The following is a 57,671-nucleotide window of genomic DNA, read 5'->3' as shown; positions in this document are numbered from 1 at the left end:
GTTCAGCGCGTATTTCGGCATCACCACGATCCGCTGGGCCATGCTGTTGCATGCACTGGCCGGGTTCGTGCTGGTGCTGAGCATCATCGTGCACATCTACGCCGGTTTGTGGATCAAGGGTTCGGTCGACGCCATGTTGCATGGCTGGGTCAGTCGGCCGTGGGCGAGAAAACACCATGAACTGTGGTACCGCGAGGTGACCCGCGACGAACAGCCTCGGGACCTGCCCGAGCGACCGCTGACGAAAAAGGGCTGACTTTTGCCAAGCATTCTTGAACCTGGGGAAATCGAGGCGGCGGCCAGTTCGCCGCCGTTTCTGTACCTGCCACCGCGTAACCTGTTTGCCCTGCGCGCCGAGCGCCTTGAGCGTCTGGCCGAAGGCAATGGGTTGGCGGATTATCTGCGGCTGATCGCCGGGTTGTGCCGGGTGCAGCAGCAGGTCTTTGACGATCCGCCGCTGACCGCACCGTTCGGTGCGCAGCGTTTCGAGACTTGTCAGCAGCACGGTCTGCCGCCATTCGCGGCGGACATGTTGGTGCGTGAAGACGCCTGGCAGCCGTGGCTCGACGCCTTGCTGCAGCGCTACGCGCCGGGCGATCAGCCTGCGGTCATCGATGCGCTGGACACTCTGCGTGCCGCCAGTCCCGGCCAGTTGCGCGCGTGGGCGGTGGCGTTGGTCAGCGGTCAGTATTCGCTGGTGCCGGCGGCGCTGGTGCCGTTTCTCGGCGCAGCCCTGCAAACCGCGTGGAGCCACTGGTTGCTCAGCGTGCCGCAGCTGCAACTCAAACCCGGCGACAGCCTCAGCCAATGCCCGGCCTGTGGTTCACCGGCCATGGCCGGGGTCATCCGCCATCGCGGCAAGCACAACGGTTTGCGTTATCTGGTGTGTTCGCTGTGTGCCTGCGAATGGCACGTGGTGCGGGTCAAGTGCGTGTATTGCGAGCAGAGCAAGGGCCTCGAATACCTGAGCCAGGAAGACGACCGGCACAGCGCCGAGCAGGCGCCGCTGCGCGCCGAAGTCTGCCCGAGCTGCAACAGCTACCTGAAATTGCTCTACCTGGAAAATGACGCCGAAGCCGAGGCGTTATCGGCGGATCTCGGCAGTCTGCTGCTGGACATGCGTCTGGCCCAGGATGGTTACCAGCGTCTGGCGCCCAATCTGCTGCTGGCGCCGGGGGACGAATGACGAGAGCAAAACTGTGGAAGGGGGTGTGCTCCCACAGGTTTTTGTGGTGACCAACAATGTTCATTCCACCCCAAATCCCTGTGGGAGCTGGCTTGCCAGCGATTCGGTCGGCACATCCACCGCTCTCTCTGACTGACCCACCGCAATCGCTGGCAAGCCAGCTCCCACAGATGTTGTGTCGGACCACAAAACCCGGTCAGCCACAAATCCCCTGTGGGATTGACGGTGACCGACAATGTTCATTCCACCCCCAATCCCTGTGGGAGCTGGCTTGCCAGCGATTCAGTCGGCACATTCACCGCCTTCTTTGACTGACCCACCGCAATCGCTGGCAAGCCAGCTCCCACAGGTTTTTGTGCCGAATCACAAAGCCCGATCAGCCCTGGATTTCTCTGTGGGAGCGAGCCTGCTCGCGAAGGCGTCAGGTCAGCCACATCCACACTGACTGACACACCGCTTTCGCGAGCAAGCTAGCTCCGGCAGGGCGTCTACACTTCTGAAACCCTTGGGGGAGGGAGCTTGTTCCCGAAGGGGCTGTTTCAGTCGAATCAGGAGTGGTTGATGTCTTCCAGCGTTGCCCTGCGGTTGCCGTCCATTGATGGCTTGTTGCGTCACCCGGCGTGCGCGCCGTTGGCCGAGCGTTACGGCCGGGATTCTTTGCTGACTGGCCTGCGTCAGCTGCTCGATGAGCTGCGCCCCGGCGTGTTGAGCGGGCAATTGTCTGCCGTTGAAATCGGCCCCGAAGTCCTTGCCGGCCGCGTCGGCGAACGCTTGGCGCAACAGCAGCGCAGTCAGGTGCGCCGGGTGTTCAACTTGACCGGCACGGTGCTGCACACCAATCTCGGTCGCGCCTTGCTGCCCGAAGAAGCCATCGAAGCGGTGCAAATGGCTGCACGCTATCCGCTCAATCTCGAGTTCGATCTGGTCAGCGGCAAGCGCGGTGATCGTGACGATCTGATCGAAGGCCTGATCCGCGAACTCACCGGCGCCGAAGCCGTCACCGTGGTCAACAACAATGCCGCCGCCGTGTTGTTAACGCTGAACAGTCTCGGCGCGCGCAAGGAAGGCATCATTTCCCGTGGCGAGCTGATCGAGATCGGCGGCGCCTTCCGCATTCCCGACATCATGGCCCGCGCCGGCGTGCGCCTGCACGAAGTCGGCACCACCAACCGCACCCATGCCCGTGATTACCAAGCGGCAATTGGTCCGCGTAGCGGTTTGATCATGCGCGTGCATGCCAGCAACTACAGCATCGAAGGTTTCACCGCGCGGGTGCCCACCGCTGAATTGGCCGCATTGGCGAACGCCCATGGCTTGCCGTTGCTGGAGGATCTGGGCAGTGGCAGCCTGCTCGACCTGACCCGCTGGGGTTTGCCGGCGGAACCGACCGTGCGTCAGGCCTTGCTTGATGGCGCCGACATCGTCACCTTCAGCGGCGACAAATTACTCGGCGGGCCACAGGCCGGGTTGATTGTCGGGCGCAAAGAGCTGATCGCGAAGATCAAGAAGAATCCATTGAAGCGCGCGCTGCGGGTCGACAAGTTGACCTTGGCCGCGCTGGAAGCGGTGCTCGGGTTGTATCGCGATCCTGATCGCCTCGCTGAACGTCTGCCGAGTCTGCGGCTGTTGACCCGTCCGCAAGCCGACATCTTCGCTCAGGCTTTACGCTTGCAGCCCTTGCTGGCCGAAATCCTGGGATCAGCTTGGCAGGTCAGCGCGGTCGAGGCCTTGGGCATGATCGGCAGCGGCAGCCAACCGGTGGCGCGTCTGCCGAGTGCAGCGCTGTGTTGTCGCCCGCAGGTGTCCAAGCGTTGGCGCGGGCGCTATCTGCTCAATCTCGAAGCGGCGTTGCGCGGTTTGCCGATCCCGGTCCTCGGGCGGATCGCCGACGATGCGCTGTGGCTGGATCTGCGCCAGCTCGACGATGAGCCGGCGTGGCTGGCGCAGCTGGCGCAATTGCAGGTCGATTCGTGATCGTCGGCACGGCGGGGCACATCGACCATGGCAAGACCTCGCTGTTGCAGGCGCTGACCGGGCAAACCGGCGACCGCCGCCCGCAGGAGCGCGAACGCGGCATGACCATCGACCTCGGTTATCTCTATGCCGAACTCGCACCGGGCGCCGGCCTGACCGGGTTCATCGACGTGCCGGGTCACGAGAAATTCACCCACAACATGCTCGCCGGCGCGCAAGGCATCGACTTGGTGTTGCTGGTGGTCGCAGCGGACGACGGCGTGATGCCGCAGACCCGCGAACATTTGGCGATCGTCGAACTGCTCGGGATTCCCCGCGCGCTGGTGGCGATCACAAAATGCGACCGTGCCGGAACGGGCAGGGTGGAAGAGGTGCAGCGCCAGGTGCTCGACCTGCTCGCAGCCGGGCCGTTTGCCGAGGCGCCGATGTTTACGGTGTCGAGCGTGAGCGGGCAGGGCGTTGATGAGTTGCGCGCGGCGTTGTTGCAAACGCAGAACGAGGTGCAAGCGCGCAGTTGTGAGGGCGGGTTTCGTCTGGCGATCGACCGTGCGTTCAGCGTGGCTGGCGCGGGGATTGTGGTCACGGGCACGGCGTTGTCGGGCACGGTTGCGGTGGGCGACAAACTGCTTCTGGCGCCTGCCGGCAAATCGCTGCGCATCCGGGGCCTGCACGCGCAAAATCAGGCTGCCGAACAAGCCTTTGCCGGCCAACGCGTCGCGCTGAACCTCAGCGGCGAGCGTCTGGAACTGGCGCAGATCCACCGTGGCCAATGGCTGCTGGCGGACTGGCTGCATGCGCCGACGCAGCGCATCGACATCGACTTTCAGCTGTTGCCCGGCGAGCGCACCTTCGAACACTTCCACCCGGTGCATCTGCACCTCGGCACCCAGGACGTCATCGCCCGCGTCGCCTTGTTGCAGGGCCCGCGCCTGGGCCCCGGCGAGCGCATGTTCGCGCAACTGCTGATCAACGCGCCGGTGCACGCAGTGAAGGGCGATCGACTGATCCTGCGCGACTCCAGCGCCCAGCGCACCCTCGGCGGCGGCACCGTCCTCGACCCGTTCGCCCCGGCCCGCCAGCGCCGCAGCCCGGAACGCCTCGCGCAACTGCAAACCATGGCCCTCAGCGTCAGCCTCGAACAGGCCCTGCCGGCACTGCTCAACCACAGCCCCGGCGGCCTCGACCCGCAGCGCCTCGAACGCCAGTTCAACCGCCCGCGCGCGCAGTGGACGCTGGCAGACAACATCCGCCTGATCGACACCCGCCAAGGCCCGCTGCTGTTCAACGTCCAGCGCTGGGGCCAGTTGAAATTCACCCTGCTTGAACAACTGGCGCGATTCCACGAACAGGAACCCGACCAGATGGGCCCCGACCGCGATCGCCTGCGACGCTTCAGCGCGCTGGCACTGGAACGCTCGACCTTCATCAGCCTGCTCGACGAATTGCTCAACGCCGGCTCGATCCTCGCCAGTGGCCCGTGGCTGCACCTGCCCGATCATCAAGTGCGCCTGAACGCCGACGACGAAATCCTCTGGCAGCAATTACAGCCGTTGTTCGAACAGGCCGGCTTCGACCCACCGTGGGTACGCGACGCGGCGAAAATGCTCGGCGAAGACGACGCCTGCGTCCGCCTGCTGCTGCGCAAACTCGCACGTCTGGGCCTGATGCACCAGGTAGTGCGCGACCTGTTTATCAGCGACATCGTCCTCCGGCAAATGGCGGCGCTGCTGCTGAAACTCGCCGAAGAAAATCCAGCGATTGAGGTGACAACTTTCCGTGATGCGCTAGGCTTGGGACGCAAACGCTGTATTCAGTATCTGGAATATTTCGACCGACTCGGCCTGACCCGCCGCCTCGGCGAATCCCGCCAGATCCGCCCCGACAACGCGCTGGCCAACGCCTGCGCACCCTGAGTTCAGGAAGACAATCGCGCCCGGTGGCGCGGCCGGGCTTCAAACCCGGTTGGGGACGGCATCCGTTCCCGGGCAGGTTCGACTCCGGCTGTCTTCCGCCAGCTCCGTAAAGCTCCTCCAGACTTTTTGGACATGTCGCTTTTCAATCTAACAGCTTCGCTTTCATTGATGAGGTTCCGTTCGAGGTTTCTTCAGAACAGATACATGAGAAGTCATTATTGTCTTCTGGAAAGCTTCCTTGTTCAAATGTTTGTGGGTTGATTTTAGTTGGTGCTTGTTAAGCGAATGTTGTCTAAAGCGATAGCAGAGTCACCTTGACAGGCAATGAGTACAATAGAAAATAAGTTGGTTTCTGGCAGTCCTAAGTAAAACTTTATATTAAAGCTCTTCCATGTGCTGGTGGGGGGTAATATTGTATAGCCGATGTTTATTTCAGTAATGGAGTTCTCGGCCATCATCCTTAATAGGAAGTAATGTTTAGTAGCATTGCGGTGATCAAAGCTAAGTGTGCACGACCTTCCACTTTGTAAATGTTGATAAGATTTAAGCAGGTGTAACAGGTGTGCGCCACCGCCAGAGATTGATTGGGCAAAGTATTCATTGTCTTGCTTAATTATTGAGCCTACTGCATTAATTATTTTCCAGTCGTTTGTTTCGTAGTTGGTGAATGTAGTCAAATCATCATATGGCTTCTCAATCGTATAAACTTTCTTTGGCAACGATCTGCACCCACTTTCAGTCTTATCAAAAGAAACTTTCACCTCAATCTCAAGTGTCGAGTCTTCTTCCAGCATCAGCAACTTGTCCAATGGCACTGGATGGCGTATTCCACCCAAGTCCTCCGCCGTTACCTCTTTCCCCTTATAAGCCTCTACAACAATTCCCGTACTGCCATCCCGCTTGGTTTCCTTATAAGTCAGCGAAAGCTTTTGCCCCAAGGCAATCAACGCCCAAGCCGTCGTCCTGGTCTGATCCGTCGGCAACAAATTCGCAGGATCAAGCACATCGCCCGTCACCCGATCAATCGTCGGCGTAGGCAACCGGGGATCTCCGTCCGCAATGTCCTGGACGCTCAGTGTCAGCGGCAGCGAGCCGCGGGTGTCGGACCCTGTGGTCTTGCGGTATTTCACGGTTGAAGTCTGACCAAAATTGTGCGCAAGCACCTTGTTGTCCAGCGCAATCTGCTGCGTCCCAAGCACTTTGACCACGTGAGGCGGCGAGGTATAGGAGCCATCGGCAGGAGTGCCCGGGGCGCCGGTCCAGGTCACGACGATTATGTCGTCGACCTGAATGGAAGGATCAAAGACCAAAGCGGTCAGCTCATCTTTCGCCGCAAAAGGATCCAGGCTGTTGCCTGGCGCCTGTTTGATTATCGGCGCTACCAGATCCGGCGCAGCTTGGCCGATGACCTCGGCCTCGGCCGTTCTGGAATGACCAATCACCGTACCCGACGGGCGTTCCTGCTCAAATCGCACCAGCAGGCGCGCGCCGGAGGTGAGCTGATCGTTGGGTATCTCCAGAATGCACGGTTGCAGCGCCCCGAACTTGTCGGTGATCACGCCTGGTTGGGTCGGCTTCTCGGCCGCTTCGTCCAACCGATAAAACCCCTTCACCGTGTCGCCCTTTTGAAAATCAGGGGCGGTGGGAACAATGACGATAAGTAGCGGCCGGCCGTCGAGTTTGTCGAGGTCCACAATCGCTGGATCGTCCATGTCATCGTCCGGATCTTCACGCAGGATCGGCTGGGGCAGGAAGTTTCGCTCAAGGTCAATGTTGGCAAAAATGGCCTTGGACCAGCGGCGTTGGTGAGTGCTGTTGAGCAGTTGGTCGACCACCGTGTAGGAGAACGGGCATTTGTCGAGGCTGCCGATCTGCTGAAACATGGCGGGAGCGATCATCACCGAGAAAGCCTTGCCGGCTTCTTCCGGCGTCACCTTGTGGGTGAAACGCTGGCGATTGATCTCGAAAGTCACGAGATCGTAGGCTCGGCAATAGGGATAGTTGAATGTCAGCAGCACGCCTTTGGCGGCCTCGTCCTTGTCAATCACCGCCGGGTTGCCGAGCCCTTCGGGCAGGCTGATCAGCAGCGCCGGATGATCGCCGGTGCCGGGTACGTTGTTGCCGCCGGGCAACGTGTCGTTGTAACGCGCCCACGCCTCGATGGATTTGCTGTCATTGCCACTGATCGGTTTCAGAACGTAGTGGATGACGTTGTTGACGCCGTCGACAAATTCGCTCTGGAAGACGTTGAAGACCATTCGCTCGTCATCGACATCCCGGGGAACGCCGCTCGGCACATCGTTGATGAAGAGGCTGATAGTGTCGTACTGACCAACGTTAAACGGCGGATCGACCACCACCTGAACACCAGCGGCCGTGGTTTTACCGCGCGTGATTTCCGTGAATACGGCCAACGGCAACCCGTACGCGACTACCGGTGGTTCTGCTGGCGGGTCAGTGATCACGTTCTCGGTGCCACGAGGGATATGCACGGGGTACAGCGTCATGACAGCGTTATCGGGTTGCGTCTTTTCCATGGCACACCTTCCTGATGAGGCGACCAGAGAGCGCTGGCCGGGTTGGAGATATCAGATACCGGGTGGGGGAAATTGGCTACTGTCAGATCTGACAGTGGAGGGTGGTTTTGCGACGAATGGTAGGTTGCTGCGGATGCATTTCGTGTGGGAGCGAGCCTGCTCGCGAATGCGGTTTTTCAGGCGATATCTCAGTGACTGACCCACCGTATTCGCGAGCAGGCTCGCTCCCACAAAGTTTGGCGGCGTGAACGAAGCCTTGTGATTGACAGAAATCCCTGTGGGAGCGGGCTTGCCCGCGAAGGCGTCGGCACTGCCGGCGCCTTACTCAGAGTCTGTCGCGAGAACAGTTACTGCGGCAATTCCAGATTATCCAGCACCCGATTCACCGCCAATTCTCCGAGCATGATCAATTGCGCAATCCCCATCAGCGTCCTTCGCTGCGATGGCTTGACCAGCCCGGCGAATTCCTGGGCGATGGTTTTGGCCGAGGCGAGGGTTTCGCAGGCGTTGGCCAGCAGGTCTTCGTTTTTGGTGTCGGCGGTGACGGCGTACATGGCGCGAGGGCTGAAGGGCGGGGGGGTGGAGCCGGGTGGGCAGAGGTAGTGGTCGAGGGCGCGGTCGGCGGCTTGGTGGAGCTTTTTTGAATCGAGGGATTCGTAGGGGGAGGTGGGGTCGGTTTCGGGTGGGTTGGGTGTGGGTTTGATCATGGTAAAGCTCCTTGAGAAATGGAGCCGACAGCCTTCGCTGCTAAACGAAGAGGGTGGCGGCTTTACGCGGGTTAGCAGACCAGGCTCAAGGATCCCGGCGCACCGAAGTGCCCCACGCAAAGCCGCCATAACGTAATGGCAGTACTCGCGTGCCTTGAAATTTGCCGGGCTGCTAAACCCGATCACTGAACATTCAGCGACCGCACCACAATAGAACCGGCCCCCAAGGCGCACAAGCCGGCGGATTCTGGCGTAGCTGTAGGCAATGGCGCAAGAATTTGTAGCCTTGAGACCGTATCGGCAGGTGTCTTTTAAACAGCTTCGTTTAAATCGAAAAAATGTGCCGTATTCGAAGGCCTCTTCGCGAGCAGGCTCGCTCCCACATTTGGAATACGGTCAACCGAGGGAGCGAGCCTGCCCGCGAGGCAGTAGTGAACAGCGAATGCCTCGGCCTTTCTTCATCACAGCGGCAAATATGGATTATCCAAACTCCGATTTACCGCTGAGATGAATGGGGGCGTCCACGTTGTCCAGCAGACATTGAATAGCGAGCAGAAGGCGCTGATGCACCTGTTTAAGTTTTGATAAAAGCAATTGGGGCCATCCGTACATAGCTTCGGCCCATGCCTTGGTAAAAAGCACCGGATGCAGAGTTAAAGACTGCATAAGCACCAGAGGTGTCTTGTCCTCGTCCAAACCATCTAAAAAACCCGTTAGGGATGGAGTCAGGGATTGGAAGTAAAACTGTCTGAAGATCGACGAAGTTGAACGGAATGGCTTTTACTGTTGGAGGAATAAAAAAATTGTCGTAAGACTCACCACCTTGACTCCTGATCCAGCTCACTGCCTCCGGCACTGCCATTAGGCGATTGTCGGCTTTGACTTTGTACACGTTACTTACTTGAACCGAATAGTTCAGTGCTGTGCCAGTGCTGTCCTTCACGGATATGGTCGCGAAGCCATTTTTTAAACCCGTGACATTGCCATTTTCAGCCACGCTTGCAGTCGAGTCGTCAGAAGATGAGTAAATGTAAGGCGGAACACCGCCTGAAGCTTCTCGAAGCTTAACGTTATCTATTACCTCTTTCGTTGCCCATCCATATTCCTGTGTCAACTTGACTCCATCTAGCAACATTGGCGTTGTATCGATCTCCAGTGCTGGGGCTACGCTGACCGTATAAGTGCGCACCCGAAGCGGTACTGCATCCGTCTTGTTCCTGATCCCATCAAGATTGATCGCACAAACCACTCTCAACGGGCTTGCATCTTTCAGTTTTTTCAGCCATTCGACTTGCGCCAGTAACGAAATCCTGTCGGCCAGTTCACTGCGCCCGCCTGACGAGATTTCGTTGGTTACCGGGTTCCCATCCGCGTCGACACCTTCAAAATCAACCCAGACCGGGTGGGTCTGTTGCATCAGTGGAACTTTTTCCGAGAGCACCCGCGCATCATTCGGTAGTTCCGGAACATTGAGCTGTTGCCCCATTTCCCCCGCAATATTTGGGGTCGGCAAGCGCGGGTCGTCCACCGCGATTTTGTCGATGACCACCTCCAGAGGAGGTGATTCGCCGCTGGGCACGCCATTTCGAATCAATACCCACGACACCTGGATTGCCTTGCCTTGATGAGCGAGCAGGAACGCCACGCTGAATGTGAAATTGGCGCGTTGGTTGGTGTTGAATGCCACTTGCGGAAATGATGATCCCGGCACGCCATCGACAATCTTCAGCGTCGCCTTATCGTTTTCCAAAGCGGCTTTGAACTCGGCCCGTACCCTCACGCCGCCTTCACTTGCCAGCACGTCGATTGGGGAGACGGCGTTAACGAGTGTGGGTGGATCGAGAGGGATCTTGTCCAGATCCACTTCCACGAACACGGCATCGGACCAGGTTGGAGGGCCGGACTCGTTGGTCAGGTAGTCGACAACGCGATATTTGATTTCGAAGGTTTTATCGTTGCCACCGTCGATCAGCTTGTCTTTCGGGATGTCGATCACAACACTTTCGGGCACGGGAGGCAGGGGCGACACACTGCTGGGTGTGAGCTGATATATGTGATGCACACCATTGCAAGACACAACAATCCGGTCATACCACTGCAGGTTGGCGTAGGTGACAGTCACCTTGAACTTGTCAGCTTCCGCCTGGTTGATGACCTTGTGGCTGACGGTGAGCTTCATTACCGGTGGTGAATCACCGGGTGGAGAGGTGCGATGGTAGAGCACCAGTTCTGGAGTAAATTGAATATTACCGGAGGGGCGCTCAGTGTGAATTTTGATGCGGTTAAGGCCTTTTTGCAGTGATCCTCCAGGGAGCTGCACGGGCGTATCAACATTTTCCTTGCCTTCAACAATGGTGGTGTTAGGCCCTTTTATGCCGTTCACATACACAGTAAGCGTATCGTCCACGGCCTGCCCCAAGTACGCCAACATGAGGACCCGTAACCCACCGTCCTGATTGGCATCGGCGATGGAGACGCCACCGTGAACGTCTGGCATTGCGGGATCCAGCTTGATCATCTCGCGCAGACTCGGGAGAGACAGGGCAAACGGTTCAACGAAATTACGGATGCGGCTCATCGCATTCTCCTTGCGTGATATAGGAACGCTCTTGCTGCATCTAATGCGAGATCGGTCAGACCGTCACCTGTCAACTCTGACAGGTATGCGTGGTTTTGCGACGGACGGTAAGGGGCTGTGAGTGCAAAATTCATGTAGCTGCCTGCAAGCGAACGCGTCCGTCAGTTGACAGTTCAGTGACTGAGCCAACGCTTTCGCGAGCAGGCTCGCTCCCACAGGGTTTGTGTTTCGGCATTTAGGGTTTGCAGGGGAGGTCAGTCCTGCAGTCGAGTTTGCAATTCCAGGACCTTCAACATTCTGAATTTGATTGGCTTGATGATTGCGGAGCATTAACCCTCATACCTTAAATCAAAAGATCGCAGCCTTCGGCAGCTCCTACACCGATTTGTAGGAGCTGCCGAAGGCTGCGATCTTTTGATCTTGTGTGCGTCAGACCCGCAAACGAATCTGCCGCCCGAGCACATCCATCACATCACAGCCATCGCGCAGCAACATCGCCGCGGCGTGGGCGAGTTGTTGCACGTCGGCGCCTTTGGCCGAGGAAATATCGAGGCTGGCGAGGCTTTCCATCATTTGCGTGACAGCGAGGAAGCGGCTGGCTGCGCTGCTGTGCAGGACGTCGAGGGGGGCTTCGGTGGAGACCAGTAGCACCGGAATGCTGGTTTCGTTGTGGGTCATGGAAATGTGCGAAGTCATGCGTCACCTCTGGCATTAGCGGCGTGCTGACCGGCGATGGAGGCGTGAATCAGGGCGCGGGCGTTGGCGAGCATCTGCTGGCTGGCCCAGCGCAGTGAGCTGCTGTGTTCCGGGCGGATGGTGGTGGGGGCCTGGTGGGCGAGGGATTCGGTGCAGTTGATGTAGACGGCCGCGTGTTCGAGGGCGTCGAGGAGGGGGATGTCGGGGCGGACGGTGAAAGGGTGGTGAGTGGTTTGGTCGCGGGGTTTGGACTTTGTGGTTGGATCGGTCATGACGCAGCTCCTTAGACATTTGGAAAACAATGCACACCTTGAGGATTGCCGAGCCGTCAAACCCGGTCACGAATGAGTCGTGACAGGGCGCGAGGATAGGGAGTGAGGCCAAACCCGTCAACCGCCACAAATCTTGCGAATTTGCCTCGTCCCTTTGTAGGAGTGAGCCTGCTCGCGATGGCGTCCTTGCAGAAAGATTGGTGCTGACTGATACACCGCTATCGCGAGCAGGCTCGCTCCTACAGGGGTTGCGTTTCAAGTCGTGATGAGCGGGCCATTCAGAAACCCAGCGGGTACTGGATGACCACGTAAATCCGGTCAATGTCATCGCCAGCCTGCGCTTCGTTGGCGCGGTGGGTGACGTGCGACAGCTGCACCGACAAATCCTTCGCGGCGCCGGACTGGACGATGTATTTCAGGTCGATATCGCGTTCCCAGTGTTTGCCGCCGCTGCCTTGTTGCGGTTGATAGTCGCCGCTGTCGGCGTCGAACGGGTTGTAGGCGCCACCCTCGGGGGCGTGGGTGCCGTCGATGTGGCTGCCGCTGACGTAGCGAGTCATGAAGTTCAGGCCGGGGATGCCGAAGGCGCCGAGGTCGAGGTCGTAACGGGCTTGCCAGGAGCGTTCGTTGGCCCCGTTGAAGTCGGCGTATTTGATCGAGTTGGCGAGGTAGATCGAGTCGCCTCCGACGAAATCGAATGGCGTGTCGCCATTGATCCGTTGCCAGCCGAGCATCACCGCGTGCGCGCCGAAGGTGTATTTGCCGGAGAGGCTGAACGCGGTGTTATCGATCTCGCCGGCCAGGGCGCGGCCGGTGTCGCGGGTGTGGTAGAGGTTGGCGTCGAGCAGCACGCCGGACTGTTTGAAGTGCAGGTTGCCGTAGTACTGGTGCCAGGTGTCGCTCAGTTCCGAGGCGTAAAGTGCGCCGCCGATGGGGCTGGAGCTGAACAGATCGGCACCGACGAAGCTGATGCCACCCGCTTCGGTGTTGGCGCCATAACCGTAGAAGTCGCCTTTGCCGGAGGAGCTGTCCTGGTTCTTGAAGGCAGTGAAGTGTCCGGCGACCAGATTGACGTTGTCGAACTCGGCGCTGTTGAGCAAAAAGCCTGTGGCGTATTCCGGTTGCAGGCGTTTGTCGGAGGTATCGAAGACCGGGGTTTCTACGGTCATTTCGCCGAAGGCGAGGGTGGTGCGCGAAGCTGTCAATTTGAGCGCACCGCCCGCGCTGGAATAGTCGTTTTCGCTGCGGCCGTCGCTGTCGACCGGAAGCAGACCCGTGCCCGAATGCCCTTTGCCACCGTCGAGTTTCAGGCCGGCGAAGGCGTGGGCGTCGATGCCGAAGCCGATCGTGCCGTCGGTGAAACCGGATGAGAACTTACCGATAAAGCCTTGTGCCCACTCCTGTTTGTAGTTTTTTCCGGAGGGTGTAGGCGAGCGATAGTCGTTGCTGAGGTAGAAGTTGCGCAGCAGCACGTCGCTTTTGGCGTCGTCGAAAAAGGCGCTGGCGTGGGCGGTGCCGGTCAGACCGCAGAGCATGGCGAGCAGGGTGAGGCGGGAGGGGGCGCGGTTGATCATGGTCAGGGCCGGTGGCGATTTGGATGGCGCTGATGATCGAAGATTGGGAGCAGAGAGGATTGGGTTGATGTGCTGAGTTGGCAGCCTTCACACAAGTAAGCCGTGTGGGAGCGAGCCTGCTCGCGAAAGCGGAGTGTCACTTCACGAAAATGCTGGCTGACACAGCGCTCTCGCGAGCAGGCTCGCTCCCACAATTTGAGTCGGGGTGGTCAGATGGAACTGTGGCGGCTGTCAGGCCGCCATCGCTGGCAAGCCAGCTCCCACAGGGTGTGTGGGAGCTGACACGGCGCATTACGCCAGCGGCGGTGTCCGCGGTGGGATCTGGCGTCTGTTGCCGGTGGATTCAAACGCGGCGGCAAAGCGCAGCAGGTTCGAGTCGTCGTAGGCGCGGCCGGCGAAAGTCAGGCCGACCGGCATGCCGATATCGGCCATCACGCCCATCGGCACGGTGACCGTCGGCACGCCGAGGTGGCGGATCGCGAGGTTGCCGTTGGCCACCCAGACGCCGTTGCTCCAGGCGATGTCGGCCGAGGCCGGGTTCACATCAGCATCGGCCGGGCCGACGTCGGCGACGGTCGGGAACAGCACGGCGTCGAGGCCGAGGCTGTCCATCCAGTCTTCGAGGTCAATGCGTCGCGTCTGCTCGAGACCGCGCAGGCCATCTGGCACGGTAGGGATTTCATTCCACGGCGTGATGCCGCGTTCGGCCATGCGCACGTATTCGTCCATGCCGGCGGCCAGATCGCCTTCGCGGTTGGGCAGGGTGCCCGGGTCGTGTGGGAATATCTTCGGCCCGTCGACGTCAACCAGACGATTGAGCTTCGGGTCGCCGTTGGCCTGCAGGAAATCGTCGAACGCCCAGGCCGTCAGATCCCACAGTTCATGGTGCAGAAACTCTTTCGACACCAGCCCACGGGTGAACACGGTTGGCGCGCCGGGGCGGTCGCCTTCGCAGTTGGAGACCAGCGGGAAGTCGGTTTCGATAACTTCGGCGCCGGCGGCTTCCAGGGCCTCGCGCGCCTGCTTCCAGAGGTCGATCACCGATGCGCGGGTGTTGATGCGCTGACCTGTCGGGCCGCCGATGCCGGGGGCTTCGCTGGTGCCGGCGTCGGGGTCGGCATTGATGTACATGCGCGGGATGGCGAAGCGTTTGCCGGCCAGCGCTTTGGCGTCGGCGGCCAGTTCGCTGTACGCCGCCGGGCGCACTTCGCTGACACGGGGGATCGGCACCCATGGTTGCAGGCGCCACAGGTCGCCACGGGTGTCCGGGTCTTCGGCGACAACCACATCGAGCACTTCGAGCAGGTCGGCCATGGTCCGCGCGAACGGCACGACGACGTCCATGGTCGGGGTCAACGGCCAGTTGCCGCGCACCGAAATCACCCCGCGCGACGGGGTGTAGGCGCACAGGCCGTTGTTTGACGCAGGGCCACGGCCGCTGGACCAGGTCTCCTCAGCCAGGCCGAACGCAGCAAAACTCGCAGCGGTCGCGGTGCCGGCGCCGTTGGACGAGCCGGAGGCGAACGGTGCGGTGAGGTAAGCGGCGTTGTACGGGCTTTCAGCGCGACCATATACGCCGCGTTGCATGCCGCCATTGGCCATCGGCGGCATGTTGGTCTTGCCCAGGCAGATCGCCCCGGCAGCGCGCAGGCGTTCGATGGTGAAGGCGTCGCGATGGGCAACCAGATCGGCAAACGCCGGGCTGCCCGAGGCGGCGGTCAGGCCTTTGACCAGATAACTGTCCTTGGCGGTGTAGGGGATGCCATCGAGCGGGCCGAGGGTTTCACCGTTGGCGCGGCGGGCGTCGGAGGCGCGGGCTTCGTTCAGCGCTTGCGGGTTGCGCACGACCACGGCGTTGAGTGCCGTCGGCGTGTCGGCGCCGTCGTAGGCATCGATGCGCGCCAGATAGGCCTGCACCAGCTCCACGGCAGTGGTCTGGCCGGATTCGAGGGCGGCGCGCAGTTGGGCGATGGAGACTTCGGTGACTTCGATCATTGGGTCACCGGTTGAGCATGAGTGTTCTGGGCAGAGGTATTCATAGCGATTCTCGTGGCACGGCTTGAAGCGACAAGGTCGGGACTGGCGCCTATTTAACACCATGCGGCGGCCTGAGTAATCTCTGCGTCAATTCGCCGACCTCCATCCATGCGCGAATCCCCTGTAGGAGTGAGCCTGCTCGCGATGGCGGTCTATCAGCCAATATCTGCATCGAGAGACAAGTCGCTATCGCGAGCAGGCTCACTCCTACAGGGGGTCGTGTGCATTCATTAATGCCGTGCCCCACAGGAAGACCTGCGCAACATGTTCTAGGCTCAGCGCATCCCGAATGCTGCGCCGCTCAGGAACGTTGCCATGGAAGAGAAGCCGCTGATTGCCTTCAACAGTTCCAAAGCCTTGCTCGACGTGCTGATCCGCGCCGGGTTGATCGCGACGCTGGTGCTGTTCTGCTACGACATTTTTCATCCATTTCTCAACGTGATGCTGTGGGCGCTGATCCTCGCGATCACCCTGTACCCACTGAACCGGAAACTCGGCGCCAAATTGGGCAACCGCTACGGTTGGGCAGCCATTGTCCTGGTGTTGCTGGGCGTGGTGATCCTGATGGTGCCGCTGAGCCTGCTCGGCGCATCCGTGGCCGATTCGGTAAAGGCGGGCATGCACACAGTGGAAGCGGGGCAGTTCGAGATTCCACCGCCGCCGGCAAATGTCGCCGAGTGGCCGCTGATCGGTGCGCCGTTGTATGGCATCTGGATGCACGCGTCGCAGGATCTGAGCTGGGTGTTCAAGGAGCTCGCGCCGCACCTGACCAGTTGGGGCCGGGTGCTTTTGCATCAGGCCGCCGGCGTCGGCGCAGGCATCGTGGTGTTTGTCGTGGCGCTGATTGTCGCCGGGCTGATCATGACCCACGGCGAGCGCGGCCATCGCACGGCAGTGGCGATTACCACGCGGATCTCCGGTCCGGTGCGTGGCCCGCAGATTGCCCAGTTGTGCACCTCAACCATTCGCGCCGTGGCGCAAGGGGTGGTTGGTATCGCCTTTATCCAGATGATCCTGATCGGCGTGGCGCTGGTGATCATGGGCGTGCCCGCTGCCGGCGTTCTGGCCTTGATGGTGTTGCTGCTGGGAATCATGCAACTGCCGGTGCTGCTGATTACCGTGCCGGTGGTGGTGTTCGTCTTCGCTCACGACGGTGTAAGCGCCGGTACGATCATATTCGCCGTGTGGATGGTGATCGCCGGGCTCTCCGACAACGTGCTCAAACCGATGCTGCTCGGGCGCGGTGTGGCCGTGCCGATGCCGGTGGTGCTGATCGGCGCGCTCGGCGGCATGGTCACCAGCGGCATCATCGGCCTGTTCACCGGGCCGGTGATTCTGGCGGTCGGTTATGAGTTGTTCATCGGCTGGGTTTACCAACCCGCCGATGTCAGTGAAGTGCTGGACGATACTTCCCACGACACTCAACCATAAGCAACGGCGCCTGCAGAACAGGCTGGTGGCAAGGCCTGGCCAGGCTCGGCGAGGCGTCGGACCCTGTTGCCGACGCCGCGCTGATCAGTCGATGCGCGGATGCTGCAGCGCCAGTTCCTTGCGCTTGGCTTCCAGGGCGGCAATTTCGGCATCGATGTCTTCGATTTTCTGCTCGATGTTGTCGTGGTGTTCCTGCAGCAGCTCCTTGGCCTCTTCGAGGTCGGAGGCCGCCGGGGCTGCGCCACGCAGGGGTTTGTTGGCGGTTTCCTTCATGGTCACGCCGGTGATCAGGCCGACCACGGCGATGACCATCAGGTAGTAGGCGGGCATGTACAGATCGTTGGTGCTCTCCACCAGCCAGGCCACGGCGGTCGGGGTCAGACCGGCGATCAGCACCGAGACGTTGAAGGCACTGGCCAGCGCGCTGTAGCGGATGTGCGTGGGGAACATCGCCGGCAGGGTCGAGGCCATCACACCGATAAAGAAGTTGAGCAGCACCGCGAGGATCAGCAAGCCGGAGAAGATCAGGCCGATGCTGCCGCTGTTGATCAGCATGAACGCCGGGATGGCGAAGATGAACAGGCCAATACTGCCGACGACGATGAAGGGTTTGCGGCCGATCTTGTCGCTGATAAAACCGATCAGCGGCTGCACGAAGAGCATGCCGACCATGATCGCGATGATGATCAGCACGCCGTGGTTTTCGCTGTAATGCAGGTTGTGCGTCAGGTAGCTCGGCATGTAGGTGAGCAGCATGTAATAGGTGACGTTGGTCGCCGCCACTACGCCGATGCAGGTCATCAGGCTGCGCCAGTGTTTGGTCGCGACTTCCTTGAACGACACTTTCGGGCCGCCGGCGAGGCCTTCGCGGTCGCCTTGCTCGAGTTTGTCCACGTGCTGCTGGAAGGCCGGGGTTTCTTCCAGGGCGTGGCGCAGATACAGGCCGATCATGCCCAGCGGCAGGGCGAGGAAAAACGGAATTCGCCAGCCCCATTCTTCGAAGCGCTGTTCACCGAGAATCGTCGAAATCAGCACCACCACGCCGGCACCGAAGACGAAACCGGCGATCGAGCCGAAATCCAGCCAGCTGCCGAGGAAACCGCGCTTGCGGTCCGGGGCGTATTCGGCAACGAAGATCGAGGCGCCGGTGTATTCACCGCCGACCGAGAAGCCCTGGGCCATTTTCGCCAGCAACAGCAGGATCGGTGCCCAGATGCCGATCGAGGCATAGGACGGAATCAGGCCGATGGCAAAGGTGCTCAGGGACATGATGACGATGGTCGCGGCGAGGACTTTCTGCCGCCCGTACTTGTCGCCGAGTGCGCCGAAGAACAAACCGCCAAGTGGACGGATCAGGAACGGCACGGAGAACGTCGCCAGGGCAGCGATCATTTGCACGCCAGGATCGGCGCCGGGAAAGAAGACCTTGCCGAGCACATAGGCGACAAAGCCGTAGACGCCAAAGTCGAACCACTCCATGGCGTTGCCCAGAGCGGCGGCGGTGATCGCCTTGCGCATCTTGGCGTCGTCGACGATGGTGATGTCTTTCAAACCGATCGGTTTGACGGTGTTCTTGCGTGATTTCATTGCGATGTTCCCGCTCGCTGATCCAGATTACCGCTGCGATGCCATCTCCATGATGGCGCCGGCTCTTCTGGCTCAGATACATGCGGACACGAAATAATTCACCGATGGCTGGAATTAATTTCGACAGGTGGGAGGAGGGTTCGGTGCTCTGGAAGGCTTGGCTGAGCATTCAAGATAGCGGTTGTCTGATCCAATGCCATCGCGAGCAGGCTCACTCCTACAGTTTTGCGCGGCGAATCACAATTCCCTGATCCAACACAAATCCCCTGTGGGAGCGAGCCTGCTCGCGATGGCGGCGCTACATTCAACATCGCAGTCGCCTGACCCAGCGCTTTCGCGAGCCGGCTCGCTCCCACAGGGGTTCTGTGGTTTGCCAGAATTTTGCGCACGCCGCCAATCCTGTAGGAGTGAGCCTGCTCGCGATGGCGGCGCTACATTCAACATCGCAGTCGCCTGACCCGACGCTTTCGCGAGCAGGCTCGCTCCCACAGGGGTTCTATGGTTTGTCGGGATTTTGTGTCCGCCGCCAATCCTGTGGGAGCGAGCCTGCTCGCGATGGCGGCGGGACATCCATCACAAGGCTTAAAGCGCAGCCTTCACCTGCAATCCCACCACCAGCGCATTGTCGATATCCTGCCCGGAGAATGCGCCCGGTTCGATGATGTATTGCAGGTTCGGGCGCAGGGTCAGCCATGGGGTGGCCTGGTAGCCGTAGCCCAATTCGATCAACTGTTCGGCGCTGTCGAGATTCGGAAACGCGGCACCGTTGGCCATTGCGGCATCCTGTTGTACATCACGACTGCGCGGGTTCGGCACGGCGCGGCCATAGCCCAGCGCTACGGTGTCACGCGGGCGGCCTTGGAACGGTTTGTACAGAACCACACCGGTGCCGTACCACTTGCTGAACGGCGAGGCTGCTTCACTCGCTGCCGAATACTGGCCGAACGCATGCAGGCTGCGGCCTTCGGAGGTCGGCGAGCGCCATACCGCCTGATCGACCAGCAAATAGTGCCCGCCACGACCGGAGACTTCATTGTCGCTGCCAATGCGTTTGACGTCGGAGCTGTCGTAGTAATAGCCAACTTTGTACTCACCCGGCAGCTCGCCGGCGTGCTTGTAGACCAACTCGATCGGCACGACAGTGCCGGTGGTGTGCTTCGGCCCCAAATGCCAGGCGCGGCTGGAATTGCCGTTGCTCTCGGGGTCGACGTTGAACGCCGCCACGCGCAGTTGCCAGGACGGCGAGAGGTCGTATTTGACCCGCACGCCCAAGTGCGCGTTGGGGTAGTTGGTCCAGCCGCTGCCGCCGGACATGTTCAGCGGATGGCCGCAGAAACCGGCATTCATGAAGTTGCACAGGATGCCGCTGTCGAGGCCGCCGAGGTCGTTGCCCATGGCCATGTAGCCGAGCTTCACGTTCAGCGCCGGAGTGAACAGGCTGCGCTCGTAACTCAGTTCGGTGAGGCGCGTGTACAGGCCGCCGTAGTTTTCCTGGATCGGCAAGCGGTTGCCGACCAGATCTTCCGAAGCGCTGTTGCCGCGACGGTCGTTGACGGTCAGTTGCACCTTGCCGGCATTGTCGACGCCATACAGTTTGCTCAGATCAAACTGCACGCCGAGCTTGATGTTCTGCGAATAACGCGCCGAACGGTGCAGGCCGCCGTCGGCGTTGTAGGCGGTTTCGCCGCTGTAATCGCCAGTGAACTTGATGCCGTCTGCATCCAGTTGATGACGCAAGCCGCCCCAGTCACCGGTCAGGGTGCTGCGGGTCAGCAGATCGGTGTCGCTGGCAGCCAGCGCGGGGAGGGCAGTGGTGCAGCTCAGGCCCAAAAGCAGGCCGGTGCAAAGTCTGGAACGGGAAAAGCGAACAGCCGATGACATGTGAATCCTTCCTGCTGAAATCTTCAACGCATTAAAACGGCGACGCGGTGCTTTGGGGCACCGCGCGCTGGGGGGAGGGTGGATGTACAGCAGCGAATTACGGCAGGGCGTAAGCCATCACGTAATCGCCACGATCGGTGGACTGGCGTGCGCCGCCAGCGGTGACAACGATGTACTGCTTGCCGGTTTTCGGCGAAACGTAAGTCATCGGCCCGCCCTGGCTGCCGACTGGCAGACGGGCTTTCCAGACTTCTTCACCGTTGCCGCTGTTGAAGGCGCGCAGGTAGAAGTCCTGAGTGCCGGCGATGAAGATCAGGCCACCTTGGGTCGACAGGGTGCCGCCCAGGGTTGGCAGACCGATCTTGATCGGCAGGTGCATGCGGATGCCCAGAGGACCGGTGTCTTCAACGGTGCCGACCGGAACCTGCCACGCGACTTTCTGGGTCTTCATGTCGATCGCGGTCAATGTGCCGAACGGCGGCGCCTGGCACGGAATACCGGCGACCGAGAGGAAGCGGTTCTTGTTCACCGCGTACGGCGTGCCTTTGAGCGGAACAGCGCCCATGCCGGTGTTCAGCGCTTCGCCACCGCCAGCGGCCTGGCCTTTGTTCTGCGACGGGATCATCTGAATCCACAGACCCAGGCGCATGTCGTTGACGAAGATGAAACCGTGCACCGGGTCAGTGGAGATGCTGCCCCAGTTCATGCCACCCAGCGAACCCGGGAAGCTCAGCGATTTGTCAGTACCCGGCGCGGTGTACAGGCCGTCGTAGCGCATGCTCTTGAAGTCGATACGGCAGAGCAACTGGTCGTACGGCGTGGCGCCCCACATGTCCGACTCGGTCAGGTGCTGCGCGCCGATCTGCGGCATGCCCACGGATTTCGGCTGGGTCGGCGAGTACGGCTCGTTAGGGATGTTCGCCGCTTTCACCGGGACTTCCTTGACTTCGGTCAGCGGTTTGCCAGTGGCGCGATCAAGCACATAGATCTGCCCGGCCTTGGTGCCAATGACCAGCGCCGGAACGCTTTGGCCGTCCTTGTCGAAGTCGATCAGGCTAGGCTGCATCGGCAGGTCGAAGTCCCACAGATCGTTGTGCACGGTCTGGAACACCCAGCGTTCTTCACCGGTGCTGGCGTCCAGCGCGAGGATCGAGGCGCCGTACTTGTGGTCCAGTTCGCTGCGTTCGACACCATAGATGTCGGTGGACGAGCTGCCCATCGGCAGGAATACGGTGTTGGTCGCCGCGTCATAGGACATCGGCGCCCAGCTGTTCGGCGTGCTGCGCACGTAGGTGCTGCCATCAGCCGGTGCATTGCGGTCCTGCGGGTTGCCCGGGTCGAACGCCCAGCGCATGGCGCCGGTAACCACGTCAAAACCACGAATCACGCCGCCAGGCATGTCGCTCTGCACGTTGTCGGCAACGCGCCCGCCAACCACCACGGTGGTGCCGGCCATCAGCGGCGCGGACGACAATTGATAGTAGCTGTCCGGAACATCACCCAGACCGGCCTTCAGATCGACCTGGCCATTGTTGCCGAAACCCTGGCAGAACTCGCCGGTGTCAGCATCGACCGCGATCAGGCGCGCATCGATGGTGTTGGTCAGCAGACGACGCTGGCAGTTGGCAGCCGGCGCCGGTTTGGCTTCGATGATCGAAGAATTGCTCGGTTGCGCGAGGGTGGCGGTGGCGTCGAAATAGGCCATGCCACGGCAGCGCTGCCAGACTTTCGATTGCGCGTTGATCGCGTTCTTCCACAGCTCTTTGCCGGTGTCGGCATCGAGGGCGATCAGGTTGTTGTGCGGGGTGCAGATGAACACCTTGTTGCCGACCTGCAGCGGGGTGAGCTGGTCTTCGGCGCCGTTGCCATCGCTTTCGGCGATGTCACCGGTGTGGTAGGTCCACGCGACTTTCAACTGGTCGACGTTGTTGCGGTTGATCTGATCGAGCGCGGCGAAGCGGCTGCCACCTTCGGTGTTGCCGTAGTGCGCCCAGTCTTTTTGCGCCTTGGCCGGCTCGACCGGAGTCAGGCCCGGACCAGTGCCGGTAGCGGCAACGGTCGGATGAGCGACGAACATGTTGCCGGCAGCAACCGCCACTCCGACCGCGAGCACAGCGGCCACGGCATACGCACCACGACCGGCAACGCGGCCATTGGCGCGCGCCAGCAGCGGGTAGACCAGGGCGACGACCATACCGATCGCGCTGAACATGAACAGCCGCGAGAACACCGGCCAGAACACCAGCCCGGCGTCAGCCACGGCCCAGATCGCAGTGGCCACGAGAAACGCGGCGAACAGCCAGGCGCCGGCGGTTTTCTTCAGTGCGATCAGCACACCGGAAACGGTCATCGCCAGACCGCCGATCAGGAAGTACCAGGAACCGCCCAGGCTGACCAGCTTCACACCGCCGACCGCGAGCGCCAGACCGAGCAGGGCGATGATCACGCCAAGGCCGACCAGAATGAACGTTGAAACGCCTGAGACGCGTTGACTGTGGTTCACATTGAAAGTCCCGTTTGAATGAAGCGCGGGATTATAGCGGTAACTAACCATTCAGTTAACCGCAGTTTTGCCATGAAAACGTGCACTTCTGTGAATCAAGCGTGGTGCAGGATGAGGAAAACGCAAGTTGGGAGAGGTTTCTCTACGTTTCAGCAGGGAGGGCGAGTCGGCCTTGTAGTTGCAACGCGCATGCCCAAACACCGCAGTGAATTCACCCCTCACCCCAGCCCTCTCCCCGAGGAGAGGGAGCTGATTTGTGGGCTTTTTGAGGCCGGTGCTCACCTCGGTATTTCAGGTCGGCGTAACTCGCACATTCAACTCGGTCAGTTCCCTCTCCCTCTGGGAGAGGGCTAGGGTGAGGGGCTTTTGATCTTTCGGGACTGAGGTCGGCTTGAAATCGGCTGATGGTCACATGCGCAAAACACCGCGTTGAATTCACCCCTCACCCCAGCCCTCTCCCCGAGGAGAGGGAGCTGATTTGTAGGCTTTTTGAGACCTGTGTTCGACTTGGTATTTCAGGTCGGCGTAACTCGCACATTCAACTCAGTCAGTTCCCTCTCCCTCTGGGAGAGGGCTAGGGTGAGGGGCTTTCAGGATTGATCACGATGGCGACCTTGCCCTTGGCCCGGCCTTTTTCAACGTAGTGCAAGGCGTCAGCTAACTGATCGAACGCAAAGGAGCGGTCAATTACCGGTTTGATCACCCCGGCCTCGATCAGCGCGGTGATTTTCTGCAACTGAATGCCATCGGCGCGCATAAACAGAAACGAATAACCCACCCCACGCTTGCGTGCCTTGCGCCGGATACCACTGCTGAGCACGCGCATCACCAGCCCAAGCGGCCAGTACAAACCCTGCTCTCGAGCAAACTGCGCAGTCGGCGGCCCGGACAGGGAAATCAGCTGCCCACCAGGTTTCAGCACCTTCAACGACTTCTCCAGCACATCGCCGCCAAGGCTGTTGAGCACCACGTCGTAATCGCGCAGTTCGCTGGCGAAATCCTGCTGTTTGTAGTCGATCACCACATCAGCGCCCAGCGCCTTGACCCACTCGACATTCGCCGTGCTGGTTGTAGTCGCGACGAAAGCGCCAAGGTGCTTGGCCAGCTGGATGGCAACCGTACCAACGCCCCCGGAGCCTGCGTGTATCAGCACTTTCTGACCCTTTTGCACCTCGGCGACTTCGACCAGTGCCTGCCACGCAGTCAACGTCACCAGCGGCATGCAGGCCGCCTCGGTCATAGCGAGATTGGCGGGCTTCAAGGCTACCGCTTGTTCGTCGACCGCAATGCGTTCAGCAAACGTGCCAATCCTCTTTTCAGGCGCACGCGCATAAACCTCATCGCCCGGTTTGAACCGCGTGACCGCCGCGCCTGTGCTGAGCACCACACCGGCGACATCGTTGCCCAATATCAAAGGCATCTGATAGGCCAGGATCATCTTGAATTCGCCGCTGCGAATCTTCAGGTCCAGCGGGTTGACGCTGCTCGCGTGCACCTCGATCAGCACATCGTGGGCGCCGACCACCGGCTCGGCTACGTCGCCAATCCGGCCGTTCTGCTTGCCGAAGTGCTCGATGAAAAATGCCTTCATTGCGGATGCTCTTGTCAGTAGGAACCCGCCGGCATAGCGGCGGGTCCGGGTGAGGTCAGGCTTGCGTCAGATACCGTTGCGCCACCGCCGACTGGCGAATCTGCCCCAACAGGCCCTGCCGCGCGGTTTGCAGGGCATCCCAGCGTTCGTCTTCATGCAGCGGCGGGATGGTCACCACTTCGCGACGGTCGAAACCGACCAGCGCGGCGTCGACCATATCGCCGACTTCCATGATGTCGGTCAGCGTGTTGATGTCGATACCGGCGCGGTCCCAGATCTCGGTGCGGGTGGCGGCGGGCAGCACGGCCTGCACGTACACGCCCTGTGGCGACAGCTCCAGGCTCAGGCCCTGAGAGAGAAACAGCACGAACGCCTTGGTCGCGCCATACACCGACATGCCGAACTCCGGCGCCAGGCCGACCACCGAACCGATGTTGATGATCGCGCCGTCGCCGGCCTTGGCCAGCCGCGGGGCAATGGCACTGGCCAGACGCACCAGCGCCGTGGTGTTGAGCGCGACCAGTTGCGCCACGCTGTCGGTGCTCTGTTCGATGAAGGTGCCGGACTGCGCGGCGCCGGCGTTGTTGACAAGGATGCCGATGCGCGCGTCGTCACGCAGACGCGCTTCGACGGTTTGCAGATCGCTGAGTCGGGTCAGATCGGCTTGCAGCACTTCGACATTGACGTCGTGTTCGGCACGCAGATTGGCAGCCAGGGTGTCCAGGCGCGACTGGTCACGGGCGACCAGCACCAGATCGTGCCCGCGTTGGGCGAAACGCGCAGCGTAGACAGCGCCAATGCCGGTGGAGGCGCCAGTGATCAGAACAGTAGGGCGAGTAGTCATGGTGTCGGCTCTTTTTCAGTAGATGACTGATTGGGGTTTTTAGGATGATGACCGAAATCTAAACTGTCAATGATTTTGATTATGGCCAACATCTATGTATCATCGGCGCATGATTTTTCAGCGCTGGAGGTATCCAACATGCGCGTATCAAAGGCTCAGGCTCAGGCCAATCGCGAGCACATTGTCGAAACGGCTTCTGTGATGTTCCGCGAACGCGGTTATGACGGGGTCGGCGTGGCGGATCTGATGGCGGCCGCCGGTTTCACCCACGGCGGTTTCTACAAGCACTTCGGCTCCAAGGCCGACCTGATGGCCGAAGCCTCGGCCAACAGCCTGGCGCACTCGCTGGCCAGCGCCGAAGCGCTGAGCGTGCAGGATTTCATCGATGTCTACGTTTCACGCGACCATCGCGACGGACGTTCCACCGGTTGCACCATGGCGGCGCTGTGCGGCGATGCGGCGCGGCAGTCGGGGGATGTGAAGACAGCTTTCGCCGAGGGCATCGAGCGCTTATTGCAGACGCTCGGCGAGAAATACCCGAGCGCAGCGGATGCACCGGCAGGTGAGGGCAGAAGCAAAATGATCGACCTGCTGGCCCATGCGGTCGGCGCGATCATGCTGTCGCGGGCCTGCCCGGATGACTCGGCGCTGGCCGATGAAATCCTGGCGGTGTGTCACGCTTCGATGACTGAGTCGTTGCCCGTGATCGAGACTCAGCAAGAAACCACGCAAGACAGCTGAAGCGATCAGCGCTGGCGCTGCAGGGCCTTGTCGAGTGCCGCCAGCAACACCTCTTCCTCGAAGGGTTTGCACAGGCATTCAAAGGCCTGGTAATGCCCGGTTTCGGCCAGCGCCGCCTCGTCCCAATGGGCTGACATGCAGATCACCGGAATCTGCCGCGGCAGCGCGCGCATGACGTCGATGCCGGACAGGCCGGGCATGCGCAGATCCAGCAGCAGGCAGGCAGTCTCGGCAAAATCGGCCTCGGCGAGAAACGCTTCGCCACTGGCATACACCTGCGCGCGATAACCGACCGAACGCAGCAGATTCGACAGGCTTTTGCGCACGGATGCGTCGTCATCAACGATGCAGACAATGGTTGGTCGGGTGCCGTCGGCCGCCGTCGGGTGACCCGCCGAGCCGCTCACGACAGGCTCGATGGGCCAGGCGAAGGCGCAGCGCTGATCAGTCCGTAGAGTTCGACGAGGTTGACCAGCGAGCGGGTCTGCATCTTCGCCATGATGTGTTTGCGATGGACCTTGGCGGTCACTTCACTGGTGCCCAACTGATTGGCGATCTGCTTGTTCGACAGGCCACCGACAATCAGCGGCAGCACCTCACGCTCACGCGGGGTCAGTTGCGCCGCCAATTGCCGCACATGCTGCACCCGTTGCCATTGATCGTACGCCGTCGCCGCGTGCTGACGAGTGTTGCGCAGAATGCCGAGCAGTTCATCGTCATTGAATGGCTTGGTCAGGAACTCCACCGCGCCGGCCTTCATGGCCTGTACGGACATCGGAATGGTGCCGTGGCCGGTCATGAAGACCACTGGCCACGGCAAGCCGCGCTGGTTCAGCGCCGCCTGCAACTGCAATCCCGTGGCTTCCGGCAGGCTGACGTCGAGCAGCAGGCATGCCGGGCCGCTGACGATGTCGGCCTCGAGCAGTTCTTCGGCGGACTGGAAGATCCGGTGTTCGATGCCTTCTGCGCGCAACAAGCGACTCAATGCGGTACGCACGCAGGCCTCATCGTCGACGATAAATACCGGCACCGACTGCGCATCGACGGGCGGCGGCTGCGCCACGATCGGCGCCGAGGCCAGTGGGTTGAACAGCGGCAGTTTGGGTTCGCGGTCTTTCAATAATCGGTAACCTCGACGGGGAACCGTCTGGATGATTTCTTTTTCCCCGAGCAGTTTGCGCAGCGAGGAAATCTGCACCTGCAGATTGTTCTCTTCGACGACGATGTCCGGCCACACCTGATTGATCAGTTCGTCTTTGCTGACGATGCGCCCGTCGGCCTGCATCAGCACGGAGAGTATTTCGAACGCCCGCCCGCCCACGCGCAAGGGCCGGCCATCGAGAAAGGCTTCGCGCCGTTCCAGGGAAATCGTGGCTTGGCCGAGTCGGATCATGCAGGCCTCTGCGTTGCGGTGAGAAGGACAGGGCGCGGGCGCCGGGTTATCAGGTTCGTACGCTAGGGGACGGCCTGGCATAAAGCAATTATCCCGAGGGATAAGTCGCGTGCTTTTATAGTCATGCAAATTGCGGCGGGAGGCTCTGGACGGCCATCTTGAGGCCGTAGACGGACATCCGCGCAGCGACCGGCCCTGCGGCAAAAAAACGCTGCGTATACTTCACCATCAGCCTGAATCCCATTTCCAGCGGTGAATGTGTATGCCCGGCCAGCGATCCTCATCTGCAATGTCCCGCGCTGGCGATGCGCCGATGCTTGATGAAGCATGGCTGGAAAACTGCCGGTTCAGCCTGCTGCGCCGCGACCATGAACTGACCTGGTTCACCCTTGAAGACAGCCGCTCGGGCCAGAAATGGTTCGCCGTGCGCGCACCGATTCAGCGTCCGGCGCTGTGCCAGCGGCTGGAGCGCGATTTCCATTTGCAGTTGCCTTCGCAGTGGGCGATCAACCCGCTCGCGCTGATTCGTTCAGCGGACGGCCCGGTGTTGGTCTATCCGCAGTGGGGCGCGCCGCTGGCTGGACTGATCGACGCCGCCGGCCTGCCGCTCGGGCGCGTGCTGAATATCGCCGTCGCCGCCACGAATGCGCTGGCCCACACTCACCAGCATCCCGGCGTTCCACATACCCCTGTGGGAGCGAGCCTGCTCGCGAAAGCGTCAGTCCAGCCGGCATCACCATTGACTGACCCACCGCTTTCGCGAGCAGGCTCGCTCCCACACGGATCCCTGTTGCCTTGGCATCTGATGATCGGTGCCGACGACAGTGTCAGGCTGATGGGCCTTCACACCCAGGCGCAGGAAACCTCGGCGACCGAACTACCCAGTCTGGAACACTGGCCTTATCTGGCGCCGGAACAGCTGCAGCGCGACGGCGCTAATTCCGATGAACGCAGCGACGTGTATGCGCTGGCGGCGATCATCTACGAGGCCCTGACCGGGCATCCGCCGCTGAGCGCCCGCGACGCGTCGCAATGGTTGCATGTGCACGCCGCCGTCGAGCCATTGTCGCCGGCGCAATACATCCCCGACCTGCCGCAAGGCATTTGCCATGTGCTGCTCAAAGGTTTGGCCAAGGAGGCGGACGCGCGCTATCAGAGCGTCGAATCGCTGGCCGCCGATCTGACCTGGTGCCTGCGCCAATGGCAGAAAAAAGGAGAGATCGAAGCCTTCCGCCTGGGTGCCTTCGATGCACGGGCGACGGCCACGCGCGGCGATGTGCTGTTTGGCCGTGATGATGAACGTAAGCAACTGCTCGAACAGATCCAGCGCGTGCGCAGCGACGGCATTGCCCGCGTGCTGCTGGTCGCCGGCGCGCCGGGGGCGGGCAAGTCGACGCTGATTCAGCAAGTGCTGCGCACACAAGCACCCGGTTACTGGGCCAGCGGCAAGGTTGAACTGCTGCAAAACGACCGACCCTTCGCGCCACTGGCGCAGATTTTTCAATCGTTGATCAGCCAAGTGTTGACCAAGCCCACGCTGGCCTTGCAGGCCTTGGCCGAGCAATTGCGCGAAACCCTCAAGGGCCGTGGCCGCTTGCTGCTGGACCTTGCCCCGGAAGCCGAACTGCTGATCGGCGCCACTGCAGAATTGCCCAACATGCCGGCGCGGCATGCCCTCGACCGGGTCAATCGGGCGCTGCTCGATGTGCTCGAGGTCTTTGCGCAACCGGGGCATCCGCTGCTGCTGTTCATTGATGATGTGCAGTGGGCGGACGATTCGACTCAGGCGTTTCTCAAAGCCTTCAGCGTTCGACCGACGCGGCACCTGCTGCTGGTTCTGGCCTATCGCGAGGGCGAGTTGCTGCAAGGTCCGGGCGGCTGGCTCGATGACTTGCGCACCGCCCCGACATTGCCCGTCACCGATCTGGCATTAGGGCCGCTGTCGGTACAGGCCGTCGCGCAACTGATGGCGGTCGAACTCGATGCCGATGTCGACAACCTCGAAGCGCTGGCCCGTGTGGTGCATTTCAAGACCGCCGGCAATCCGTTGTTCGTCAGCCAGGTGGCACGGGCTCTGGTGGACGAGCGCCTGCTGCGTTTCGAGGCGACGACGCGGCGCTGGGTGTGGGATCAGGCTGAGGTGAACGGCTATCGCTACGCCGACAACGTTGCAGAACTGATGGTGCAACGCGTGCAGCGTCTGCCGGCCAGTGTCCGCGAGGTGTTGCGCACGGCGGGTTACGTCGGTGGTCGCTGTGACGAAGCGCTGTTGCAGCGATTGCTGGCGGACGATCCGGTGCAGTTGCTGCGTGATGTCAATTACTTGGTCAGCGGCGGATTTCTCCTGCGCGAACCGGGCCAACTGGTATTTCCCCACGACCGCGTGCTCGAAGCCGCCGCTGCCCTGACGGCGCCGGCCGGGCGCACCGCCGAACATGCGCGCATAGCCGCCGCGATGCTCGATCACTGCGGCGAGGAGCGGAAGGCGCAGGTCTTCGACATCGCCAGCCAGATTCAGCGCAGCGACGTCAACGCACTGCAAGCGCCTCGGCGCGCCGATTTCATCCAGCTATTGGTCGAAGCCGCCGAGCGCGCCCGCGATAGCGCCGCTGTCGAGCAGGCCGTGGATTACCTGCGCAGCGCCGAGGCTTTGCTCGGCGACAGCGGCTGGACCCAGCTCTACCCGCAAGCCTTCGCGGCCCGCTGGCTGGCGGCCGATTGCGCGATGTTGCTGGCGGATCTGCCCGGCGCACAACAGCGTCTCGATGACTGCCTCAACCACGCCGAGACCACACTGGACCGAGCGAAAACCTATCGCCTGCGCGCCAGCCTGCGCACCTTGCACTCCGATTATCACGGCGCGATCAGCGAAGCGCTGGCCGGTCTTGCCTTGCTCGACATCGACCTGCAGCGGCAACCCTCGAAAGCGCAACTGGGCGAAGCCTTCGAGCGCGTTCGACAACTGGTCGGCGCGCGACGGATCGCTGAGCTGGCGGCGTTGGCCAAGGCCAACGATCCGCAAATCGAAGTGGCGATGGAACTGCTGAGCACGCTGATCGCCTCGTTCTTCGTGCAGGACGATATTGCCTTCCTGCACTTGGCGAAGATGGTCGAACTGACTTTGCTGCACGGCACGACGCCGAGCAGCGGTTACGGTTTTGCCTGGTACGGCGTAATGATCGCCGACCGCTATGGCGAATATCTCGACGGTGTCGCTTTCGCCGAACTGGCGCTGGAACTCACGGATCTGCACGGCTATGAAGCGGGGCGCACCGGGACGCTGGTGGCGCTGGATCAGGTCAGCGCCTGGACCAAACCGATGGCCTACGCCCGGCAGAAGGCTTTCGCGGCGTTCGAGTGTGGTCAGGCGGGCGGCGACCTCGGCATGTCGTGTTACGCCTGTAATCACATCGGCTCGGATCTGCTGTTCATGGGTGAGCCGCTGCAAAACGTGTTGAACGAGCTGGACGTCGGCCTGAGCTGGGTGCGGCAGTTTCACTACATCGACATCGAACGCATTCTGCTGGCGCAACAGGCGTTTGCCGGCGACCTGCGTAACGGGCCTGAGCTTCGTTCGATCGCAGAGCTGGATGCGTTGGAGCATGACCGCTTCGGCCCGCTGGATCGCGGTCGTGTTTCACAGCCGACACTGTTCTGGAGGTGGTTGTACTCGGGCATGTCGGCGTTGTATTTCGGTGAAGTGCGCTACGCGCTGCGGCGTTTCGAAGACGCCGAGGCGTTGACGTGGTCGCTGCCGGCGCACATCGATCTGGCCCATTACTACCTGTTCTACAGCCTGGCGCTGGCCAGCCCCGAGGCGCCGGGTCCTGTGGCGGAAAAACTGCAGAAACTGGAGCAGCAACGTCAGCGGTTTCTGCGATGGACTGAACTCAATCCTTCGACCTTCAGCAACAAACTGCTGCTGGTCGAAGGCGCCATGGCCCGCGTGCGCGGCGAAGGGCTGGTTGCCATTCGCTGCTTCGACCAGGCGCAAATCGCCGCGGCCGCTGCCGGGTTTATCCATGAGCAAGCCCTGGCCCACGAGCAATTGGCTGAAGTTTGCCTGGCAAACGGTCTGGTCTCGGGAACGCATCATCATCTGCGAGTTGCCCGCGATTGTTATGTGCAGTGGGGCGCGCAGGCCAAGGCGCGTCAGCTCGAAGCCGCGCATCCGTTTTTGGCTCGCGAGCATTCGCTGGAAACCGTAGCGCCGGTGACGCGGGTGCGCCTTGATCTTGAGGTCGGCATCGAAGCGGCGCGCGCGGTCTCGCAAGAAGTGCTGCTCGATCGGCTGGTGGAAACCTTGATGAATCACTTGATGATTCAGGCCGGCGCCGATCGGGGTGCGCTGTTGTTGGTCGCTGACGGTGAGTTGCAACTGGCCGCTGCCGCGCACGTCGAGGCGGGTAACGTGCGGGTCAGCCAGGACAACCAGCGCTCGTTTGAGCAGATCGCCCCGGTTTCAGTGCTCAATTCGACCATGCGTACGCGCACGCCGATGGTGCTCGACGATGCCCGCGCCGAATGCCCGCAAGCCTGCAGCGCGGATCTGCAGCAACGGCAGACGCGCTCGATGATGTGCCTGCCATTGCTCAAGCAAGGTGCGCTGATTGGTCTGGTGTATCTGGAAAACAGCCTGGTGCCGAAGCTGTTCAGCGCTGAGCGCCTGACCATGCTGGAAATCCTCGCCTCGCAGGCAGCGGTGTCGTTGCAGACCGCGCGGTTGTACGCGCAGCTGGTCGAAGACAACCGCCTGCGGGCGCAGATGGAGGCTGACTTGCGCAGCTCGCGGGCGGAACTGGCGCGTAACTCGCACCTGAAAATGATGGGCGAACTGTCGGCCTCGATCGCCCACGAAATCAGCCAGCCACTGCTGGGAATCTCATCGAACGCCTCGGCCAGTCTGCGCTGGCTCAAGCGCGACACACCGGATCTCGACGAAGCGATTCAGGGGCTGGAGGACATCCGCGCCGACAGCGCCCGGGCCACCGAGATTGTCCAGGCCTTGCGCGCCCTGGCCAAACAGGCGCCGCTGCAACGGCTGCCGCTATCGATTGACGGATTGATTGGCGAGGTAGTGCAACTGACCGCCAGTGATGTGCACAGTCGCAGGGTGAGCTTGCACACCCGACTCAATGCTGCTGACACGGTGTTGGCGGATCGCGTGCAGATCCAGCAGGTGATCTACAACCTGATCACCAACGCACTGGAGGCGATGGCCGGGCAGGGTGTTGTGGATGGGCGCCTGGTTATCGAGTCGACGGCGGCCGATGGGCAGGTCTGTGTGTCTGTGCAGGACAACGGGCCGGGGATTGCCGAGCATCAGCGCGAGGAGATTTTCGACGCGTTCTTCACCACCAAAGGCAGTGGCATGGGCATGGGCCTGGCGATTTGCCGAACGGTGATCGGCGCCCATGGCGGGACGCTGCGCGTGGAGGACAGCGAAGAGGGCGCGCGGATCTGTTTCAGACTGCCGCTGGCACCGGACGCCAAGCTCAAAAGCCCCTCACCCTAGCCCTCTCCCGGAGGGAGAGGGGACTGACTGAGGTGTTGGGTCGAGGTACGCCGACGTGCAATACCGAGTTGAATTCAGATTTGGCAAAAACAAAAGCCCCTCACCCTAGCCCTCTCCCGGAGGGAGAGGGAACTGACTGAGGTGTTTGGTCGAGGTACGCCGACGTGCAATACCGAGTTGAATTCAGATTTGGCAAAAACAAAAGCCCCTCACCCTAGCCCTCTCCCGGAGGGAGAGGGGACTGACCGAGGTGTTTGGTCGAGGTACGCCGACGTGCAATACCGAGTTGAATTCAGATTTGGCAAAAACAAAAGCCCCTCACCCTAACCCTCTCCCGGAGGGAGAGGGGACTGACCGAGGTGTTTGGTCGAGGTACGCCGACGTGCAATACCGAGTTGAATTCAGATTTGGCAAAAACAAAAGCCCCTCACCCTAGCCCTCTCCCGGAGGGAGAGGGCTAGGGTGAGGAGTTTGGTCGAGATATGCCGACCTGGGATATCTAGCCGAACTCCGGTGTTGGAAAGCCCACAAATCGGCTCCCTCTCCTCGGGGAGAGGGCTGGGGTGAGGGGTGAATTCACCGCCAATCCAATGCCGAACGCCGGTGCACCGTTCAAAAAAAAGCCGCGAAAAATCGCGGCCAAAAGGGAGGAGTGAACAAAACTCTTTGGAATCCGACTCAGGGCCGCAGTTCCGTCAACCGCTGGCCCAGCGTCGAGTTCAGCAACCCATCGTTGAGCTGCCACACATCCGCATCCACCAGCGCCACCCGCGCCCCGCACATCGCCTGCCGCCAGACCTTCGGCGGCATTCCCACCAGGCGTCCAAACGTGCGCGTGAAGTGCGAGTGATCGGAAAACCCGCATTCATAAACGATCTCGGTAATCGCCATCGAGGTCAGCAACAATCCTTTGGCCTTGTCGATTTTCATCTTCAGCATCCATTCCTGCGGCGAGCAGCCGGTGACGATCTTGAACGCCCGGGAAAAGTGGCTGCGCGACAGGTTGCAATGTTCGGCAATTTCGCTGACGCGCAAGCTGCGGCTCAGGTCGCGCAGCATGTAGGCCTTGGCGCGGCGTTCCTGCCAGCCGGACAGCGCGCCCAGTGGGCGCGCGAGGTGGCAGGGATGGTCTGACTTCACCGATTGCGGGTTCATGGCGGCTCTCCTGATCGATGGGCAAAGTCTGGCCGCAGGCTTTATTTAAAGTCCTTAAACAAACCTTAAAAGTTATGAAGCGCAGGCCTCAGGCGTGGAATGGGTAATCGACGTAACCACGCTGATCGCCACCGAAGAAACTGCTCGGATCCGGCGTGTTCAACTCAAGGCCATCGTGCAGCCGACGCGGCAGATCCGGATTGGCCAGGAATGGCCGGCCGAAGGCGATGATGTCGGCACGATCAGCGTTCAAGGCCTGTTCGGCGGACTCGGCGTCATAACCGCCAGCGAGGATCAGCACGCCGTTCCAGGTCTGGCGCAACTGGGCGATGATCGCGTCCCAGCGCGGGTCGAAGTTTTCGTCCTTGACCGTGCCGACCATGGCCGGCTCGACCAGATGCAAGTAGGCCAGGTTCCACTGGTTGAGCGCTTCGACCAGATAACCAAATGTTGCTTCGGGCGTGTCATCGCCCATGCCCATGAAACGGCCCATCGGCGTCAGCCGTACGCCAACGCGTTCGGCACCGACTTCGTCAGCGACAGCAGCAACCACTTCGAGCAGAAAGCGCGCACGGTTTTCCACACTGCCGCCATAGGCGTCGTTGCGCTGGTTGCTGTTGCTGTTGAGGAATTGATCGAGCAGATAACCGTTGCCGGCATGAATCTCCACGCCGTCCATGCCAGCGTTCAAGGCGTTACGCGCGGCGCGGCGATAGTCTTCGACGATGGCGGCGATTTCCGCTGTTTCGAGGGCGCGCGGCACCGGCACATCGCTCCACACGCCATTGCCTTGTTCATCGACGATAAAGGTCTTGCCCGGCACTGGCAGTGCGCTCGGTGCTACCGGCAAACCGGCGTCAGGCTGGAAGCTCGGATGCGAGACCCGGCCGACATGCCACAGCTGCATGAAGATCAGGCCGTTCGCCGCGTGCACCGCCGTGCTGACTTCACGCCACGCCTGCACTTGCGCATCGGTGTAGATCCCCGGCGTCCACGCATAACCCTGGCCCTGTTGGGAAATCTGCGTGGCCTCGGTGATGATCAACGCGGCACTGGCGCGTTGGCGGTAGTACTCGGCGTTCATCGCGGTCGGCACGTCGCCCGGCTGGCCGGCGCGCGAGCGGGTCAGGGGCGCCATCGCTACGCGGTGGGCAAGGGTGTAAGGGCCAAGGGCGATCGGTTGGAACAGGCGACGGGTCATGGGTAGCTCCGGATTTCGATGAGTAGGGTTCAAGCGCGGCAGCCAGGTGCCGCGTGCTGTCAGGTAACTTAACCGGGGGTGGCGGGGCTGATAATCCGTGGCCGGCGCTACGCAGTTTTGCGCGCAGCGCAACGGCACCCGCGCTCATCCATGACGAGCGCGGGCGTAATTCAGGCGGGTTGGGTCGAGCGGGTCAGCGGCAGGTTCAGCCAGCGCCGGCCGGTGGCATTGCTGACCGCGTTGCCGAGTGCGGCAGCCATTGGCCCCTGGACGATTTCGGCAGCGCCGAGGAACGGTTCGCCCGGTTGATCGAGCAAGTGCACATCGACTTTTTTCGGCAATTGCGTAAAGCGCAGAATCGGATAACCGCTCCAGTCATAGCTGCGAATGCCGCCGGCGTCGTAGGCGACTTGTTCGTAGAGCGTCCAGCTCGCCGACTGGACGATGCCGCCCTCGACCTGATTGCGCAGGCCATCTGGACTGACGATCTGGCCGACGTCGACCGCCGTCACCACATGGTCAACGCGAATCTCGCCGGTCTGCGGATGCACCCGCAGCTTCACCGCGAGGGCGCAGTAACCCATGATGTTCTTGTAGCGGGCGAAGGCAAAACCGATCCCCGCGCCGGGCTCGCTGCTCTTGTGCGGCCAGCCGATTTCGTCACGCACGCGCTCGATCACCGCGCGGGCACGCGGGTCGCTCAGATGCGCCAGACGCAACGCCACCGGATCGAGCCCGGCCTTGATCGCCAGCTCATCGATACTGGCCTCGATGGCGAAGATATTGATGTGCGCCCCCAGCGAACGCATGGCCGAAGTGCGAAAGGGCATGGTGGTGACGAAGTTCATGTTGATCCGCGTTGCGCCCAGCTCGTACAGCGGCACCGCGTTGCGATCGCCGTCACCTTCGGGCTGGGCGATCGGCACCGAGGGCGCCGAGGCGAAGGGTTTCGCTAGCAGGCGTGCCGGCAGCAGACGCCCGGCATTGACGATGCGTTCGTTGTGCGGCGTGGTCCACAGCTCGTAGCTCCAGTCCTGCAAACGACCCTGACTGAGGCCGGCATCGACCTCGGTGACCATCGCCGAACTGTACGGCTCCCATAGATTTTCCTGCTCGCGCATCCATTGCACGCGCACCGGCGTGCCCGGCAGGCGCATGGCGATCAATGCGGCATCGGCGGCGGCATCATCGGCGCCGTTGTGGCCATAACAACCCGAGCCTTCGGTATGAATGCAGCGCACGCGCTCCGGCGGCAGACGCAGCATCTCGGCGATGCCGGCGCGCAGCGGATAGACGCCCTGGGTGTGGGTCCAGACCGTGAGCAGGCCATCTTTGAACCAGGCCACCGCGCAGGACGGGCCGATCGAGCCGTGCATCAGATATTGCTTGGTCACCCGCGCCTTGAAGCGCGTTTCGGTCGCGCCGCCGGGATTGCCGTTGTTGCTGATCGGGTAGCGCTTGGAGGGCAATTGCTTGAGCAAATCGTGAATCCCGGCGGCTTCGGGAATCGCTTCGCCGCCGCTCCACTTGGCGCTCTCCATGCCGCTGCGCATGGCCTTGATCGCTTGCCATTCATCACGGGCGACCACGGCCAGATAGTTGCCGTCGCGGATCACTTTGACCACGCCGCTGAGCGCTTCAATCGATGCCGTATCGAACGCCTGCAACGTGCAGCCCGGACGCGGCGGGCGGATCACTCGCGCATGCAGCATGCCCGGCAGGCGCATGTCCTGCACGAACGCCGCGCCGCCGCTGACCTTGGCCGGAATGTCCAGACGCGGCAGGTTGTGCCCGATCAGCTTGAAGTCGGCCGCCGCCATCGCCGGTGATTGCGCCTTGGCGTATTGGTGCACATCGACGTGCCTGACAGCGTCGGCGTAAGCCATGCGTTGCCCGCTCGGGCCTTCGATAATGCCGTCGCGAGTGCTCAGTTGCGCAGCGTCGACTTGCCAACTGCGCGCGGCGGCATCGACGAGCATTTCGCGCACCTGCGCGGCGGCGTTGTACAGCGCGGTGCCGCTGTCGAAAATGCTGTGGCTGCCGGCGGTGTAGCCTTCGTTGGGCGTCAGTGCGGTGTCGGCGGTGAGCAAATTGACGGCGCTGGCCGGTACCTGCAAACGCTCGGCGGCGATTTGCAGCAACGCGGTTTTCACGCCGGTGCCCAATTCGACTTTGCCGGTGTACACGGTGATGCCGTCGGCGCCGATGCGAATCCACGCGTCGAGGTACGGGTTAGTGCGCAGACTGCCGGGCAGATCGGGGGCGAGCACGACGGTGCCGAGGGTGTCGACTTCGGTGTCGGCCAAGGCCCGCCGCGCTACCGGCATCAGGGTGAAAGCCATCAGCAGTGCGCCGCCGCGCAGGAACGCCCGGCGGCTGGGGTTCAAGCCGTTTGCGTCGCTCATGTCAGGCTCCCGCTGTGCCCGGCGACCTGTTTGATCGCCTCGATGATGCGCAAGTGCGTGCCGCAGCGGCACAGATTGCCGGCCATGTGCTCGCAGATGGTTTGCTCGTCCGGGTGCGGATCGCGTTCAAGCAACGACTGTGCGCGCATCAGCATGCCGGCGATGCAGTAACCGCATTGCGCCGCCTGCTTGTCGATGAACGCTGCTTGCAGCGGGCCGGGTTTCTCGGCGCTGCCGAGGCTTTCCACGGTGCGGATCTTTTTCCCTTCAAGGCCGGCGCATGGCGTCAGGCAGGCGAACACCGGCTTATCGTCGACGATCACCGTGCACGCGCCGCACTGGCCCAGGCCGCAGCCATACTTGGCGCCGTTGAGGTTCAAGTGATTGCGAAGCGCGTACAGCAGCGGCATGTCCGGTTCCAGCTCCAGCGCTTGGGCGGCTCCATTGACGGTGAGAGTGATCTGGCTCATTTCGTCTCCTGACGTAACGCTTCAATAGTGGAAGAAAGGTCGGCCCACGGCTGATCGGGTCTGGCTTGCTCGCGCAGGTACGCGGCGAGTGCACCGAGCTGGGCGTTGTCGAGGCTGGCGGCGAACGGCGGCATCACCGGACCGGGTGCGCCGGGGATGGCGGGCACACCTTCGAGTACGGTCTTGAGAAAGTTGCGCGAACTGGCCGCTTGCAGGGCCGAGGTGTTTTGCAGACCGGGGCGTCCGTCGATTTCACGCATCGGCGCGGCGGCTGCGTGGCAGCCGGCGCAGGCGCTGCTGAAGAGCAGGGCGCCGCTGCTGTGGTCCGTTGGATTGCTTGGCTTTTTCGGCGTGGTTTCGGTCACTGCATGAGGGCTTTGCAAGCTCAGCAGGTAGTCGGCAATCGCCTCGGCTTCACTGGCCGGCAAGCGCGCCAGACTCAGGCTGACCGGACGCATCGGGCCGGCGGGTGTGCCGTGGCCATCGACTACATCAGCGCGCAGATAGCCGAGCAATTGCTCGCGATTCCACGGATTGGCGCGCTGACCGAGGCCGACCAGTGCCGGCGCCTCCCAGCCATCGACGCTGCCGCCGAGCAGATATTCCGAGGATTTCTCCGCACCGATCAGGTTCAGCGGCGAATGGCAGCCGGCGCAGTGGCCCGGGCCGTCGACCAGATAGCGTCCGCGATTCCATGCCGCGCTGTGTTCGGCCAGCGGCGTCAACGGCTCGCCATGCAGGAACAGCAGGTTCCAGAACGACACCAGCGGACGGATGTTCATCGGGAAGTTCATCTGGTTCTGCCTGGCGGGGGCGTGTACGGCGGGGCCGCTCATCAGGTAGGCGTAGGCATCGGCAATGTCCGCTGCGCTCATGCGCCGGTAGTGCACATAGGGAAACGCCGGGTAGAGAAAGTGGCCGTCACGGGCAATGCCTTCGCGCATCGCCCGTTCGAACGCCGGCAATGACCACTCGCCGATGCCAGTTTGCGCATCCGGGGTGATGTTGGTGCTGTACAGCGTGCCGAACGGCGTTACCAGCGGCAGCCCGCCGGCCAGGTATTCGCCGCCGGGGCGGGTGTGACACACCGCGCAGTCGCCGGCCTCGACCACCCGTGCGCCGCGTTGCAACTGCGCGCTATCGAATGACGTGGGCCGCTTGATCGGGGCGATCGCCGGGCGCCACATCAGCGCGACGGCGACGACCAGGCCGATGACCGCGAGCACAGCCACGCTGATCCACAGGGTTCTGGATTTGAGTAGAGGGCTGTTCATGGTCGGCAGGAAAACGCAGCGGGCAGTGGCAGGACGAATGAAGTGCGGGTCATGGAAACGCTCCTTGTAGCAGCCGGGGAAGGGCGCCGATGCGGACGTCTGCGCCAGGGCCAAAGCGTAGAGAAGACGCTTGCGGTGGAGAATCACCGGCCCGCGCAACAGCGCGTTGCGCCACAAGCAACGTTGCGCTCGACGCATCAGTGCGTTGTCTCGCGCACGGATTCTCGCCGCCGCCGGGTGACCGTAGCCTTGGCACAACTTTCCCGAACTCAACGAGGTGTCACTATGCTTACGGGCAACCCTGCCGTTGCGGCCCCGGCCGAACAGCCTGCTTCACTCTCCGGCCTGATGGTCGCGTTTCTGGCCTTCTGCTGCGGCGCGGTCGTCGCCAACCTGTATTACGCGCAGCCCATTGTCGAACTGATCGCGCCGCAGATCGGCCTGTCCAGTGCCAATGCCAGCCTCATCGTGTCGCTGACGCAGTTTGGTTACGCGCTGGGTCTGTTGCTGTTGGTGCCGCTGGCCGACCTGATGGAGAACCGCCGTCTGGTGGTCGGCTTCACTCTTGCCGCCAGCGTTACGCTGCTTTGCGCTGGCCTGACCCATTCGCCGTCGCTGTTTCTGCTCTTGTCCTTGCTGATCGGCCTGACCTCGGTGGCGGTGCAGATTCTCGTGCCGCTGGCCGCGCATCTGGCGCCGGAAGCCAGTCGTGGCCGCGTGGTCGGCAATATCATGAGTGGCTTGCTGCTGGGGATTCTGCTGTCGCGGCCGCTGTCGAGCCTGTTGGTCGAGGTGTTCGGCTGGCGCGGAGTTTTTTACAGCGCGGCGGCACTGATGGCGGTGATCGCGTTGATTACCGCTGTGGCACTGCCGCGCCGGGTGCCGACGCACAAGGCCACTTATGTCGCGTTGATCGGTTCGGTGTTTGCCCTGGCCCGGCGCTTTCCGGTGTTGCGTCAGCGTTCGCTGTATCAAGGCTTGCTGTTCGCCAGTTTCAGCCTGTTCTGGACACTCGCGCCGATTGAGCTGATGCGTCATCACGGCTTCAGTCAGGCACAAGTGGCGATCTTCGCGCTGGTCGGTGCGGTGGGTGCAATTGCGGCGCCGATTGCCGGACGTCTGGCCGATGCCGGGCACGGTCGTCGCGGTACCCTGGTGGCGTTGCTGCTGGCGCCGTTGTCGCTGTTGATCGCCGCGCTGCCGGGCAGTGGTTTCGTGTGGCTGGTGGTGTGTGCGGTGCTGCTGGATTTTGCCGTGCAACTGAACATGGTCCTCGGCCAGCGCGAGGTCTACGCCCTCGACCCGCACAGCCGCGCCCGCCTGAATGCGGTGTACATGACCAGCATCTTCGTCGGCGGCGCCCTCGGCTCACTTGTCGCCAGCCCGCTGTACGAACACTTCGGCTGGAACCTCTCGGCCGTCGCCGTGGCGGTGCTGCCGGCACTGGCGCTGGCGTTGTTCCTGGGTCGCAAGGCTGAGCGCTACTGAATCAAAAGAACCCCACAAATCCCCCCTGTGGGAGTGAGCCTGCTCACGAAAGCGGTGGGTCAGCATGCCCATCAATCACCTGACCCGACGCCTTCGCAAGCAGGCTCGCTCCCACAGGATTTTGGGTGCACCGGTTGATCGCTGACCAGCCACAAAGCCATTGTGGCAACGAGGTACTCGAGATGGACTTGTTTCCCGCACCAGGCGCCGGCAAGCACGACGGTACAAGACGTCCGGCGAGCGCTGATGCACAATTAGCGGCGTTCCCTCACCACCGGACCCCGCTTATGGACAAGTTGCTGGCCTTGAAGATGTTTGTTGAAACCGTGCGCTGCGGGGGCTATTCCTCGGCGGCGCGCAAGCTTGGGATCTCGACGTCTTCGGTGACACGGCAAGTGGCGGGGCTGGAAAACGAGTTGGGCGCCAGCCTGCTCAACCGCACCACACGTAACACCAGTGTGACCGTTGCCGGCCAGACCTATTTCGAAAAAGCCGTGGCGATTCTCGATGCCATCGACGAAGCCGATGCGGTGGTCGCCGATCGTGGCAGCGAAGCACAAGGCCGCTTGCGCATCAGCGTGCCGGTGGAGTTTGGCCGCAGGCTGATCGCGCCGCACCTGAGCCGCTTGCTCGAACGCCATCCGGGGCTGGAGATCAGCCTTTCGCTGAGCGATCAGGTCAGTGATCTACTCAGCGAACAGATCGACGTTTCGGTGCGGCTCGGTTCGACGGTGGTCAGCGAAGACATCGTCAGCAAACGCGTCGGCCACTTCCAGCGTTGGGTCATCGCCAGCCCGGATTACCTCGCGCGCAGCGGCGTGCTTGAGCATCCACGGGATCTGCTCGAACACCAATGCCTGCGTTTCGACTACGGCGGCAGCCATCATCACTGGACCTTTCAGGGCGACGAAGAGCCGATTCAGCTCAACGTCCAGGGTCGCCTGCAAAGCAACAACGCCGACATCTTGCGCGAAGCCGCGATCGGCGGTGGCGGGGTGGCGCTGCTGGCCGACTGGCTGGTGCGCGACGATGTCGCCGCCGGGCGCCTGACGCGCCTGCTTGAGCACTACGAGGTCAATCCGGGCAGCGCCAGCAGTTGCATCAACGCGCTGTACTTGCCCAACCACCGAGGCTCAAGCCGGATCAACGTGTTCATCGACTTTCTCGTGGAAATCCTCAATCCCGCTGCACCCGCCGCTTAGCGCTGCTCGAAAGGCTGCACACTCTGTTGCTGCAGCCGCTGCACACTGCTTGTATGCTTGCGCCCCGGAACACGTGGCCGCCGTGAGTGCCGACGTTCGAATGATGGCTGGAATGGATACCGGACTTCCTTAAGGTACTGACGTGAAGCGTGATACTCGCCTTGTAATGCTCCTGCTGCTGGTGATTGGCTGTTCCCTGACTTCGCTGACGATCTGGAAAGTCTGGTCTTCGCGTGAGCGCGCGCTGGCCGAGGTCGACGTGCATGGCCTGAACCTGACCCAGGCGCTCAACACCTATACCGAAGGCATCGTCCGGCAAAGCTCGCTGCTCTTGCTCGGGCTGGTCGAACGCCTGGAAACCGAGGGCAGCGGGCCGCCGCAGATCCAGCGCATCAAGACCCTGATCGACCATCAGCAGCCGTTGATGCCACAGCTCAGCGGCATCACCGTCTACGACCGCCACGGTTACTGGCTGATGTCCTCCAACCGGCCGATTCCGGAGGGTGCCAACAGCAGCGACCGCGCCTATTTCATTCATCACCGTGACAATCCGAGCCGTGAGCCGTTCATTGGCCCGCCGATCCAGAGCCGTTCCAATCACGAATGGGTGGTGACCATCAGCCGTCGCTTCAATGACGATGATGGCCAGTTTGCCGGCGTTGTGGCGGTAACCCTGGGAGTGGAAAACTTCCTGCGCGTGTTCGGCAAACTCGACGTTGGCCAGGACGGCGCGATCGGTCTGTCGTACACCGATGGCACGCTGCTGGTGCGCTACCCGTTCCGCGAGCAGGACATGGGCCGCAATTTCTCCAAATCGCCGATCTACGCCAAATATCTGGTCGATCGCTCGGTCGGCACCGCCTCGTACACCTCCAGCCTCGACGGCGTCGAGCGGCTGTACGCGTTCCGCAAAAGCGAAAGCCTGCCGCTGATCACTACCGTTGCCCTGGGCAAGGACGAAGCGCTGGCGGCGTGGCGCATTGAGGCGGCGTTGTCGGCGGTGGTGGTTGCCGGGCTGCTGGGGCTGACCGGGCTGATCGGCTGGTTCCTGATCCTCGATATTCGCCGACGTACCGAAGCTGAAGAAGCTTTGCGCGATGCCCAGCAGCAGTTGCTCGCCTCCAATCGACAGCTGGAATTGCTGGCAATGAAAGATGCGCTGACCGGCCTGGCCAACCGCCGCTGCTTCGATGAAACACTGGCGGTGGAAGCGCGTCGGGCGCAGCGTGACGGGACTTCGCTGGCGTTGCTGATGATCGATATAGATCACTTCAAGTTGTTCAACGATACCTTGGGCCACGTCGCCGGCGATGCCTGTCTGCAAGCGGTCAGCAAGGTCCTTGAAAGCTGCGTGCGACGCCCCTCGGATCTGGTCGCGCGCTACGGTGGCGAGGAAATGGCGGTGATCATGCCGGCCACCGACGGCGCCGGTGCGTCGGTCGTGGCACAAATGATGCTCAAGCGCTTGCAACAGGCCAACATCGCCCACCCGGGCAGCCCGTTCGGTCGGGTCACGGTGAGTATCGGTATGGCGGTGGGCACGGGCACGCAGTTGGATTCGCTGGCGGAGTTGATCGAGGCCGCCGATCAGGCGCTGTACCGCGCAAAAGCGGCCGGCCGCAACGGTATGGCCTGACACGCCCGTGGCGCCCCAGAAAGCTTCGCCGTGAGCCGAAACCCCATTGGGTTTTGTGTGTTGCAAGGGCTTTGCACCCGCCGCGAAAACCTGTGGGAGCGAGCCTGCTCGCGAAAGCATTGGGGCAGGCGATGAGGAGGCTGAATGTGCCGCCGTCTTCGCGAGCAGGCTCGCTCCTACAAGGGATGTGTGTTGGTGCTTAGGCGGAATAGGTCGGGTAATCGGTATACCCCTCGGCACCACCGCCATACACCGTGGCAGGATTCAATTGATTCAACGGCCAGCCCTGGGCAATCCGCGCCGGCAGATCCGGGTTGGCCATGAATGGCCGGCCAAATGCGACAAGGTCAGCAAGCCCCGATTCAAGCAATTGCGCCCCGGTTTCGGCGGTGTAGCGCCCGGCGTAAATGATCGCGCCGCTGAACGTATCGCGCACGGCTTGGCGAAAGGTCTGCGGCATGGCTGGCGCGTTGTCCCAGTCGGCCTCGGCGATCGACAAGTAGGCGATGCCCACGTCTTCGAGAATCTTGATTGCGGCGATGTAGGTGGTGTGCGGATCTTCCTCGACCAGACCCAGATAAGTCCGCGCTTCATCGGTGGTGCTGAACAGCGGCGCAAAACGCACACCGACCTTGTCCTTGCCGATGCATTCGGCGACGCCAGCCACCACTTCGCGCAAGAAGCGCAAGCGATTGTCCAGCGAGCCACCGTACTGATCGGTGCGCAGGTTGCTGTGGGCGGAGATGAACTGGTTGACCAGATAACCGTTGGCGCAATGCAGTTCGATGCCGTCGAAACCCGCGTCCATCGCGTTGCGTGCGGCCTGGATATACAGCTGAATCAGTTCCTGCACTTCATCCGTACTCAGCGCGCGCGGAGCGGACGGTGGTACCAGTTCACCAGCACCGGGCGCGGTTTCGATAAACACGCTGACGCGATCCGTGGCCAGCGCAGAAGCCGACACGGGGGCGTCGCCATTGGGCTGCAACGCCGTGTGGGATACGCGACCGACATGCCAGAGCTGAGCGAAGATCACCCCATCCACTGCGTGCACCGCCTCGGTGACTTTGCGCCAACCGGCGATCTGCTCCGGCGTGTGAATGCCCGGCGTCCACGCATAACCCTGGCCGCGCGGTTCGATCTGCGTGCCCTCGGTGACGAGCAAACCGGCACCGGCGCGCTGCTGGTAATACTCGGCCATCAACTCGTTGGCGACATTGCCCGGTTGCGTACTGCGCTGGCGGGTGAGGGGCGGCAAGACGATGCGGTTTTTTAGGGTGTGTGCGCCCAGTTTCGCGGGCGTGAAGAAAGCGTTGTTCATGGAGTAAGCCTTGAATCTGATTAGACCAGTCGACTAGTGACTGGGCAAAAAAACAACGCCGGGCTGTACGCACGCGGCGTTGATCGGGTTGGAACGAAGGTTCAGCCGAGCAGTTGCAACAGCTTTGCAGCAACCGCGGCGGAGCTGGCCGGGTTCTGGCCGGTGACCAGTTGCCCGTCAGTTATCACATGCACCTGCCAGTCGGCGACTTTCGAGTAGCGGCCACCGAGACGTTGGAATTCGTCTTCGATGAGGAACGGCACTACGTCAGTCAGACCAACAGCAGCTTCTTCGGCATTGGTAAAACCGGTGACGTCACGATCCTTGACGATCGACTGACCATCAGCGCGCACCACATGCAGCAGTACGCCCGGTGCGTGGCAGACAAAACCGTGAGGCTTGTTGGCGCGGTCGAAGGCTTCGATCAGCGCAATCGAGGCCTTGTCTTCGGCCAGATCCCACAGTGGGCCGTGGCCGCCTGGGTAGAACACGGCATCGAAATCTTCGGCGCGGACATCAGCCAAACGGCCAGTGTTGGCCAGTGCCTGTTGCGCGGCTGGATCAGCGCGGAAGCGATCAGTCTCGGCGGTCTGCGCGCCGGGCTCATCGCTTTTCGGGTCGAGCGGCGGCTGGCCGCCGGCCGGGGAAACCAGGGTGACGTCGGCGCCGGCGTCCTTGAAGGCGTAGTAGGGCGCGGCAAACTCTTCCAGCCAGAAGCCGGTTTTCTTGCCGGTGTTGCCGAGTTGATCGTGGGAAGTCAGAACCATCAAGATTTTCATAGAGCACCCTTGGGTTGGTCTGGCATCGGCAGAAGGCGAGGGATTCGCGGTTGTCGGTGCCGCATGAATTTGTTGTGTCGGGGCGCAGGATAGATTCCAATTAGACCAGTCGTCTAGTAATTTTTTCAGAAAATGTTTTTGCCCGGTGGATATGGCAAACTCGCGGTCCTGAAAAGTATACGACTGGTCTATTGTCTGGAATTTTGCGCACCATGAAGCCGACCTTTGACGACACCCGCCAACACTTGCTCGACACCGGCCACCGAATGATGGCCGAGAAGGGCTTCACCAGCGTCGGCCTCAACGAGATCCTGCAGACCGCCGGCGTGCCCAAGGGCTCGTTCTATCACTACTTCAAATCCAAGGAGTTGTACGGCCAGGCGCTGCTCGAGGATTACTTCGTCGACTACCTCGCTGACATGGAGCGCCGCCTGACGCTGCCGGGACTGACTGCCTTCGAGCGCTTGATGGATTACTGGCAGGGCTGGCAGAACCGCTGCACTCTGGAAGGCCACGGCGATGAATGCCTGGTGGTGAAACTCAGCGCCGAAGTTGCCGACCTCTCCGAATCGATGCGCCTGACCCTGCGCGACGGCGCCGAACGCATTGTCGCGCGCATCACCGAATGCATCGAACAGGGTCAGACCGACAAAAGCCTGCCCGAAGGCGATGCGCGGAAACTGGCAGAAACGCTGTATCAGCTATGGCTCGGCGCGAGTCTGCTGAACAAATTGCAACGTACCGGGCAGTCGCTGGAGACCTCAATGGCGATGACCCGACAGTTGCTGCAAGTCTGAGCCTCGCCGCAGATCCTTTGTAGGAGTGAGCTTGCTCGCGAAGAGCGCGGCACATTCAACATCTTCATCATCTGACCGAATGCATTCGCGAGCAGGCTCGCTCCCACAGGTTTTCGCGCCGTGTGCCAGATCCCGGCAGCACACAAAACTCAATGTGGGAGCGAGCCTGCTCGCGAAGACGGCGGCACATTCAACATCTCATCGCCAGACCGAATGCATTCGCGAGCAAGCTCGCTCCCACAGGGATTTGTGGTGGCTGTGGAAAAGGTGATCAGCACATGGAACTGGATCAGGCTTTCCGAAATCTGGTCAGGGCAGTTGTGCGAACCACTGCGCATACGGCGTATTGCTCACCTTGTGCCGGTTGTAATCCGGGCTGCCATCCTCCCACCACACCGGCCCGCGTTCACCCAATGCGACTTTGGCCTGGTTCACACGCGCTCTCGATGACCTCAACGCATCAGCATCCTCCGCGTGCTTGGCCTCTTTGACCGCACGCCGCGCCGACATTAGTTCGGTAACCAACGCCTCACGCTCCGCCGCTGGCAGCGATGGATTGCTACAGCGCCACAGCTGTTGCTTGACCACAAAATAGCGACCGTCGGGGGTGGTGGGGTACATGGGCGATATCCTGCTTGATCCAGTCTCAAACCGGGTAAGACAACTCGCCGATGAGTTTATCCAGCGTAATCGGATAATCGCGCACCCGTACACCGCAAGCGTTATAGATCGCGTTGGCGATGGCCGCTGCCGCGCCGCTGATACCCAGCTCGCCGACGCCTTTGGCTTTCAACGGGGTGGCATACGGATCGACTTCATCGAGAAAAATCACCTCCTGATGGGGAATGTCAGCGTGCACCGGCACCTCATAGCCGGCCAGATCGTGATTGACGAAAAAGCCCATGCGATGATCCACCGCCAGCTCTTCCATCAGCGCCGCGCCTGCGCCCATGGTCATGCCGCCGATGATCTGGCTGCGCGCGGTTTTCGGGTTGAGGATGCGCCCGGCGGCGCACACGGCCAGTTGCCGACGCAGGCGAATTTCGCCGGTCGCCGCATTGACCGCGACCTCGGCGAAATGCGCGCCAAAGGTCTGCTGGGCGAAGCGCTGGGCGAGATCGCCGTATTCCATGCGGTCCTCGCCAGTCAGCTCGCCCTTGGCGGCAGCTTGCGACAGGGCAACGTGCTGCGAGCCTGCGCGAATCTGCCCGGCCACAAACTCCGCTTGCTGAGGATCGATCCCGACGGCGCGAGCGGCGGCCTCGCGCAATTTCAGGCACGCGGCATACACGCCGGCAGTGGAGGAGGCCGCGCCCCACTGGCCGCCGGAGCCTGACGATTCGGGAAACCGCGAATCGCCCAAATGCACCACGACACGCTCCAGCGGCACGCCCATCATTTCCGCGGCGGTCTGGGCGATGATGGTGTAACTGCCGGTGCCGATGTCGGTCATATCGGTTTCAACGGTGATGATGCCCTGGCGATCAAGGCGCACGCGCGCCGCCGATGCGGTGGTCGGTGCGCCGCGAATTGCCGAGGCCAGACCAATGCCGATCAGCCAGCCGCCCTCACGACGCTGACCGGGTTGAGGGTTGCGCTGCTGCCAGCCAAAACGCTCAGCACCCGTGTTCAGACACTCCACGAGTTGCCGTTTGGAAAACGGCCGCGACGGCTGCTCCGGATCGACCTGCGTGTCGTTGAGGACGCGCAGTTGCAGCGGATCCATCTGCAGCTTTTCTGCCAGTTCATCCATGGCGATTTCCAGCGCCATCATCCCCGGTGCCTCGCCCGGCGCACGCATCGCCGAACCCTCGGCGAGATCGAGTACCGCGAGGTTCAAACGAGTCATGCGATTGGCCCCGGCGTAAAGCAATCGCGTTGACGCGGTAGCCGCTTCGGCGCGTCCGCCGCGTAGATTGCCCGACCAGCTCTCGTGGCCGATCGCCGTGATCATGCCGTCACGGTTGGCACCGATGCGTATGCGCTGAATCGTCGCCGGGCGGTGAGTCAGGTTGTTGAACATCAGCGGACGCGGCAATGCGACCTTCACCGCGCGCCCGGCATGTCGGGCCGCCAGCGACGCCAGTACCGCGTCGCAGAGAATCGTGCCCTTACCGCCGAAACCACCGCCGATATACGGCGAGATCAGGCGTACATCTTCCTTGGCAATGCCGAGGGTTTTCGCCAGATCGCGCACGCCCCAGTTGATCTGCTGAATCGATGTCCACAAGGTCAACTGCTTGCCGTTCCAGCGGGCGATGGTCGCGTGCGGTTCCATCATCGCGTGTGCTTGATCGGGTGTGCTGTAGTGCTGATCGATCTGCAACGGCGCGGCGTTGAAGGCGCTTTCGAAGTCACCGACGCTGGTCTGCGGCGGCGGGCCGAAACCGGCCGGCGGCGCTGGGGGCGCTGAGTCTTTCGCCGCCGCCAGATTGAACGAACCCGGTTCGGCCACGTAGCGAATATCGAGCAGCCCAGCCGCAGCGCGCGCCTCCTCAAAGGTGTTCGCGACGACAATTGCCACGGCCTGATGATAGTGATCGACCTGCGGCCCGGCCAAGGCCCGGGCCACGTAAAACTCGCCCTTGGCCAACGGTCCGGCGTTCTCATAAGTGACGATGGCGATCACCCCGGACGCCTCGCTCGCTCGGTCCGAATCAATCGAGGCGATGCGCCCCTTGCCAATCCCGGCGCCGACGATATAGCCGTAAGCGGCATCGGGTGCCGCTGCGTGCTGTTCGTAGGCGTAAGTAGCGGTGCCGGTGGTTTTCAGCTTGCCGTCGATGCGGTCGGCAGGCTGCCCTATCACCTTCAACTGGTCGATGGGGTTGGTGTCGGCCGGGGTGTCGAATTTCATAGGCGAATTCCTTTCAGTCGGGCTGGCGGCGCACACGCAGCGCCGCGCAGCCAACGGTTGACGTCGGATCTCAACGAGCCTAGGCCATCGAGGCGCAACTGATAATGCGCGGTTTCAGGATGATGTGATGAATCCTGCTCACCAATCCTGACCAACATGACAAATAAGAATAAGTTTCAATTACCAATGCGTCGGTATACCATGCGCCGCGTTTTCATTGGCGGTTTTGCCCTTCGTTCTGGCCTATTCGTAAAGGTTTTCACCTCATGCGTCGAACTCTGCTTTCCATTTGTGTGCTGCAGGCGTTGTCTTCTTCCTCGTGGGCTGAACCAGCCGATCCGACTTCATCAACGCTCGAGCTGGACGCCACCGATGTGGTCGGCACAGCTGATTACGAAAGGGCAGACGGTCCGGTGCAAGGCTATCGCGCCACTCGTTCGGCCAGCGCTACGCGCACCGACACCTCGATCCATGAAACCCCGCAATCGATCAGCGTGGTGACCAAGGATGTCGTCGAAGACCTCAGCGCGACCCGTTTGCAGGATGCGCTGGATTACGCTGGCGGCGTCGGTCGGGCGAACAATTTCGGCGGGCAGGGCCTGACCACGTTTACCGTGCGCGGCTTCACCACCGGCGAGTTCTACCGCAACGGTTTCCCGATCAACCGTGGCTACCCGAACATGCCCGACGCCAACACCATCGAGCGTCTGGAGGTGCTGCGCGGCCCGGCGACCATGCTCTATGGCCGTGGCGATCCCGGCGGTACCTTCAACGTGGTGTCGAAACAGCCGTTGCCCGAGCGCACGGTCACGTTGGGCAGCCAGTTGAATGACCAGGGCATGAAGCGCGGCACCCTCGACGCTTCCGGGCCGCTCGACGAAGAAGGGCGCCTGGCCTATCGCTTGAATGTGGTGGGCGAGGGCGGCGACACCTTCCGCGATCATGTCGAGACCGAGCGCTACGGCATCACCCCGGTGCTGAGCTGGCAGGCAACCGACGCGACCAAGCTGATTTTCGAAGGCGACTTCATGCGCAACAACGCGCCGCTCGACCGTGGCCTGACGCGCTATCCGGCGCAGATCGGCACTGCCTCGCGCGACACGTTCTTTGGCGAGAAGGACGTCGGCAAACTGCACAACGACAACAACATGGCGCAGCTGCGTTTCGAGCACATGCTCAACGACGACTGGACCCTGGGCGGTGGTTTCCAGTGGCTCGACGGCTCGCTCAAGGGCGACGCGATCGAAGCCAACGGCATTGCCGCTGACGGCCGTACGCTGGGACGCAATTTCAACTACCGCAAGCTGGAATGGACCGACAAGGACACTCAGCTCAACCTCACCGGCCACTTCGACACCGGCGGTCTGCAGCACACCTTGCTCACTGGCATCGAGTACGAAGATTACGACTACAAGTCGATCATCCAGCGCTCCAGCGGCGCGGTCAGTGCCTACCCGATCGACATCTTCAATCCGGTCTACGGCCAGCCGCGCCCGGCGCTGACCCGCACGCCGACGCACGACAAGGAAAACCTCAAGACCTACGCCGCGTTCGTCCAGGATCAGGTGGCGCTGACCGACAAACTGAAAGTGCTGGCCGGCGCGCGTTTCGAGCGCTTCGAACACGATTACCAAACCTACGTGCCCGGCGGCAAGAGCTGGCAGGCCAGCGACAACGCCGTCACCCCGCGTATCGGCGTCACCTACGATCTGAGCGAAACCCTGGCGGTTTACGCCAACACCGCGCGCTCGTTCAAGCCCAATACCGGCGCCAGTCGCGAAGGCGGCGGCTTCGCTCCGGAGAAAGGCAAGTCCTACGAGATGGGCGTGAAGTGGGAGGCGCTGGACCAGCAGTTGAGCGTCGACGCAGCGATCTACCAGATCGAAAAACGCAACGTGCTGACCACCGACCCGGTGGATTCCACCTTCAGCGTCGCCGCCGGTGAAGTACGCAGCCGTGGTTTCGACGTCAACGTCACCGGCAATCTCACCCCGGAATGGCGAGTGGTCGGCGGTTACGCTTACGTCGACGCCGAGGTGACCAAGGACAACACGCTGCGCTCCGGCACCCGCCTGCTGAACATCCCGAAGAACAGCTTCAGCCTGCTCAACATGTACGAGTTCCAGGACGGCACGCTCAAAGGCCTTGGCCTGGGCACCGGCCTGAAATACGTCGACGAGCGCGCCGGGCAGACGGCCAACACCGCGTTCTCCATGGGCAGTTACACCGTGGTCGACCTGCTGAGCTTCTACAAGGTCAACGACAAGGTGCGGCTCAATCTCGACGTGAAAAACATCTTCGATCGCGACTACGAAGAAGGCGCCTTCGGCAACGTTTACGCCTATCCGGGCGCGCCGCGAACCGTGCAGGTGGGGATTTCCTACACGCTGTAAATCGCCGCACAGGTTGCCGCCGCGCCATGGTGGCCTGGGAGTGGCATGTCGAGATCAGACATCGGCATGCCGCACTCAGGCTAGTTGGGCGGCGGTCGGGCCACGTAAGGTGAAGCATCGTTTCGTCGGCAAAGCGTCTGCGTCGCTGCTTTCGCCTGAAGTCGACACAGGAAATGATGATCGCCTGACGCTCAGTCAGTGGCCCAAACGTCGATCATGAGAACAATAAGAACCCATGAATAGCCTGAACCCCAAGGACTCCAACGGTCAGTTGGCGCAAGGTTTCAAACCGCGTCACGTCACCATGCTTTCGATTGCCGGCATCATCGGCGCAGGACTTTTCGTTGGCTCAGGCCACGCCATCGCCGCCGCAGGACCTGCGGTGCTGCTCGCTTATCTGTTCTCCGGTCTATTGGTCGTGCTGGTGATGCGCATGCTCGGCGAAATGGCCGTGGCGCATCCCGACACCGGCTCGTTTTCCACCTACGCCGATCAGGCGATCGGCCGCTGGGCCGGGTTCACCATCGGCTGGCTCTACTGGTGGTTCTGGGTGCTGGTGATTCCGATCGAAGCACTGGCCGCCGGGCACGTACTCAATCAATGGTTTCCCCAGGTCGACGCGTGGTTGTTCGCCTTGCTGTCGATCGTGCTGCTGGTGATCACCAACCTGTTCAGCGTGTCGAAATACGGCGAGTTCGAATTCTGGTTCGCCATGGCCAAGGTTATCGCGATCATCGGATTCATCGGCCTGGGCTTTGCGGTGCTGATGGGCTGGATTCCCGAGCGCGAAGCCAGCGGCTTGAGCTCGCTGATGGCCGAGCACGGCGGCTTCGCGCCGAACGGCATGTCAGCGGTGGTCGGCGCTTTCATCACCATCATGTTCAGTTTCATCGGCACCGAAGCGGTGACCATCGCCGCTGCGGAGTCGAACAACCCGGCGCAGAACATCGCCAAGGCCACACGCTCGGTAATCTGGCGCATCGGCATCTTCTATCTGCTGTCGATCTTCGTGGTGATTTCCGTGGTGCCGTGGAACGACCCGCAACTCGCCTCGGTCGGTTCCTATCAGCGCGCACTGGAGCTGATGAACATCCCCAACGCCAAATTTCTCGTCGACGTGGTCGTGTTGATCGCGGTGGCCAGTTGCATGAACTCGTCGATCTACATTTCCTCACGCATGCTCTATTCGCTGGGCCGACGCGGCGATGCGCCGCCGGCATTGAAAGTGACCTCGGCCGCCGGTGTGCCACGGGCGGCGGTCATCGCCAGCACCGTGATCGGCGCGGGCGTGACCTTGCTCAGCTACTTCATGCCGGCCGGGCTGTTCCAGTTCCTGCTCGCCAGCTCCGGGGCGATTGCCTTGCTGGTGTATCTGGTGATCGCCATTTCGCAGTTGCGAATGCGCCGCCGACTGGAACGGGAGAAGGTCGAAATGACTCTGCGCATGTGGCTGTTCCCCTGGCTCACCTGGCTGGTCATCGCTTTCATCTGCGCGGCTCTGGCGGTGATGATGATCACCCCTGAACATCGCATGGAAGTGAGCTCGACAATCGGCTTGGCGCTGCTGATCTCGTTCATCGGATTGGCCACCAGCCGCCAGCATCGGCCGGCGGGCAGAGTGGCGGCTGCGAGCAAAGCCTAAGCAAACAGCGCCTTGAGCCCGCGTGAAAACCAGCCGTTCGGGCTCAAGCGCAAATCTGCATGTTGATGGGCCGAGCTGTTCATCGCGCAGGTTTCCCCGGCGAGCGAGCCCATCAGTTGCGGCAGTAAAAAACTGCGTTCGCATTCACTGGCGGACAGTCCGGTTTTCTCTTGCGGCCAAACGACGTTGGTTTCGGCAAACGGCTTCATGGCACACCTCCTCAAAATTCAAACGTCCAGCACCAGGGTGTCGCTTCCCTGCGCCGGGGCGGCGCAGCAGATCAGCACTTCATCGTCCGCCAGGCGCATGGCCGGCGGGGTCAGGTAATGCACCTGGCCGCTGCTCAGGCGGGTTTTGCAGGTGCCGCACGAACCGCCGCGGCAGCTGAATTCCGGATTCAGACCACGTGCCTCGGCCAGTTCCAGCAAGGTGCCGCTGCCCGGTTCCCAGCGCGCCTCCTTGCCGGACGTGGCGAACAACACCTTGACCGGTTCTTCCGCGACCGGCACTTGCGGCGGCGCCGGGGTGCTGATTTCGACATCGCGGATCAGCGTCGAAGGGCCGAAGGTTTCGGCGTGGATGCGGTCATCGGGAATGCGCATCTTGCGCAGTCCGTCGTACAGCGCCTGGGTAAAGCTGCCCGGGCCGCACAGGTAGAAATCGTAGTCATCCAGCGGCAGCAGGCTCTTCAGCAAGGCGATGTCGATGCGCCCGGGATGATCGTAACCCTGCGCTGTTGCCTCCAGCGGCGGCTGGCTGACCACCCGCAGCACTTTGACCTTGTCCCCGGCGCGCGCCGCCAGGGCATCGATTTCTTCGCGAAAGGCCAGATCTTCGACAGTACGACTGCTTTGCACCACCCAGGTCGGGCGCATGCGGCTGATGCGTTTGCCCTGATAGACCACTTCGCGCAGCATCGACAGCAACGGTGTCACCCCGACCCCGGCGGCGAGCAGCACCAGCGGGCGGCGTTCGGTGGCGTCGACGGTAAAGTCGCCTTGCGGCGCGCGGGCTTCGATCAAATCCAGTGCCTGGACCCGATCATGCAGATGTGAGGATACCGAGCCATCGCGTTTGACGCTGATACGGAGAAACTCGTCCGATGGCGCGCTGGACACGCTGTAAGTGCGGATCGATGCGGCATCCTGGCCGTCGAGCAAAATCTTGATCGGCAAGTGCTGGCCCGGTTCGAAGCGCGGCAGGCCGAAGCCGTCGTTGGCTTGCAGGTAAAAGGAGCGGATCTGCGGACTCTCATCGACCACCCGTGTGACGTGCAGCGCACGCCACTGATTGCGCAGCGCCTCGGCCTGCAAACGCTCGCGGGTCTGTTCCCAGCTGCCGGTCATCTGCGAATTGGGCGAATCGCCTTGCGGCTGCTGGGCCCAGCGCAGCGGCAACGCCGCCTGACGGTAAACGATGCGCTGCGGCTTGAAGCGCCACAGACGCTCGGCGCCCTGGAACGCGGCGATCTGCGGATCGTCGAGCAACACTTCGGCACTGCCGGTCATCTGCAACAGATCGCCACTTTCAAAATCGATAAACGTCAGCCCGGCGCGCGGGTTGAGCAGGATGTTGCCGAGGGTGTTGAAGAACAGATTGCCGGAGAAATCAGGGACGGTCAGGGTGCCGTCCTCGTCCATGTGCACGAAGCCGGATTTGCCGCCGCGATGGGATACATCCACCTGACGCTCACCGTCGCGCACCACATATGTGGCGACATAGAACGAATCGGCGGCGGTGATCATGTCGCGCACCACGGGTTCGCTGACCGGCAAGTCGAGCGCGGTGTCGGTGGTTTCGTCGACGAAGGCGTAATGGCGCAGGTTGATGTAGCGCGGGCAATTGCCGTATGCCTGGGTCACGCCGATCTCGAGGCTGTTGTCATCGCGGCGGCTGATGTTGCCGTTCATGCGATTGCGCCGGCGAGTGTGCAGCTCGATGCCGAGCATGCCGATCGCGTCGCCGGGTTGCAGGCCTTGATTGGCCGGGTCGTTGGGCTGCGCGTCGAGTTTGATTTTCAGCACCTGCGGCGATGGCGAATCCATGAACCCCGGCTGGCCAGTGCGCAACGTCGCCCACGCATCGCCTTGGCTATCGACGGCGCCGAGCACGACGAAGGGCAGTTGCGCATAGAACTCGCGGTGCTGGTCCGGCATCCAGTCGCGGGCCAGTTGCCGCTGGCCGACACCGACCATCATTTCCACCGCGCCGACGGCACGTTGCAGGGTCAGCTCACCTTCGTGCCAGGGCGAGGTCTGCGCTTTCGACGCTGTGTCCATTTCGATTCTCCTCGTGTGCAAACGGGGCGGTGAGCCGCCAGGGGCTGAAGCTCAAGTGGGCTCATGTTCGCCCTCGGCCGGTTGCGAGGGAATGGCCAGAAACTGCAATCCACTGTTTCACTCGGTGAAATGATCCATGGGCGCGCCTAAGGACGAGGATGATTATTTCACTGGCTGAAATGCTCGATTGTATTGAGTGAGGATTCCGCGATTTGCGGCACGGGAGCAGGATGAGCCCCATCGACACGATCAGCGGGTCGACTTCGAATAATTCAGGAGCACGTCATGTCCCAGTCAGCCGTCAAACTGTATCGCCATCCGTTGTCCGGCCACTCGCACCGCGTCGAGTTGATGCTGTCCCTGCTGGACGTTCCGACCGAACTGGTGTTCGTCGACCTGATGAAGGGCGCACACAAAACCCCTGAATTTCTTGCCCTCAACCGTTTCGGCCAGGTGCCGGTGATTGACGACAACGGCACGGTGCTCGCTGATTCCAACGGCATTCTGGTTTATCTAGCGAGCAAATACGGCAACGGCCAGTGGCTGCCGAGCGACCCGGTCGAGCAAGCCAAAGTGCAGCGCTGGTTATCGGTGGCTGCCGGGCAGATCAGCTCCGGCCCGGCCACGGCGCGCTTGATCACTGTGTTCGGTGCCGGTTACGACGCGGCTGATGCGATCAAACGTTCCCATGCTTTGTTGCAAGTGATGGACGACGAACTGGTCAACAGCGCATTCCTCGCCGGTGACAAGGCAACCGTCGCCGATGTCGCCGCCTACACTTACGTCGCCCACGCACCGGAAGGCAATGTCTCGCTGGAGGATTATCCGAATGTGCAGGCGTGGCTGGCGCGGGTCGAGGCACTGCCGAAATTCGTCGGCATGCAGCGCACGGCGGTGGGCCTGCAAAGCGCTTGACTCACGACTACGCAAATCCCCTGTGGGAGCGAGCCTGCTCGCGAAAACGGTGTGCCATTCAACGGTGATGTTGACTGTGCGGACGCCATCGCGAGCAGGCTCGCTCCCACAGGTTTTGCGTCAGCTTTGCCATCTATGTATTGGAAGACAATGTCTCGCTGAAGGAATATCCGAATGTGCGGGCGTACTGGCGGGAGTTGAAGCATTGCCCAAATTTAACTGTGTACACCAACTCCTGTGGGAGCGAGCCTGCTCGCGAAAGCGGTGGTCATTCAACGGTGCGGTTGACTGTGCGGACGCCATCGCGAGCAGGCTCGCTCCCACAGGTTTTGCGTCAGCTTTGCCATCCATGTATTGGAAGACAATGTCTCGCTGAAGGAATATCCGAATGTCCGGGCGTACTGGCGGGAGTTGAAGCATTGCCAAATTTAACTGTGTACACCAACCCCTGTGGGAGCGAGCCTGCTCGCGAAGGCTTTCTGTCAGTCAACATCAGCGTTGAATGACACACCGCTTTCGCGAGCAGGCTCGCTCCCACATGATTTCACTGTGTTTTCGAGTTTTTTTACAGGTTCCCGCCTATGGATCGTTTTCAGGAAATGCGCATGTTCCTGGCCGTGGCCGAGGAGGGTGGTTTTGCTGCGGCGGCCCGGCGTTTGAATACCTCGCCACCCAGCGTCACCCGCGCCATTGCCGCGCTGGAACAACGCATCGGCACGCGTCTGTTGTCGCGCACCACGCGCAGCCTGCACCTGACCGAAGCCGGGCATCGTTATCTGGACGATTGCCGAAGAATTCTGTGCGACGTCGACGAAGCCGAAGAGGCGGCCGCCGGCAGTTATCGGGTGCCGTGCGGGCATTTGAGCGTGACCGCATCGGTGTTGTTTGGCGAGTTGT

General features: G+C 61.7%; 40 protein-coding genes and 1 tRNA gene (2 of these 41 running past the window's edge). 16 read left to right on the top strand and 25 right to left on the bottom strand.

What is annotated here, in order from left to right; all coding sequences use genetic code 11:
- From GXB78_RS04735 to GXB78_RS04715, 5 genes are all read left to right on the top strand, one after another.
- On the top strand, positions 1–256 hold the end of the coding sequence (locus GXB78_RS04735) for a formate dehydrogenase subunit gamma (protein ID WP_329514523.1). Its footprint begins 410 nt before the window's first position; only the last 256 of its 666 coding nucleotides appear in the window; its start codon lies beyond the left edge, outside the window; the stop codon is at positions 254–256.
- Between the two features lie 3 nt (positions 257–259).
- On the top strand, positions 260–1,186 hold the full coding sequence (gene fdhE / locus GXB78_RS04730) for a formate dehydrogenase accessory protein FdhE (protein ID WP_329514522.1): 927 nt from the start codon (positions 260–262) through the stop codon (positions 1,184–1,186).
- A gap of 561 nt (positions 1,187–1,747) precedes the next feature.
- Positions 1,748–3,160: an L-seryl-tRNA(Sec) selenium transferase gene (gene selA, locus GXB78_RS04725; RefSeq protein WP_329514521.1), complete on the top strand. Its 1,413-nt coding sequence runs from the start codon at positions 1,748–1,750 to the stop codon at positions 3,158–3,160.
- On the top strand, positions 3,157–5,073 hold the full coding sequence (gene selB, locus GXB78_RS04720; protein ID WP_329514583.1) for a selenocysteine-specific translation elongation factor: 1,917 nt from the start codon (positions 3,157–3,159) through the stop codon (positions 5,071–5,073). Before selA ends, selB begins: the two co-directional genes overlap by 4 nt.
- A gap of 5 nt (positions 5,074–5,078) precedes the next feature.
- Positions 5,079–5,174, top strand: a tRNA-Sec gene (locus GXB78_RS04715).
- A gap of 162 nt (positions 5,175–5,336) precedes the next feature.
- On the opposite strand, the gene GXB78_RS04710 is transcribed toward GXB78_RS04715, so the two are convergent.
- The 7 genes from GXB78_RS04710 to GXB78_RS04680 all read right to left on the bottom strand — a co-directional run bounded on the left by GXB78_RS04710 (position 5,337) and on the right by GXB78_RS04680 (position 15,432).
- On the bottom strand, positions 5,337–7,610 hold the full coding sequence (locus tag GXB78_RS04710) for a hypothetical protein (RefSeq protein WP_329514520.1): 2,274 nt from the start codon (positions 7,608–7,610) through the stop codon (positions 5,337–5,339).
- Between the two features lie 347 nt (positions 7,611–7,957).
- On the bottom strand, positions 7,958–8,317 hold the full coding sequence (locus GXB78_RS04705; protein WP_042610027.1) for a DUF6124 family protein: 360 nt from the start codon (positions 8,315–8,317) through the stop codon (positions 7,958–7,960).
- Positions 8,318–8,891: 574 nt separating this feature from the next.
- Positions 8,892–10,895, bottom strand: a complete 2,004-nt coding sequence (locus GXB78_RS04700; RefSeq protein WP_329514519.1) for an Ig-like domain-containing protein — start codon at positions 10,893–10,895, stop codon at positions 8,892–8,894.
- Between the two features lie 429 nt (positions 10,896–11,324).
- A complete protein-coding gene (locus GXB78_RS04695) occupies positions 11,325–11,591 on the bottom strand; it encodes a short-chain dehydrogenase (RefSeq protein ID WP_329514518.1) in 267 nt (88 codons plus the stop codon).
- Positions 11,588–11,863: a DUF3077 domain-containing protein gene (locus GXB78_RS04690; protein ID WP_329514517.1), complete on the bottom strand. Its 276-nt coding sequence runs from the start codon at positions 11,861–11,863 to the stop codon at positions 11,588–11,590. Before GXB78_RS04690 ends, GXB78_RS04695 begins: the two co-directional genes overlap by 4 nt.
- Positions 11,864–12,141: 278 nt before the next feature.
- The gene (locus GXB78_RS04685; protein ID WP_329514516.1) at positions 12,142–13,437 is read right to left on the bottom strand and encodes an OprD family porin; all 1,296 of its coding nucleotides are present in this window, start codon (positions 13,435–13,437) and stop codon (positions 12,142–12,144) included.
- Positions 13,438–13,728: 291 nt separating this feature from the next.
- Positions 13,729–15,432, bottom strand: a complete 1,704-nt coding sequence (locus tag GXB78_RS04680; RefSeq protein WP_329514515.1) for an amidase — start codon at positions 15,430–15,432, stop codon at positions 13,729–13,731.
- 357 nt (positions 15,433–15,789) lie between these two features.
- On the opposite strand from GXB78_RS04680, the gene GXB78_RS04675 reads away from it, so the two are divergent.
- Positions 15,790–16,905 (top strand): AI-2E family transporter, encoded by a 1,116-nt coding sequence (locus GXB78_RS04675; RefSeq protein WP_329514514.1) that lies wholly within the window; start codon positions 15,790–15,792, stop codon positions 16,903–16,905.
- Positions 16,906–16,989: 84 nt separating this feature from the next.
- Here the strand turns inward: GXB78_RS04675 and proP are convergent, their stop codons facing one another.
- The 5 genes from proP to GXB78_RS04650 form a co-directional block, all read right to left on the bottom strand.
- Positions 16,990–18,492 (bottom strand): glycine betaine/L-proline transporter ProP, encoded by a 1,503-nt coding sequence (gene proP, locus GXB78_RS04670; RefSeq protein WP_329514513.1) that lies wholly within the window; start codon positions 18,490–18,492, stop codon positions 16,990–16,992.
- 582 nt (positions 18,493–19,074) lie between these two features.
- Positions 19,075–20,373, bottom strand: coding sequence for a carbohydrate porin (locus GXB78_RS04665; RefSeq protein WP_329514512.1), 1,299 nt, complete (start codon positions 20,371–20,373; stop codon positions 19,075–19,077).
- 97 nt (positions 20,374–20,470) lie between these two features.
- Positions 20,471–22,876, bottom strand: a complete 2,406-nt coding sequence (locus GXB78_RS04660; RefSeq protein WP_329514511.1) for a glucose/quinate/shikimate family membrane-bound PQQ-dependent dehydrogenase — start codon at positions 22,874–22,876, stop codon at positions 20,471–20,473.
- A gap of 574 nt (positions 22,877–23,450) precedes the next feature.
- Positions 23,451–24,467 carry an NADP-dependent oxidoreductase gene (locus tag GXB78_RS04655; protein WP_329514510.1) on the bottom strand — a complete coding sequence of 339 codons (1,017 nt, stop codon included), beginning with the start codon at positions 24,465–24,467 and terminating at the stop codon, positions 23,451–23,453.
- Between the two features lie 55 nt (positions 24,468–24,522).
- The gene (locus tag GXB78_RS04650) at positions 24,523–25,311 is read right to left on the bottom strand and encodes an SDR family NAD(P)-dependent oxidoreductase (protein ID WP_329514509.1); all 789 of its coding nucleotides are present in this window, start codon (positions 25,309–25,311) and stop codon (positions 24,523–24,525) included.
- 138 nt (positions 25,312–25,449) lie between these two features.
- On the opposite strand from GXB78_RS04650, the gene GXB78_RS04645 reads away from it, so the two are divergent.
- Positions 25,450–26,052 (top strand): TetR/AcrR family transcriptional regulator, encoded by a 603-nt coding sequence (locus GXB78_RS04645; protein WP_329514508.1) that lies wholly within the window; start codon positions 25,450–25,452, stop codon positions 26,050–26,052.
- 5 nt (positions 26,053–26,057) lie between these two features.
- Here the strand turns inward: GXB78_RS04645 and GXB78_RS04640 are convergent, their stop codons facing one another.
- Both GXB78_RS04640 and GXB78_RS04635 read right to left on the bottom strand, forming a co-directional pair.
- The gene (locus tag GXB78_RS04640) at positions 26,058–26,459 is read right to left on the bottom strand and encodes a response regulator transcription factor (protein ID WP_329514507.1); all 402 of its coding nucleotides are present in this window, start codon (positions 26,457–26,459) and stop codon (positions 26,058–26,060) included.
- On the bottom strand, positions 26,456–27,445 hold the full coding sequence (locus GXB78_RS04635; RefSeq protein WP_329514506.1) for a response regulator: 990 nt from the start codon (positions 27,443–27,445) through the stop codon (positions 26,456–26,458). The genes GXB78_RS04640 and GXB78_RS04635 overlap by 4 nt, the downstream gene beginning before the upstream one ends.
- 352 nt (positions 27,446–27,797) lie before the next feature.
- Between GXB78_RS04635 and GXB78_RS04630 the strand changes: the two genes are divergently transcribed.
- A complete protein-coding gene (locus tag GXB78_RS04630) occupies positions 27,798–32,960 on the top strand; it encodes a trifunctional serine/threonine-protein kinase/ATP-binding protein/sensor histidine kinase (RefSeq protein WP_408005106.1) in 5,163 nt (1,720 codons plus the stop codon).
- A gap of 678 nt (positions 32,961–33,638) precedes the next feature.
- Here the strand turns inward: GXB78_RS04630 and GXB78_RS04625 are convergent.
- The 5 genes from GXB78_RS04625 to GXB78_RS04605 form a co-directional block, all read right to left on the bottom strand.
- The gene (locus tag GXB78_RS04625) at positions 33,639–34,115 is read right to left on the bottom strand and encodes an AraC family transcriptional regulator (RefSeq protein ID WP_329514504.1); all 477 of its coding nucleotides are present in this window, start codon (positions 34,113–34,115) and stop codon (positions 33,639–33,641) included.
- 88 nt (positions 34,116–34,203) lie between these two features.
- Positions 34,204–35,316, bottom strand: coding sequence for an alkene reductase (locus GXB78_RS04620; RefSeq protein WP_329514503.1), 1,113 nt, complete (start codon positions 35,314–35,316; stop codon positions 34,204–34,206).
- Between the two features lie 170 nt (positions 35,317–35,486).
- Positions 35,487–37,721 carry a xanthine dehydrogenase family protein molybdopterin-binding subunit gene (locus GXB78_RS04615; RefSeq protein ID WP_329514502.1) on the bottom strand — a complete coding sequence of 745 codons (2,235 nt, stop codon included), beginning with the start codon at positions 37,719–37,721 and terminating at the stop codon, positions 35,487–35,489.
- Entirely contained in the window at positions 37,718–38,191 is a 474-nt protein-coding gene (locus GXB78_RS04610; RefSeq protein WP_329514501.1) for a (2Fe-2S)-binding protein, read from the bottom strand. The genes GXB78_RS04615 and GXB78_RS04610 overlap by 4 nt, the downstream gene beginning before the upstream one ends.
- Positions 38,188–39,663 carry a c-type cytochrome gene (locus GXB78_RS04605; RefSeq protein WP_408005103.1) on the bottom strand — a complete coding sequence of 492 codons (1,476 nt, stop codon included), beginning with the start codon at positions 39,661–39,663 and terminating at the stop codon, positions 38,188–38,190. The genes GXB78_RS04610 and GXB78_RS04605 overlap by 4 nt, the downstream gene beginning before the upstream one ends.
- Positions 39,664–39,750: 87 nt before the next feature.
- Here GXB78_RS04605 and GXB78_RS04600 point away from each other — a divergent pair, with 87 nt between their 5' ends.
- The 3 genes from GXB78_RS04600 to GXB78_RS04590 all read left to right on the top strand — a co-directional run bounded on the left by GXB78_RS04600 (position 39,751) and on the right by GXB78_RS04590 (position 43,791).
- Entirely contained in the window at positions 39,751–40,953 is a 1,203-nt protein-coding gene (locus GXB78_RS04600) for an MFS transporter (RefSeq protein WP_329514500.1), read from the top strand.
- A gap of 287 nt (positions 40,954–41,240) precedes the next feature.
- Positions 41,241–42,155 (top strand): LysR family transcriptional regulator, encoded by a 915-nt coding sequence (locus GXB78_RS04595; protein ID WP_329514499.1) that lies wholly within the window; start codon positions 41,241–41,243, stop codon positions 42,153–42,155.
- Positions 42,156–42,297: 142 nt separating this feature from the next.
- Positions 42,298–43,791 (top strand): sensor domain-containing diguanylate cyclase, encoded by a 1,494-nt coding sequence (locus GXB78_RS04590; protein WP_329514498.1) that lies wholly within the window; start codon positions 42,298–42,300, stop codon positions 43,789–43,791.
- Positions 43,792–43,990: 199 nt separating this feature from the next.
- On the opposite strand, the gene GXB78_RS04585 is transcribed toward GXB78_RS04590, so the two are convergent.
- Positions 43,991–45,112 (bottom strand): alkene reductase, encoded by a 1,122-nt coding sequence (locus tag GXB78_RS04585; RefSeq protein ID WP_329514497.1) that lies wholly within the window; start codon positions 45,110–45,112, stop codon positions 43,991–43,993.
- 101 nt (positions 45,113–45,213) lie between these two features.
- A complete protein-coding gene (locus GXB78_RS04580) occupies positions 45,214–45,891 on the bottom strand; it encodes a type 1 glutamine amidotransferase domain-containing protein (protein ID WP_329514496.1) in 678 nt (225 codons plus the stop codon).
- A 212-nt stretch (positions 45,892–46,103) separates the two neighbouring features.
- Between GXB78_RS04580 and GXB78_RS04575 the strand changes: the two genes are divergently transcribed.
- A complete protein-coding gene (locus tag GXB78_RS04575) occupies positions 46,104–46,688 on the top strand; it encodes a TetR/AcrR family transcriptional regulator (RefSeq protein WP_016770670.1) in 585 nt (194 codons plus the stop codon).
- Between the two features lie 309 nt (positions 46,689–46,997).
- On the opposite strand, the gene GXB78_RS04570 is transcribed toward GXB78_RS04575, so the two are convergent.
- Both GXB78_RS04570 and paoC read right to left on the bottom strand, forming a co-directional pair.
- A complete protein-coding gene (locus tag GXB78_RS04570) occupies positions 46,998–47,309 on the bottom strand; it encodes a hypothetical protein (protein ID WP_329514495.1) in 312 nt (103 codons plus the stop codon).
- A 25-nt stretch (positions 47,310–47,334) separates the two neighbouring features.
- The gene (gene paoC / locus GXB78_RS04565; RefSeq protein WP_329514494.1) at positions 47,335–49,545 is read right to left on the bottom strand and encodes an aldehyde oxidoreductase molybdenum-binding subunit PaoC; all 2,211 of its coding nucleotides are present in this window, start codon (positions 49,543–49,545) and stop codon (positions 47,335–47,337) included.
- A gap of 266 nt (positions 49,546–49,811) precedes the next feature.
- Here paoC and GXB78_RS04560 point away from each other — a divergent pair, with 266 nt between their 5' ends.
- The gene (locus GXB78_RS04560) at positions 49,812–51,938 is read left to right on the top strand and encodes a TonB-dependent siderophore receptor (RefSeq protein WP_329514493.1); all 2,127 of its coding nucleotides are present in this window, start codon (positions 49,812–49,814) and stop codon (positions 51,936–51,938) included.
- A 235-nt stretch (positions 51,939–52,173) separates the two neighbouring features.
- Positions 52,174–53,580 (top strand): GABA permease, encoded by a 1,407-nt coding sequence (gene gabP / locus GXB78_RS04555; protein ID WP_329514492.1) that lies wholly within the window; start codon positions 52,174–52,176, stop codon positions 53,578–53,580.
- Here gabP and GXB78_RS04550 read toward each other — a convergent pair.
- Both GXB78_RS04550 and GXB78_RS04545 read right to left on the bottom strand, forming a co-directional pair.
- Positions 53,577–53,789 carry a hypothetical protein gene (locus GXB78_RS04550; protein WP_329514491.1) on the bottom strand — a complete coding sequence of 71 codons (213 nt, stop codon included), beginning with the start codon at positions 53,787–53,789 and terminating at the stop codon, positions 53,577–53,579. The genes gabP and GXB78_RS04550 overlap by 4 nt on opposite strands.
- Before the next feature lie 18 nt (positions 53,790–53,807).
- Positions 53,808–55,859 (bottom strand): 2Fe-2S iron-sulfur cluster-binding protein, encoded by a 2,052-nt coding sequence (locus tag GXB78_RS04545; RefSeq protein WP_329514490.1) that lies wholly within the window; start codon positions 55,857–55,859, stop codon positions 53,808–53,810.
- Between the two features lie 285 nt (positions 55,860–56,144).
- Between GXB78_RS04545 and GXB78_RS04540 the strand changes: the two genes are divergently transcribed.
- Positions 56,145–56,774 (top strand): glutathione S-transferase family protein, encoded by a 630-nt coding sequence (locus GXB78_RS04540; RefSeq protein WP_329514489.1) that lies wholly within the window; start codon positions 56,145–56,147, stop codon positions 56,772–56,774.
- 581 nt (positions 56,775–57,355) lie between these two features.
- On the top strand, positions 57,356–57,671 hold the start of the coding sequence (locus tag GXB78_RS04530) for a LysR family transcriptional regulator (RefSeq protein ID WP_329514488.1). The gene runs 605 nt beyond the window's last position; only the first 316 of its 921 coding nucleotides appear in the window; the start codon lies at positions 57,356–57,358; its stop codon lies beyond the right edge, outside the window.

The sequence above is a fragment of the Pseudomonas moraviensis subsp. stanleyae genome (genome assembly GCF_036283065.1).
Classification (GTDB): domain Bacteria; phylum Pseudomonadota; class Gammaproteobacteria; order Pseudomonadales; family Pseudomonadaceae; genus Aquipseudomonas; species Aquipseudomonas stanleyae.
This window is presented reverse-complemented; position numbering and strand designations above follow the sequence as displayed.

Excerpts from the sequence above, each read along its gene's own strand:
- GXB78_RS04645 (WP_329514508.1), top strand. The coding sequence starts at position 25,450 with ATGCGCGTATCAAAGGCTCAGGCTCAGGCCAATCGCGAGCACATTGTC.
- GXB78_RS04570 (WP_329514495.1), bottom strand. The coding sequence starts at position 47,309 with ATGTACCCCACCACCCCCGACGGTCGCTATTTTGTGGTCAAGCAACAG.
- GXB78_RS04585 (WP_329514497.1), bottom strand. The coding sequence starts at position 45,112 with ATGAACAACGCTTTCTTCACGCCCGCGAAACTGGGCGCACACACCCTA.
- GXB78_RS04710 (WP_329514520.1), bottom strand. The coding sequence starts at position 7,610 with ATGGAAAAGACGCAACCCGATAACGCTGTCATGACGCTGTACCCCGTG.
- GXB78_RS04620 (WP_329514503.1), bottom strand. The coding sequence starts at position 35,316 with ATGACCCGTCGCCTGTTCCAACCGATCGCCCTTGGCCCTTACACCCTT.
- GXB78_RS04545 (WP_329514490.1), bottom strand. The coding sequence starts at position 55,859 with ATGGACACAGCGTCGAAAGCGCAGACCTCGCCCTGGCACGAAGGTGAG.
- GXB78_RS04690 (WP_329514517.1), bottom strand. The coding sequence starts at position 11,863 with ATGACCGATCCAACCACAAAGTCCAAACCCCGCGACCAAACCACTCAC.
- GXB78_RS04700 (WP_329514519.1), bottom strand. The coding sequence starts at position 10,895 with ATGAGCCGCATCCGTAATTTCGTTGAACCGTTTGCCCTGTCTCTCCCG.
- GXB78_RS04705 (WP_042610027.1), bottom strand. The coding sequence starts at position 8,317 with ATGATCAAACCCACACCCAACCCACCCGAAACCGACCCCACCTCCCCC.
- GXB78_RS04625 (WP_329514504.1), bottom strand. The coding sequence starts at position 34,115 with ATGAACCCGCAATCGGTGAAGTCAGACCATCCCTGCCACCTCGCGCGC.
- selA (WP_329514521.1), top strand. The coding sequence starts at position 1,748 with ATGTCTTCCAGCGTTGCCCTGCGGTTGCCGTCCATTGATGGCTTGTTG.
- GXB78_RS04685 (WP_329514516.1), bottom strand. The coding sequence starts at position 13,437 with ATGATCAACCGCGCCCCCTCCCGCCTCACCCTGCTCGCCATGCTCTGC.
- GXB78_RS04680 (WP_329514515.1), bottom strand. The coding sequence starts at position 15,432 with ATGATCGAAGTCACCGAAGTCTCCATCGCCCAACTGCGCGCCGCCCTC.
- GXB78_RS04635 (WP_329514506.1), bottom strand. The coding sequence starts at position 27,445 with ATGATCCGACTCGGCCAAGCCACGATTTCCCTGGAACGGCGCGAAGCC.
- GXB78_RS04610 (WP_329514501.1), bottom strand. The coding sequence starts at position 38,191 with ATGAGCCAGATCACTCTCACCGTCAATGGAGCCGCCCAAGCGCTGGAG.
- proP (WP_329514513.1), bottom strand. The coding sequence starts at position 18,492 with ATGAAATCACGCAAGAACACCGTCAAACCGATCGGTTTGAAAGACATC.
- GXB78_RS04655 (WP_329514510.1), bottom strand. The coding sequence starts at position 24,467 with ATGAAGGCATTTTTCATCGAGCACTTCGGCAAGCAGAACGGCCGGATT.
- GXB78_RS04600 (WP_329514500.1), top strand. The coding sequence starts at position 39,751 with ATGCTTACGGGCAACCCTGCCGTTGCGGCCCCGGCCGAACAGCCTGCT.
- GXB78_RS04595 (WP_329514499.1), top strand. The coding sequence starts at position 41,241 with ATGGACAAGTTGCTGGCCTTGAAGATGTTTGTTGAAACCGTGCGCTGC.
- gabP (WP_329514492.1), top strand. The coding sequence starts at position 52,174 with ATGAATAGCCTGAACCCCAAGGACTCCAACGGTCAGTTGGCGCAAGGT.
- GXB78_RS04615 (WP_329514502.1), bottom strand. The coding sequence starts at position 37,721 with ATGAGCGACGCAAACGGCTTGAACCCCAGCCGCCGGGCGTTCCTGCGC.
- GXB78_RS04575 (WP_016770670.1), top strand. The coding sequence starts at position 46,104 with ATGAAGCCGACCTTTGACGACACCCGCCAACACTTGCTCGACACCGGC.
- GXB78_RS04550 (WP_329514491.1), bottom strand. The coding sequence starts at position 53,789 with ATGAAGCCGTTTGCCGAAACCAACGTCGTTTGGCCGCAAGAGAAAACC.
- paoC (WP_329514494.1), bottom strand. The coding sequence starts at position 49,545 with ATGAAATTCGACACCCCGGCCGACACCAACCCCATCGACCAGTTGAAG.
- GXB78_RS04540 (WP_329514489.1), top strand. The coding sequence starts at position 56,145 with ATGTCCCAGTCAGCCGTCAAACTGTATCGCCATCCGTTGTCCGGCCAC.
- GXB78_RS04650 (WP_329514509.1), bottom strand. The coding sequence starts at position 25,311 with ATGACTACTCGCCCTACTGTTCTGATCACTGGCGCCTCCACCGGCATT.
- GXB78_RS04605 (WP_408005103.1), bottom strand. The coding sequence starts at position 39,663 with ATGCGTCGAGCGCAACGTTGCTTGTGGCGCAACGCGCTGTTGCGCGGG.
- GXB78_RS04580 (WP_329514496.1), bottom strand. The coding sequence starts at position 45,891 with ATGAAAATCTTGATGGTTCTGACTTCCCACGATCAACTCGGCAACACC.
- GXB78_RS04560 (WP_329514493.1), top strand. The coding sequence starts at position 49,812 with ATGCGTCGAACTCTGCTTTCCATTTGTGTGCTGCAGGCGTTGTCTTCT.
- GXB78_RS04695 (WP_329514518.1), bottom strand. The coding sequence starts at position 11,591 with ATGACTTCGCACATTTCCATGACCCACAACGAAACCAGCATTCCGGTG.
- GXB78_RS04665 (WP_329514512.1), bottom strand. The coding sequence starts at position 20,373 with ATGTCATCGGCTGTTCGCTTTTCCCGTTCCAGACTTTGCACCGGCCTG.
- GXB78_RS04675 (WP_329514514.1), top strand. The coding sequence starts at position 15,790 with ATGGAAGAGAAGCCGCTGATTGCCTTCAACAGTTCCAAAGCCTTGCTC.